The following is a 56717-nucleotide window of genomic DNA, read 5'->3' as shown; positions in this document are numbered from 1 at the left end:
CGCCGGCGTATTCGTCCAGCAGGCGGCGATGGGTGTCGAGGCCGAGCAGTGACTGGTGCTCGTGCTGGCTGTGGATATCGATCAGCAGTCCGCCGAGGGTCTTGAGATCGGCCAGCGGGCAGGGCGAGCCATTGATATAGCCGCGCGAGCGCCCTTCGCGGGTAATGACGCGGCGCAGCAGGCAGGGGCCGTCCTGCTCCAGGTCGCGCTCGGCGAGCCACTGGCGCGCTTCGGGGATATCGGTGGTGTCGAAGCTGGCCAGGACATCGGCCTTGTCGGCGCCGGGTCTGACCGCATCACTGTCGGCGCGATCGCCCAGGGTGAGGCCGAGGGCGTCCAGCATGATGGACTTGCCGGCGCCGGTTTCACCGGTGATCACGGTCATGCCGCGCTCGAGGTCGAGGTCGAGGTGTTCGACGATGGCGTAATTGCGGACGGACAGATGCACCAGCATGCGACGATCTCCGAAGGCGGTTTTCTGGTTGTTTATACAGTGCCTCTCGGGCACTGGCAATCCATACAGCTCTTGAAGCGCCGGCCGGCGGCCCCATATAGGCGCCATCGATCAAGGCGATGTCCGTTAGAGGGCGCGCCCACCGGCAATATCACAGGAGGACTCCATGGCCGACGAACAGAACTCCCAGACCCCCGAGCACGAAGCCGCCCAGGGCGACGTCCAGCACGAGGATCTCGCCGCCCGCGTCGCCACGCTCGAAGAGCAGCTCGCCGCGGCCCAGGACCAGTCGCTGCGCAGCGTCGCCGAACTGCAGAACGTGCGTCGTCGCGCCGAGCAGGATGTGGAGAAGGCGCATAAGTTCGCCCTGGAAAAATTCGCTGGCGACCTGCTGCCGGTGCTCGACAGCCTGGAGCGTGGCCTGGAGCTGTCCAACGCCACCGACGAGACCTTGAAGCCCATGCGTGAAGGCATGGAGCTGACCCTGAAGATGCTGCAGGACACCCTCAAGCGCTATCAGGTCGAGGCCGTCGATCCCCACGGCGCGCCCTTCAATCCGGAACACCACCAGGCCATGGCCATGGAGGAGAGCGCCACCGCCGAGCCGGGCAGCGTCCTCAAGGTGTTTCAAAAGGGCTATCTGCTCAATGGTCGCCTGCTGCGGCCGGCGATGGTGGTCGTCAGCAAGGCACCTGCAGCGCAGCAGCCGAGCATCGACGAAAAGGCTTGAAATTCTTTCGCTCGGCCCCATCTGGTAGGCAAGCGAACATCAAAGGCCCCCTGAGCGGGCCGCGCGGAATCTGAGATTTCTGGAGAAGACTACATGGGCAAGATCATCGGTATCGACCTGGGGACCACCAACTCCTGCGTCGCGATCCTCGAAAACGGCAACGTCAAGGTACTGGAAAACGCCGAAGGCACCCGTACCACGCCGTCCATCATCGCCTACACCAACGACGGCGAGACCCTGGTTGGCCAGCCGGCCAAGCGCCAGGCGGTGACCAATCCGCAGAACACCCTGTACGCGGTCAAGCGTCTGATCGGCCGGCGTTATGAAGAAAACGTCGTGCAGAAAGACATCCAGATGGTCCCCTACAAGATCGTCAAGGCGGACAACGGTGACGCCTGGGTCGAGGCCAAGGGCCAGAAGATGGCGCCGCCGCAGGTGTCTGCCGAAGTCCTGAAGAAGATGAAGAAGACCGCCGAGGACTACCTGGGCGAAGCCGTGACCGAAGCGGTCATCACCGTCCCGGCCTACTTCAACGACAGCCAGCGCCAGGCCACCAAGGATGCCGGTCGCATCGCGGGTCTGGACGTCAAGCGCATCATCAACGAGCCCACCGCGGCTGCCCTGGCCTATGGCCTGGACAAGGCCAAGGGCGACCACACCGTGATCGTCTATGACCTGGGCGGCGGTACCTTCGACGTCTCGGTCATCGAGATCGCCGAGGTCGACGGTGAGCATCAGTTCGAGGTGCTGGCCACCAATGGCGACACCTTCCTGGGCGGCGAAGACTTCGACATCCGCCTGATCGACTACCTCGTCGAGGAGTTCAAGAAAGAAAGCGGCATGAACCTCAAGGGTGACCCGCTGGCCATGCAGCGCCTGAAGGAAGCTGCGGAAAAAGCCAAGATCGAGCTGTCCTCGGCTACCCAGACCGACGTCAACCTGCCCTATATCACCGCCGATGCCAGCGGTCCCAAGCACCTGAACGTCAAGGTCTCCCGCGCCAAGCTGGAGTCCCTGGTGGAAGAGCTGGTCGAGCGCACTATCGAGCCCTGCCGCACGGCGTTGAAGGACTCCGGTCTGGACGTCTCCGACATCCACGAGGTCATCCTGGTGGGCGGTCAGACCCGCATGCCGCTGGTGCAGAAGCGCGTGGCCGACTTCTTCGGCAAGGAAGCGCGCAAGGACGTCAACCCGGACGAAGCCGTCGCCATCGGTGCCGCCATCCAGGGCGCCGTGCTGGCAGGTGACGTCAAGGACGTCCTGCTGCTGGACGTCACCCCGCTGACCCTGGGCATCGAGACCATGGGTGGTGTGATGACCGCGCTGATCGAGAAGAACACCACCATCCCGACCAAGAAGTCGCAGGTATTCTCCACCGCCGACGACAACCAGGGCGCCGTGACCATCCACGTGCTGCAGGGCGAGCGCAAGCAGGCCGCGCAGAACAAGTCGCTGGGCAAGTTCGACCTGGCCGAGATCCCGCCGGCGCCGCGTGGCGTACCGCAGATCGAGGTGACCTTCGACATCGACGCCAACGGCATCCTCAACGTGTCCGCCAAGGACAAGGCCACCGGCAAGCAGCAGTCCATCGTCATCAAGGCGTCCTCCGGTCTGTCCGAGGAAGAGATTCAGCAGATGGTGCGTGACGCCGAGGCCAATGCCGACGAGGATCGCAAGTTCGAAGAGCTGGCCGCGGCCCGCAACCAGGGTGATGCCCTGGTGCACGGTACCCGCAAGATGCTGACCGAGGCGGGCGACAAGGCCACCGCGGAAGAGAAGAGCACCATCGAGAAGGCCATTGGCGAACTGGAAACCGCCGTACGCGGTGACGACAAGGACGCCATCGAAGCCAAGATGAATGCCCTGTCCCAGGCCTCCGCGCCGCTGGCCCAGAAGCTCTATTCCGAGCAGGGCGCTGGCGCCGGTGCCGAAGGCGCCTCGGCCAAGGCGGACGGTGATGCCAAGAAGCCCGGCGACGACGTGGTCGATGCCGAGTTCGAGGAAGTGAAGGACAACAAGTAAGCCCCGTGCTTACCGCACCTGGCGGGCTTCGGCCCGTCGGATCCGCCACGCGGGAGCCTGCTCCCGCGTTGGCGTGTCTGGAGGGTGAGAAAATTTAAGGTGCAGAAAGTCTATGGCCAAACGTGATTACTATGAGGTGCTCGGGGTCGAGCGCGGCGCCAGCGAAGCCGAGCTCAAGAAGGCCTACCGACGCCTGGCGATGAAATACCACCCGGATCGCAATCCGGGGGACGCGGCTGCCGAAGAGCAGTTCAAGGAGGCCGCCGAGGCCTACGAAGTGCTGTCCGATGCGGGCAAGCGCTCGGCCTACGACCAGTACGGCCATGCTGGCGTCGATCCGAGCATGGGCGGCGGCGGTTTCGGTGGCGCGGCGGGAGGCGCGAGCTTCTCCGACATCTTCGGCGATGTCTTCAGCGACTTCTTTGGCGGACGCGGTGGCGCCGGTGGACGCGGCGGCCCGCAGCGCGGTGCCGACCTGCGCTACACCCTGGACCTGGATCTGGAAGAGGCGGTGCGTGGGACCACGGTCACCATTCGCGTGCCCACCCTGGTCGAGTGCAAGGTCTGCGATGGCAATGGCGCCAAGCCGGGTACCTCGGCGTCCACCTGCCCCACCTGCGGTGGCATCGGCCAGGTGCGCATGCAGCAGGGCTTCTTCTCGGTCCAGCAGACCTGCCCGCGCTGCCACGGCAGCGGCAAGATCATTCCCGAGCCCTGCAACGCCTGTCATGGTCAGGGGCGCGTGGAAGAGCAGAAGACCCTGTCGGTCAAGGTGCCCGCAGGCGTCGACACCGGCGACCGCATCCGCCTGACCGGCGAAGGCGAGGCGGGGACCCTGGGTGGCCCCAGTGGCGATCTCTATGTCGTGGTCAATGTGCGCGAGCACTCGATCTTCCAGCGCGACGGCAAGCACCTCTATTGCGAGGTGCCGATCAACTTCACCGACGCCGCCCTGGGTGGCGAGCTGGAAGTGCCGACCCTGGATGGCCGCGTCAAGCTGAAGATTCCCGAGGGCACCCAGACCGGCAAGATGTTCCGCCTGCGCGGCAAGGGCGTGACGCCTGTGCGCGGTGGCGGCGCCGGCGACCTGATGTGCAAGGTGGTGGTGGAGACTCCGGTCAACCTGAGCCGGCGTCAGCGCGAGCTGCTCGAGGAGTTCCGTAACACCCTGCAGAGCGACAGCTCCCATTCGCCCCGGGCCAGTGGCTGGTTCGACGGCATGAAGCGCTTCTTCGACGACCTCTAAACCGGCAGGGGCGCCGTCGCGAGGCGGCGCCCGGCCAGCAGCCTGGAGCTGATGATGCGACGTATAGCTGTAATGGGCGCCGCGGGGCGCATGGGCAAGACCCTGATCGAGGCGGTCCAGCAGACCCAGGGCGCTGCCGGTCTCACCGCCGCGGTGGATCGCCCGGAAAGCAGTCTGGTAGGTGCCGACGCCGGCGAACTCGCCGGTATCGGCCGCAACGGAGTGATGCTGTCGGGCGATCTGGCGCGGGTGCTGGATGATTTCGATGTGCTCATCGACTTCACCCATCCCAACGTGACCCTGCAGAATCTGGCGCTCTGCCGCAAGGCCAGGAAGGCCATGGTGATCGGCACCACCGGCTTCACCGCCGAGCAGAAGCTGACCCTGCTGGAAGCGAGCAAGGAAATTCCCATCGTCTTCGCCGCCAACTTCAGCGTCGGCGTCAATCTCTGCCTCAAGCTGCTCGACACCGCCGCCCGCGTGCTGGGTGACGAGGTCGACATCGAGATCATCGAGGCGCACCACAGGCACAAGGTCGATGCGCCTTCGGGGACCGCCTTGCGCATGGGCGAGGTCGTTGCCCAGGCGCTGGGTCGCGATCTGGAAGAGGTGGCCGTCTATGGCCGCGAGGGCCAGACCGGTGCCCGCGACCGCCAGACCATCGGCTTCGCCACCGTGCGCGCTGGCGACGTGGTGGGCGATCACACGGTGCTGTTCGCCAGCGAAGGCGAGCGGGTCGAGATCACCCACAAGGCCTCCAGCCGCATGACCTTCGCCAAAGGCGCGGTGCGCGCGGCCCTCTGGCTCAAGGACAAACAGCCGGCGCTATATGACATGCAGGACGTGCTGGAGTTGCGCTGATCCCCTTGCGGGGGTGCCAGCCGTGATCAATTCGTGTACAATGCAGCTTTAGTGTATCCACTAAAAGCTAGCGCAGAATGAAATCACAACATTAAAACGGGATGACTCTTCGAGATGTCATCCCGTTTTTTTGCACCCTGCGTTTGCCCGCCAAGGCTTGATTTTCGGAGGTCTTCTTGACTAAGCCAGCCATACTCGCACTTGCCGATGGCAGCATCTTTCGCGGTGAATCCATCGGTGCCGACGGCCACACGGTCGGCGAAGTGGTGTTCAACACCGCCATGACCGGCTACCAGGAAATCCTGACCGATCCTTCCTATGCGAAGCAGATCGTCACCCTGACCTATCCGCACATCGGCAACACCGGCACCACGCCGCAGGATGGCGAGGCCGCCCAGGTGTGGGCCGCCGGGCTGATCATCCGCGACCTGCCGCTGCTGGCCAGCAACTGGCGCAACAAGCAGTCGCTGCCGGACTATCTCAAGGAGAACGGCACCATCGCCATCGCCGGTATCGACACCCGTCGACTGACCCGCATCCTCCGCGAGAAGGGCGCTCAGGATGGCTGCATCCTTACCGGCGAAGACGCCACCGAGGAGCGCGCCCTGGAACTGGCCCGCGCCTTCCCCGGCCTCAAGGGCATGGACCTGGCCAAGGAAGTCAGCGTCAAGGAGCGCTACGAGTGGCGCTCCGGCGTCTGGTCGCTGGAAACCGACAGCCACGCCGAGATCCCGGCCGAGCAGCTGCCCTATCACGTGGTGGCCTTCGACTATGGCGTCAAGCTGAACATCCTGCGCATGCTGGTGGCCCGTGGCTGCCGCATCACCGTGCTGCCGGCCCAGACCCCGGCCAGCGAAGCCCTGGCGCTGCAACCCGACGGCATCTTCCTGGCCAACGGCCCGGGCGATCCCGAACCGTGCGACTACGCCATCAAGGCGATCCAGGACGTCCTGGAAACCGAGATTCCGGTGTTCGGCATCTGCCTGGGCCACCAGTTGCTGGCCCTGGCTTCCGGCGCCAAGACGGTGAAGATGCCCAACGGTCACCACGGCGCCAACCATCCGGTGCAGGATCTCGACAGCGGCGTGGTGATGATCACCAGCCAGAACCACGGTTTCGCCGTGGACGAGGCCAGCCTGCCGGCCAATGTGCGGGCCACCCACAAGTCGCTGTTCGATGGCACCCTGCAGGGCATCGAGCGTACCGACAAGGTCGCCTTCAGCTTCCAGGGTCACCCCGAGGCGAGCCCTGGCCCGCACGACGTGGCGCCGCTGTTCGACAAGTTCATCCAGGCCATGGCGGCACGCCGCTAAGACGGGAGGAGGGTAGCGCTCATGCTGGCGAATCTGGGTGTCATCGACTTCTGGACCTATGTGGTCGGGACCCTGTTCGTCATCCTGTTGCCCGGCCCCAATTCCTTCTTCGTGCTGGCCACCAGTGCCCAGCGCGGCATTCGCAGCGGCTACCAGGCGGCCTCGGCCGTGTTCCTCGGTGACGCCGTGCTGATGCTGCTCTCGGCGCTGGGCGTTGCCTCGCTGCTCAAGGCCGAGCCGCTGTTCTTCCAGATCCTCAAGTATCTGGGCGCGGCGTAGCTGTTCTACCTCGGCTGGGGCATGTTGCGCGGCGGACTCAAGTCCTGGCGCAGCCCGGCCCAGGGCCAGGCCGAGGCGACCCTGCGCGAAGACGTCCACCAGCCGTTCCGCAAGGCGCTGCTGCTGAGCCTGTCGAACCCGACGGCGATCCTGTTCTTCGTTTCCTTCTTCATCCAGTTCGTGGACCCCGGTTACGCCCATCCGGCGCTGTCCTTCCTGGTGCTGGGCGCGGTACTGGAAGCGATCAGCTTCTGCTACCTGTCGTTCCTGATTTTCTGCGGCGTTCGCCTGGCGGCCTGGTTCCGTCAGCGGCGTCGCCTCAGCGCGGGCGCCACCGGTGGCGTCGGCGCCCTGTTCGTGGGGTTCGGTGTGAAGCTGGCCACCGCAACCCTGACCTGATTACCTGCATTCGAGAAGCCCATGCCTAAGCGTACAGACATCAAGAGCATCCTGATCCTCGGGGCCGGCCCCATCGTCATCGGCCAGGCCTGCGAGTTCGACTATTCCGGCGCCCAGGCCTGCAAGGCCCTGCGCGAGGAAGGCTTCCGCGTCATCCTGGTGAACTCCAATCCGGCCACCATCATGACCGACCCGTCGATGGCCGACGCCACCTACATCGAGCCGATCAAGTGGGCCACCGTGGCCAAGATCATCGAGAAGGAGCGCCCCGACGCCCTGCTGCCGACCATGGGTGGCCAGACCGCGCTGAACTGCGCCCTGGACCTGGAGCGTCACGGCGTGCTGGAGAAATTCGGCGTCGAGATGATCGGTGCCAACGCCGACACCATCGACAAGGCCGAGGATCGCTCGCGCTTCGACAAGGCCATGAAGGATATCGGCCTGGCCTGCCCGGTCTCGGGCATCGCCCACAGCATGGAAGAAGCCTACGGCGTGCTGGAGAAGGTCGGCTTCCCCTGCATCATCCGGCCGAGCTTCACCATGGGTGGCACCGGTGGCGGCATCGCCTACAACCGCGAGGAATTCGAGGAGATCTGCACCCGCGGTCTGGACCTGTCGCCGACCAACGAGCTGCTGATCGACGAATCCCTGATCGGCTGGAAGGAATACGAGATGGAGGTGGTCCGCGACAAGAAGGACAACTGCATCATCGTCTGCTCCATCGAGAACTTCGATCCCATGGGCGTGCACACCGGTGACTCCATCACCGTGGCCCCGGCCCAGACGCTGACCGACAAGGAATATCAGATCATGCGCAACGCCTCCCTGGCGGTGCTGCGCGAGATCGGGGTCGAGACCGGCGGCTCCAATGTCCAGTTCGGCATCTGCCCCAACACCGGGCGCATGGTAGTGATCGAGATGAACCCGCGGGTGTCGCGTTCCTCGGCACTGGCCTCCAAGGCCACCGGCTTCCCCATCGCCAAGATCGCCGCCAAGCTGGCGGTCGGCTACACCCTGGACGAGCTGCAGAACGACATCACCGGCGGTCGTACCCCGGCGTCCTTCGAGCCGGCCATCGACTACGTGGTCACCAAGATCCCGCGCTTCGCCTTCGAGAAATTCCCCAAGGCCGATGCCCGTCTGACCACCCAGATGAAATCCGTGGGCGAGGTCATGTCCATCGGCCGTACCTTCCAGGAATCCCTGCAGAAAGCCCTGCGTGGCTTGGAAGTCGGCGTGGTCGGCTTCGATCCCAAGCTGGATCCGGCCGATCCCGAAGCCGACGGCACCCTCAAGCGCGAGCTGACCGTGCCGGGCGCCGATCGCATCTGGTACATCGGCGACGCCTTCCGCCAGGGCTACAGCCTGGACAAGGTCTTCGAGCTGACCCGCATCGATCCCTGGTTCCTGGTGCAGATCGAAGACCTGATCAAGGACGAGGAGCGCATCAAGACCCTGGGTCTGGCCGACCTCGACTACGACCTGATGCGCAAGCTCAAGCGCAAGGGCTTCTCCGATGCGCGCCTGGCCAAGCTGCTCGGCGTCACCGAGAAGAACCTGCGGGCCCATCGCCACAAGCTCAAGGTGCTGCCGGTGTACAAGCGGGTGGACACCTGCGCCGCCGAATTCGCCACCGATACCGCCTATCTCTACTCCACCTACGAGGAAGAGTGCGAGGCCAAGCCCAGCGGTCGCGACAAGATCATGATCCTCGGTGGCGGTCCCAACCGCATCGGCCAAGGCATCGAGTTCGACTACTGCTGCGTGCACGCGGCCCTGGCCATGCGTGAAGATGGCTACGAGACCATCATGGTCAACTGCAACCCGGAAACCGTCTCCACCGACTACGACACCTCCGATCGCCTGTTCTTCGAGCCGGTGACCCTGGAGGACGTACTGGAGATCGTCCGCGTCGAGCAGCCCAAGGGCGTCATCGTCCAGTACGGCGGCCAGACCCCGCTCAAGCTCTGCCGCGCCCTGGAAGAGGCCGGTGTGCCCATCATCGGCACCAGTCCCGACGCCATCGACCGCGCCGAAGACCGCGAACGCTTCCAGCAGATGGTGCAGCGCCTGAACCTGCGTCAGCCGGCCAACGCCACCGCGCGCAGCGAAGACGAGGCCCTGGCCCTGTCCAAGAACATCGGCTATCCGATGGTGGTCCGTCCCTCCTACGTGCTGGGCGGCCGCGCGATGGAGATCGTCTACCAGGAAGAAGAACTCAAGCGCTACATGCGCGAAGCGGTGAAGGTGTCCAACGACAGCCCCGTGCTGCTCGACCACTTCCTCAACTGCGCCATCGAGGTGGACGTGGATGCGGTGTGCGACGGCCAGACCGTGGTGATCGGCGCCATCATGCAGCACATCGAACAGGCCGGCGTGCACTCCGGTGACTCCGCCTGCTCGCTGCCGCCCTATTCGCTGCCCAAGCACATCCAGGACGAGATCCGCGAGCAGGTCAAGAAGATGGCCCTGGAGCTCGGCGTGATCGGTCTGATGAACGTGCAGATGGCCGTGCAGGGCGAAGACATCTACGTCATCGAGGTCAACCCGCGCGCCTCCCGTACCGTGCCCTTCGTCTCCAAGTGCATCGGCGAGTCCCTGGCCAAGGTGGCCGCCCGGGTCATGGCCGGCAAGACCCTGGCCGAAGTCGGCTTCACCCAGGAGATCATTCCGCCGTTCTTCAGCGTCAAGGAAGCGGTCTTCCCCTTCAACAAGTTCCCCGGCGTCGACCCCATTCTCGGCCCGGAGATGAAGTCCACCGGCGAGGTGATGGGCGTTGGCGACAGCTTCGGCGAAGCCTTCGCCAAGGCCCAGCTGGGTGCCAACGAGATCCTGCCGAACTCCGGCTGCGCCTTCATCAGCGTGCGTGACGACGACAAGCCCGAAGCCGTGCAGGTCGCTCGCGATCTGGTCGGCCTCGGCTTCGAGGTCGTCGCCACCGCCGGTACCGCGCGGGTGATCGAGGCGGCCGGTCTGCCGGTGCGTCGCGTGAACAAGGTGACCGAAGGCCGTCCCCATGTGGTCGACATGATCAAGAACGACGAGGTCACCCTGATCATCAACACCACCGAAGGCCGGCAGTCCATCGCCGATTCCTACTCGATCCGCCGCAACGCGCTGCAGCACAAGCTGTGCTGCACCACCACCATTGCCGGCGGCCAGGCCATTTGCGAAGCTTTGAAATTCGGCGCCGAGAAGACCGTGCGCCGGCTGCAAGATCTGCATGCAGGAGTTAAGGCATGACCAAGTACCCCATGACCGTCCAGGGCGCCCGTGCCCTGGAGGACGAGCTCAAGCACCTCAAGACCGAGCTGCGTCCGCAGATCACCCAGGCCATCGCCGAAGCGCGTGAGCTGGGTGACCTCAAGGAGAACGCCGAGTACCACGCCGCCCGCGAACAGCAGGGCATGGTCGAGGCGCGGATCCGCGATATCGAAGGGCGCCTGCAGAATGCTCAGGTGATCGATGTGACCGCCCTGCCGCACACCGGCAAGGTGATCTTCGGTACCACCGTGGAGATCGCCAACACCGAGACCGACGAGACCGTGACCTACCAGATCGTCGGTGACGACGAGGCGGACATCAAGCAGGGCAAGCTGTCGGTGGGTTCGCCCATCGCCCGCGCCCTGATCGGCAAGGAAGAGGGGGACGTGGTGCTGGTGAAGACCCCGGGTGGCGATGTCGAATACGAAATTGTCGCCGTCCGTCACGTCTGATCGTCGCGCCAGCGGCTGGCTCGCCAGGCTGCTCGCAGCAGCCTGGCAGCTGGCTCAGGTGTTCTGGGTCGGTCCGCTGGTCGCCCTGCACCTGTGCATCCCCGTGGCGCTCGCCCAGGCGGGCTGGGCACCGCTGCTGATCCAGTCCGGGCGTGAAGAGTTGCTGCGCATGATGCTCAGCGCCGCAGGCGGTGGGGTCTTTACCCAGATCGTGGTGCTGGTGTGGTGGGCCGGCGTGGGCGCCCTGTGGCGCGATCTGCGCGGCCAGCTGCTGCTGGCCAGTGCGCTGGCTGTCGTGCTGCAGAACGAACTGGCGCGCTTCTGGACTGGGCCGACCGCCCTGGCCGGCTACCTGGTCCTGCTGCTCTGCGGTCTGATCCTGGTGCTGCAGCCCGTTCCTGGGCGTGCGCCGGACAGTCAGACGGTATAGCGCACCACGTTGGAGAGATTGCGATTCTGCTCGCGCGCCTTGCGGTAGATCAGCGCCATCTTGCCGATGACCTGCACCAGCTCCGCCTTGCTCGACGCGCACAGTTCGTCGATCAGGGCCCGGCGGTCTTCCCGCTCCGTGACGGCCAGCTTGATCTTGATCAGCTCGTGATCGTTGAGCGCACGGTCGAGCTCGCCCAGCACGCCTTCGCTCAGGCCGTTCTCGCTGATGGTGACCACCGGCTTGAGTTGATGACCGATCGCCTTGAACCGCTTTTTAAGCTCGTTGTTGAGCGCCATAATTCACCCCGGATAAAAGCCGGACAGTTTATCCCAGCTGCCACGTGCCGCCCAGCGATACGCGAAAACTTACCCGCGCGCCCTGCAACGCCTGCCTGGTCGGCTCAAGGAACACCGCGACGGGCCTCCGGTCAAGTCGGTGCGCCACGAAGACCTCGTCGCGAGCATCGAAGGGCCTTGTTATTTTTCATGGGGCCCCCATATGAGCGAGCTGAGTGCGATGGATCGATCCAGGGGCCTGCGGGACGAAGATGGCGTGAGTCCTTCGAGCAGGGCTCTGGCGCCGCCGTCCGCGTCGCGGGACCAGATCGCCCCAGCAATATCTATTGGGTCGCGGTTTTAGGGGCAATTGAGAGAATTGATGGCCGCAACGTCTGCCTTGCCCTAGAGTCAAAGGCAGAAGACTCATATAGCGTTACAGACGATGTCTGCCGTGGGCCAGGCTTTGTGTAGTAACTTACCGGTCACTGCCGGTTTCGCTTCGAACGGTTTACCCACGAAACCGGCGCAGAGGGTAGTCAATTGAACGACATGGCAAAGAATCTGATCCTGTGGCTGATCATCGCCGCGGTGCTCGTCACCGTGATGAACAACTTCTCCAGCCCCAACGAACCCCAGACGCTCAACTACTCCGACTTCATCCAGCAGGTGAAGGACGGGCAGATCGAGAGCGTGACCGTGGATGGCTATGTCATCACCGGTAAGCATCGTGATGGCGATCCCTTCAAGACCATCCGTCCGGCGATCCAGGACAATGGCCTGATCGGCGATCTGGTCAACAACAGCGTCACCATCACCGGCAAGCAGCCCGAGCAGCAGAGCATCTGGACTCAGTTGCTGGTGGCCAGCTTCCCGATCCTGGTGATCATCGCCGTCTTCATGTTCTTCATGCGCCAGATGCAGGGAGGCGCTGGCGGTCGCGGCGGTCCCATGAGCTTTGGCAAGAGCAAGGCGCGACTGCTGTCGGAAGACCAGGTCAAGACCACCTTCGCCGATGTCGCCGGTTGCGACGAAGCCAAGGAAGAAGTCACCGAGCTGGTCGAATTCCTCCGTGATCCAGGCAAGTTCCAACGCCTGGGTGGTCGTATTCCCCGCGGTGTCCTGATGGTCGGCTCGCCGGGTACCGGCAAGACGCTGCTGGCCAAGGCCGTGGCCGGTGAGGCCAAGGTGCCGTTCTTCACCATTTCCGGTTCGGATTTCGTCGAAATGTTCGTCGGTGTCGGCGCCAGCCGCGTCCGTGACATGTTCGACCAAGCCAAGAAGCACGCGCCCTGCATCATCTTCATCGACGAGATCGATGCGGTCGGTCGCCACCGTGGCAACGGCATGGGCGGTGGTCACGACGAGCGCGAGCAGACCCTGAACCAGCTGCTGGTCGAGATGGATGGCTTCGAGATGAACGATGGCATCATCGTCATCGCTGCTACCAACCGTCCTGATGTGCTCGACCCGGCCCTGCTGCGTCCCGGCCGCTTCGATCGCCAGGTGGTGGTCGGTCTCCCGGACATCCGCGGTCGCGAACAGATCCTCAAGGTGCACATGCGCAAGGTGCCGGTCGGCGAGCGCGTGGACGCCGGCGTCATCGCCCGCGGTACCCCGGGTTTCTCCGGTGCCGATCTGGCCAACCTGGTCAACGAGGCTTCGCTGTTCGCCGCCCGCGCTAACAAGCGCATCGTCGACATGCGCGAGTTCGAGCTGGCCAAGGACAAGATCATGATGGGCGCAGAGCGCAAGACCATGGTCATGTCCGAGAAGGAGAAGCGCAACACCGCCTACCACGAAGCGGGTCACGCCATCGTCGGTCGCCTGGTGCCCGAACACGATCCGGTCTACAAGGTCTCCATCATTCCTCGTGGTCGCGCACTGGGCGTAACCATGTTCCTCCCCGAGGAGGACCGCTACAGCCTATCCAAGCGTGCGCTGGAAAGTCAGATCTGCTCGCTGTTCGGCGGCCGTATCGCCGAGGAAATGACCCTGGGCTTCGAGGGGGTGACCACCGGTGCCTCCAACGACATCATGCGCGCGACCTCCCTGGCGCGGAACATGGTCACCAAGTGGGGCCTGTCCGAGAAACTCGGCCCGCTGCTGTATGGCGAGGAAGAGAACGAAGGCTATCTGGGTCGTTCGGGTGGTGGCGGCGCCGGCAACATGTCGGGCGAGACCGCCAAGCAGATCGACCTGGAAATTCGCCGGATCATCGACGACTGCTATGGCACGGCTAAGCGCCTGTTGGACGAGAACCGCGACAAGCTCGAACTCATGGCCGATGCCCTGATGAAGTACGAGACCATCGACTCCGATCAGATCGACGACATCATGGCCGGCAAGGTCCCGCGTGAGCCGCGTGACTGGCATGACCGTGGCGGTCCTACCGGTGACGCTCCGGCGCCGCAGAGTGGTAGCGATCGTCCGGAAACCCCCATCGGTGGTCCGGCCGGAGAACACTGAAACACCCATGTTCAATCCGCTTCCTTCGACCCGATTGCCTTGCGGCAATCGGGTTCTTGTTTTTGACGCGCCCAAAGTCATGGGCATCCTCAACGTCACTCCCGACTCCTTTTCCGATGGTGGTCGCTATACGGCGGTCGAGAGCGCCCTGCGCCATGCCGAGGGAATGGTGTCGGCGGGTGCGGCCATCATCGATGTCGGGGGCGAGTCCACGCGCCCGGGGGCGCCCGCAGTATCCGAAGCGGAAGAGCTCGATCGGGTCGTGCCGGTGATCGAGGCGATCGCCCGCGAGCTCGATGTCGTGATTTCCATGGATACTTCCACGCCCGCGGTCATGCGCGAAGGCGCCAGGGCGGGTGCCGGTCTGATCAATGACGTGCGCTCGCTGCGTCGGCCCGGTGCCCTCGAGACGGCGGCCGCGACCGACCTGGCGATCTGCCTGATGCACATGCGCGGCGAGCCCGGCACCATGCAGCAGGCGCCCGTCTATGCCGATGTCGCAGGCGAGGTAGGCGCCTTTCTCGCCGAGCAGGTGGCCCGCTGCGAAGCGGTCGGCATCTCCCGTCAGCGGCTGGTGCTGGATCCAGGCTATGGCTTCGCCAAGACCCTCGAGCACAACCTCGAACTGTTCAGGCGACAGGCCGAGTTGCTCGCCTTTGGGCTACCCTTGCTGGTGGGTGTCTCGCGCAAGAGCATGATCGGCGCGGTCACCGGGCGGCCTGTGGAAGGTCGTCTGGCGGGCGGTCTGGCCCTGGCGGCGCTGGCACTGGTCAAGGGCGCGCAGATCCTCAGGGTCCATGATGTGGCGGAAACGGTGGACGTGGTGAAGATGATCACCGCAGTCGAAGGCTTCAGGCAGGAACAGAACTGATGGCAAGAAAGTATTTTGGAACCGATGGCATTCGCGGCAAGGTCGGGACGTATCCCATTACCCCGGATTTCATGCTCAAGCTGGGCTGGGCGGCCGGTATCGCCTTTCGCAGCCGCGGTGGTTGCCGGGTGCTGGTCGGCAAGGACACCCGCAACTCGGGCTACATGTTCGAATCGGCACTGGAAGCCGGGCTGTCCGCCGCCGGCGCCGACGTCATGCTGCTCGGTCCCATGCCCACGCCAGGGATCGCCTACCTGACGCGGACCTTCCAGGCCAGCGCCGGCATCGTTATCAGTGCGTCGCACAATCCCTACTACGACAATGGCATCAAGTTCTTTTCCGGCGCCGGCACCAAGCTGCCCGATGAACTCGAGACCATGATCGAGGAACTGCTCGATACGCCCATGACCGTGGTCGACTCGGCGCGTATCGGCAAGGTCTCGCGCATCAATGATGCCGCCGGGCGCTACATCGAGTTCTGCAAGAGCAGTGTGCCTACCGGGACCAGCTTCGCCGGCATGAAGATCGTGCTGGATTGCGCCAATGGCGCTACCTACAAGATCGCGCCCAGCGTCTTCCGCGAACTGGGGGCGGACGTCAGCGTGCTGGGCGTGCAGCCGGACGGACTCAACATCAACAAGGATTGCGGCTCCACTCACCTGGAAGGGCTGCAGCAGGCAGTGCTCGACCAGCATGCCGACATTGGCATCGCCTTCGATGGCGACGGCGACCGGGTGCTGATGGTGGATCACACCGGGGCGGCGGTAGATGGCGACGAGCTCCTCTATCTGATCGCTCGCGACCTCAAGCGCCGCGGCCGCCTCGAGGGTGGGGTGGTAGGTACCCTGATGAGCAATCTCGGACTCGAGCTGGGCCTGGCCGAGCTGGATATTCCCTTCGTGCGCGCCAAGGTCGGGGATCGCTATGTGATGGCCGAACTGCTGGAGCGCAACTGGGTGCTGGGGGGCGAGAATTCCGGGCACGTGGTCTGCTGCCAGTACACCACCACCGGAGACGCCACCATCGCCGCGCTGCAGGTGCTGATCGCCCTGCGCAATGCCGGCCAGACCCTGGCCCAGGCGCGCATGGCGCTGCGCAAGTGCCCGCAGGTGCTGATCAACGTGAGATTCGGTGGCGGCCAGGATCCCCTGGAGCATCCACGGGTCAAGCAGGCCAGTGCCGAGGTGACCGAGAAGATGGCCGGCAAGGGACGGGTGCTGCTGCGCAAATCCGGGACCGAGCCGCTGTTGCGGGTCATGGTCGAGGGCGAGAACGAACGAGAGGTGCGGGCCCATGCGGAAGCCCTCGCTCAGTTGATAACCGAGGTATGTGCTTGATTTGCTTGCATGCTTGTTTTCGATTGAGTAACATCTGCGCCCACTTCGCTCCCTGAGGTAAAACGCATGCGTCGTTCCCTGGTTGCCGGTAACTGGAAAATGCATGGCTCGCTGCAAGGCGTGTCGGCGCTGGTCGCAGGCTTGAAAGGGTTGGATGGCGCGGCGGGTGTCGATGTCGTGGTGATTCCGACATTGGTGCATCTGCCAGGGGTGGCTGAAGCGTTGGCGGGAACGTCGCTGATGGTGGGAGCTCAGACCTGTGCTCCCGTCGCGGGCGAGAAGGCTCTGACTGGTGAGGTGTCCTCGACCCAGTTGGCAGAATTCGGTTGCCGCTACGTACTGGTGGGGCACTCCGAGCGACGTGCGCTGCTAGGCGAGGATGATGTGGTGGTGGCGAAGAAATTCGCGGCCATTCAGGAGGGCGGGATGATTCCCGTGCTCTGCGTCGGCGAAACCCGTGAGGAGCGGGAGGCCGAGCGCACTCTGGACGTGGTGGGTGGCCAGCTGAAGGCGGTCATCGATGCGGTTGGAGTGGCAGCGTTCGCCAATGCCGTCGTGGCCTACGAGCCGGTCTGGGCGATAGGTACGGGGCTCACGGCGACGCCGGAGCAGGCGCAAGAGGTTCATGCGGCGATTCGCGCCCTGGTGCGCGAGGCCGATGCTGGGGTCGCTGAAGGCCTTCAGTTGTTGTATGGCGGCAGTGTCAAGGCCGCCAACGCTGCCGAATTGTTCGGCATGCCGGATATCGATGGGGGGCTGGTAGGTGGGGCCTCCCTGAATGCTGAAGAGTTCAGTGCGATTTGCCGCGCTGCAGGACGTGGATAATGTTGGAAACTGCAGTTGTCGTGATCCACTTGCTGATGGCGCTTGGCCTGATCGTGCTGGTATTGATGCAGCAGGGCAAGGGTGCCGAAGCCGGTGCATCCTTTGGTGCGGGCGCCTCGGGTACCGTATTCGGTAGCCAAGGTTCTGCTACCTTTCTGAGTCGCTTTACTGCTATACTAGCCGCGGTTTTTTTCGCGACTAGCCTGGGTCTGGCGTACTTCGCCAAGAACCATGCGCTGAGTCTGCGCGAAGTGGGTCTGCCCACTCAGCCGGTCCAGCAGGCTCCTCAGCCGAAGCAGGATGGTAACGATGTTCCCCTGAGCCAGCCTAGCGCTGCCCAGGGTGGTACTTCCGGGGACGTGCCCCAGGAGTCCAAGTAGGTTTCAAAAGTTTCATGCCGAAGTGGTGGAATTGGTAGACACGCTATCTTGAGGGGGTAGTGGCCACAGGCTGTATGGGTTCGAGTCCCATCTTCGGCACCAAATAGCAAAGACGTCCTGCAGGACGCGGCGAGAGAGTAGGTTGACTCCTAGAGTTCAGTTGAATATAATCTCGCTCCAGCTTTGACGCGGGGTGGAGCAGTCTGGTAGCTCGTCGGGCTCATAACCCGAAGGTCGTTGGTTCAAATCCAGCCCCCGCAACCAGTTTTTTAAAGCCCCTTTATAGGGGCTTTTTGTTGGCTGGACAGTTCGGGTCGCGCTTTCTTGCGCAGACCTCTTAGGGATGGGCGTAATGCCCATTTTTTATTCTCAAAAAACGCGAGGCAACCAGGTGTCGAGCAAGCTAGAACAGTTGCAGGCCTTGCTGGCCCCCGTCGTCGAGGCGCTTGGCTATGTCTGCTGGGGTGTCGAGTACATCTCCCAAGGGCGGCATTCGCTACTGCGTGTCTATATCGATCATCCCAACGGCATTCTCGTCGAAGATTGCGAGGCCGTCAGTCGCCAGGTAAGTGGCGTACTCGATGTGGAAGATCCCATCACCAATGAATACACCCTCGAGGTGTCTTCCCCCGGTATGGATAGACCGCTGTTCACGCTGGAGCAATTCGCTGCCCACGCCGGTGAACAGGTCAAGGTCAAACTTCGGTCGCCCTTCGAAGGGCGACGTAATTTCCAGGGTTTGCTGCGCGGTGTGGAAGACCAGGACGTCGTGGTGCAGGTGGACGAGCATGAGTATCTGCTGCCCATCGAGATGATCGACAAGGCCAACGTCGTTCCCCGTTTCGAGTGATTTGAGCGCGAGACCGCGGATCCCAAGGATTGCGAATACGAGGCGTAAGATGAGCAAAGAAGTTCTGCTGGTAGTGGAATCTGTTTCGAACGAGAAGGGTGTTCCACCCGGCGTCATCTTCGAGGCACTGGAGTTGGCTCTCGCCACGGCTACCAAGAAGCGCTATGAAGAAGATGTGGATCTGCGGGTGTCGATCAACCGACACAACGGCAGCTACGAAACCTTCCGTCGCTGGACCGTGGTGGAAGACGAAGACTATCAGCTGCCCGATTCGCATCTGACGGTGGAAGACGCCCAGGAAGAGCATCCCGGCGTCAAGGCCGGTGAAGTGATCGAAGAAAAGATCGAGTCCATCGAATTCGGTCGGATCGCCGCCCAGACCGCCAAGCAGGTGATCGTGCAGAAGGTGCGCGAGGCCGAGCGGGCTCAGGTGGTGGACGCCTATCGCGAGAAGGTCGGCGAGATCATCTCCGGTACCGTCAAGAAGGTCACCCGTGACAGCGTGATCGTCGACCTGGGCAACAATGCCGAGGCGCTGCTGCCGCGCGAGCACATCATTCCCCGCGAGACCTTCCGCATGGGCGTGCGTCTGCGTGCCCTGCTCAAGGAAATCCGCACGGAGAACCGCGGTCCGCAGCTGATGCTGTCGCGTACCGATCCGCAGATGCTGATCGAGCTGTTCCGCATCGAGGTGCCGGAAATTTCCGAGCAGCTGATCGATGTCATGGCCGCCGCCCGGGATCCGGGTTCGCGGGCCAAGATCGCCGTCCGTTCCAAGGACAAGCGCATCGATCCCCAGGGTGCCTGCATCGGCATGCGCGGTTCGCGCGTCCAGGCGGTATCCGGTGAGCTGGGTGGCGAGCGGGTCGACATCGTCCTCTGGGACGACAATCCGGCGCAGTTCGTCATCAACGCCATGGCCCCGGCCGAAGTCGCCTCGATCATCGTCGACGAAGACAGCCGTACCATGGACATCGCCGTCGCCGAGGACAACCTGGCCCAGGCCATTGGCCGTGGCGGTCAGAACGTGCGCCTGGCCAGTCAGCTGACCGGCTGGACGCTCAACGTGATGACCGAGGCGGACATCAACGCCAAGCAGCAGGCCGAGACCGGCGACATCATCCAGCGCTTCATCGACGAGCTGGATGTCGACGAGGAGCTGGCGCAGGTGCTGGTGGAAGAAGGCTTCACCTCCCTCGAGGAAGTGGCCTACGTGCCCATGGAAGAGATGCTCAACATCGATGGCTTCGACGAAGACATCGTCAACGAGCTGCGTACCCGGGCCAAGGATCGCCTGCTGACCCGGGCCATCGCGACCGAAGAACAGAAGAGCCCCAGCGAAGATCTGCTGACCCTCGACGGCATGGACCCCCAGCTCGCCAGCGCGCTGGCCCAGCGTGGCGTGGTGAATCGCGAAGAGCTCGCCGAGCAGTCGATCGACGACCTGCTCGACATCAACGGCATGACCGAAGAGCGTGCCGGCAAGCTGATCATGGCTGCCCGTGCCCATTGGTTCGAGTAAGCGGCGCAGTCTGAGGAGAGAAGTGCATGACGCAAGTCACGGTGAAAGAACTGGCCCAAACGGTCAATACGCCGGTGGAACGTCTGCTACAGCAGATGCGCGAGGCAGGTCTGACGCACAGCAGTGCTGAGCAGCTGGTGAGCGATGCGGAGAAGCAGGCCCTGCTGACGCATCTCAAGGGGACGGCGCAGCTCGACGAGCCGAGCAAGATCACCCTGCAGCGCAAGACCCAGACCACGCTGAAAGTGGCCGGCAGCAAGACAGTCAGCGTCGAAGTGCGCAAGAAGAAGACCTTCGTCAAGCGCAGTACCGCTGAACTCGAGGCCGAACAGCGCCGCGAGCAGGAAGCCCAGCGCGCGGCCGACGAGGCTGCGGCCCAGGCACGTGCCGAGGAAGAAGCTCAGCGCGCCGCCGAAGCGGCTGCCCAGCAGCAGGCCGAAGCCGCTGCCCAGGCCGCGCAGCAGCAGGCGGTCGCCGCCGAGGCTGCGACACCGGCCGCGTCGGAAGCCCCGGCCGTGGTGGCCGAGCAGCAACCCGCTGCCGAGGCTGCCGCCGAGGTCAAGAAGGCCGATCCGGCCGGCGAGCGCAAGCGCGAAGAGCCGCGTCGTCCCGTGCATCCTGCGCCGAGCAGCAAGCGCGACGAAGACGAGCGTCGCGAGCGCAAGAACGCCCAACATCGCCCGTCGATCAAGGACAAGGTCGCAGCTCCCCGTACCGTGCGCAGTGGCGACGACGAGGAAGAAGGCTTTGGCCGGCGCGGTGGTCGCGGTGGCAAGTCGCGACTCAAGAAGCGAAACCAACACGGGTTCCAGAGCCCGACAGGACCTGTAGTGCGCGAAGTCAATCTAGGCGAGACCATCACCGTCTCTGAGCTTGCTCAGCAGATGTCGGTGAAGGCCGCCGAAGTCATCAAGTTCATGTTCAAGATGGGGTCTCCCGCCACCATCAACCAGGTGCTCGACCGCGAGACGGCGCAGCTGGTGGCCGAAGAGCTGGGCCACAAGGTCAAGCTGGTCAACGAGAACGCGCTGGAAGATCAGCTGGCCGAGTCCCTCAAGTTCGAGGGCGGCAAGGCCCTGCACCGCGCGCCGGTGGTGACCGTCATGGGTCACGTCGACCACGGCAAGACCTCGCTGCTGGACTACATCCGTCGCGCCAAGGTCGCGTCGGGCGAAGCCGGTGGCATCACCCAGCACATCGGTGCCTACCACGTGGAAACCGAGCGTGGCATGGTGACCTTCCTGGATACCCCTGGCCACGCCGCGTTCACCGCGATGCGTGCCCGCGGTGCCAAGGCCACCGACATCGTCATCCTGGTCGTCGCGGCCGATGACGGCGTCATGCCGCAGACCGAGGAAGCCATCCAGCACGCCAAGGCGGCGGGTGTACCCATCGTCGTGGCGGTCAACAAGATCGACAAGCCCGATGCCGACCCGGATCGCGTCAAGCACGATCTGGCCGGTCGTCAGGTGATCCCGGAAGAGTGGGGCGGCGACACCCAGTTCGTACACGTCTCGGCCAAGGCCGGTACCGGCGTCGACGAACTGCTCGAAGCCATCCTGCTGCAGGCCGAGGTCCTGGAACTGACCGCTACCCCGGAAGCACCCGGTCGCGGCGTGGTCATCGAATCGCGCCTGGACAAGGGTCGTGGTCCGGTGGCTACCGTGCTGGTGCAGAACGGTACCCTGCGTCAGGGCGACATGGCCCTGGTCGGCGTCAACTTCGGCCGCATCCGCGCCATGCTCGACGAGAACGGCAAGCCGATCAAGGAAGCCGGTCCGTCCATCCCGGTCGAGATCCTTGGCCTGGACGGCACCCCGGATGCCGGTGACGAGCTCACCGTGCTGACCGACGAGAAGAAGGCCCGCGAAGTGGCGCTGTTCCGTCAGGGCAAGTTCCGCGAGATCAAGCTGGCCCGCGCTCACGCCGGCAAGCTCGAGAACATCTTCGAGAACATGGGCCAGGACGAGAAGAAGACCCTCAACATCGTGCTCAAGTCCGATGTGCGGGGCTCCCTCGAGGCGCTGCAGGGCTCGCTGTCCGGTCTGGGCAACGACGAAGTCCAGGTGCGGGTGGTCGGCGGTGGCGTCGGTGGCATCACCGAGAGCGATGCCAACCTGGCGCTGGCTTCCAATGCCGTGCTGTTCGGCTTCAACGTCCGGGCCGATGCCGGGGCGCGGAAGATCGTCGAGCAGGAAGGCCTCGACATGCGCTACTACAACGTCATCTACGACATCATCGAAGACGTGAAGAAGGCGCTGACCGGCATGCTGGGCAGTGACGTCCGGGAGAACATCCTGGGTATCGCCGAGGTGCGTGACGTCTTCCGTTCGCCCAAGTTCGGCGCCGTCGCCGGCTGCATGGTCACCGAGGGCATGGTGCACCGCAATCGTCCGATCCGCGTCCTGCGCGAAGACGTGGTCATCTTCGAAGGCGAGCTGGAATCCCTGCGTCGCTTCAAGGATGACGTGGCCGAAGTCCGTGCCGGCATGGAATGCGGTATCGGCGTGAAGAGCTACAACGACGTACGCGTCGGCGACAAGATCGAGGTGTTCGAGAAGGTTCAGGTCGCCCGTTCGCTGTAACGACGACCCTGCACCAGGACGGCAGGTCGCGGACCTGGCAGAACCCTGCCAGGTCCGGACTTGCCGTTCGCGTTTCCAAGGTTCATGGCTGGCAGGCCTGGTGTCTGCGGCCTTTCGTACGAGAGTTTCGACATGGCCAAAGAATTCAGCCGTACCCAGCGCATCGGTGATCAGATGCAGCGTGAACTGGCACTGCTGATCCAGCGCGAGATCAAGGATCCGCGACTGGGCATGGTGACCATCACCGGTGTGGACGTCGCGCGCGACCTGTCCCATGCCAAGGTGCACATCACCGTCCTGGGCAAGAACGACGATGCCGACGCCATCAAGCAGAACATCGGCATCCTCAAGGACGCCGCCGGCTTCCTGCGCCAGCAGCTGGGCCGGGCGATGAAGCTGCGCACCGTTCCGCAACTGAGCTTCCAGTACGACGAGAGCATCCGTCGCGGTGCCCAGCTGTCGGCCCTGATCGAGCGCGCGGTCGCCGAAGATCGTCGCCACGAAGGGGAGGAATAGGGGTGGCCCAGGTCAAGCGTATTCGCCGCCAGGTGCACGGCGTGCTGGTGCTGGACAAGCCGCGCGGCTTCTCCTCCAACGCCGCCCTGCAAAAGGTCCGCTGGCTGCTCAATGCCGAGAAGGCCGGACACACCGGTAGCCTGGATCCCCTGGCTACCGGCGTGCTGCCACTGTGCTTCGGCGAGGCCACCAAGTTTTCCCAGTACCTGCTGGATGCCGACAAGGGCTACAGCACCGTGGCGCAACTGGGCGTCACCACCACCACCGGCGATGCCGAGGGTGAAGTGCTGGAGCGACGGGCGGTCGCGGTCGATGAAGCGGCCATCCAGGCGGCGCTGCCGGCCTTCCGCGGCCAGATAGAGCAGATTCCGCCGATGTATTCGGCGCTCAAGCGCGACGGTCAGCCGCTGTACAAGCTGGCGCGTGCCGGGGAAGTAGTGGAGCGCGAGGCGCGTTCTGTTACTATTGCCCGTCTGGAACTGCTGGCGTTGCAGGAAGATCGCGCGACGCTGGAAGTGGCCTGCAGCAAGGGCACCTATGTGCGTACCCTGGTCGAAGACCTCGGCGCCCGTCTTGGCTGTGGTGCCCATGTGGCCGAGTTGCGCCGCACCCAGGCCGGCCCCTTTGGCCTGGCGCAGGCCATCAGCCTGGAAGAGCTGGAGGCGGCGCACGCCGAAGGCGGTTCCGAAGCGCTGGATCGCTTCCTGCTGCCGGTCGACAGTGGCCTGGAGCACTGGCCGCTGGTGCAGTTGACGCAGCACAGCGCCTACTACTGGTTGCACGGTCAGCCCGTTCGGGCGGCCAATGCACCGAAATTCGGCTTGATGCGGGTGCAGGACGACCAAGGTCGTTTCATCGGCATCGGCGAGATTGACGACGAGGGGCAGGTTGCTCCCCGTAGACTGATTCGGTCCTAGACCGATACCGAGGGTGGCTGTCAGCAGGCACGGTCACACCTCTTTCCTTAAGCACGGGATCCATCCCGGCCTGTTCCTCAGAGGAGCCCTATCATGGCACTGAGCGTTGAAGACAAAGCCCAGATCGTAAACGAGTTCAAGCAGAGCGAAGGCGACACCGGTTCCCCGGAAGTGCAGGTTGCCCTGCTGTCCGCCAACATCGACAAGCTGCAAGGTCACTTCAAGGCCAACGGCAAAGATCACCACAGCCGTCGTGGTCTGATCCGTATGGTCAACCAGCGTCGTAAGCTGCTGGACTACCTGAAGTCCAAGGACACCTCTCGTTACAGCGCACTGATCGCTCGCCTGGGCCTGCGTCGTTAATACGATGCAGACCTGCTGCAAGCAGTCTGAAGCTGGAGGTCGGCTCGCGCCGGCCTCCGGCTTTTTTGCTTGAGAGGCCGACAGAATCGGCCTGCGTCACCCGGAGATCAGCGAGGGTCCGAATCCCTCTGGTCGCCCCCGTTTCCCCCAAGGCAATAAAGAGAAGGAAAGACTGTGAATCCAGTAATCAAGCAATTCAAGTTCGGTGAGCAGACCTTCACCCTGGAAACCGGCCGCATCGCGCGCCAGGCGACCGGTGCCGTGCTGGTCTCCACCGAAGACGTCAGCGTGCTGGTCACCGTGGTCGGTGCCAAGCAGCCCGCCGTCGGCAAGGACTTCTTCCCGCTGTCCGTGCACTACCAGGAGAAGACCTACGCCGCTGGCCGCATCCCCGGTGGCTACTTCAAGCGTGAAGGCCGTCCTTCCGAGAAGGAAACCCTGACCTCGCGCCTGATCGATCGCCCGATCCGCCCGCTGTTCCCCGAAGGCTTCCTCAACGAAGTCCAGGTGGTCTGCACCGTGGTCAGCACCAACAAGAAGTCCGATCCGGACATCGCCGCCATGATCGGCACCTCCGCCGCCCTGGCCATCTCCGGCATTCCCTTCGCCGGTCCCATCGCCGCTGCGCGCGTGGGCTACCACAGTGAACTGGGCTACCTGCTGAACCCCAGCTACGAGCAGCTGCAGAGCTCCAGCCTGGACATGGTCGTGGCCGGTACCCGTGACGCCGTGCTGATGGTGGAATCCGAAGCCGACGAGCTGACCGAAGACCAGATGCTGGGTGGCGTGCTGTTCGCCCACGAAGAATTCCAGGTGGCCATCGAGGCCATCAGCCAGTTCGCCGCCGAAGCCGGCAAGCCGACCTGGAACTGGCAGGCACCCGCCGAGAACACCGCCCTGGTCGAGGCCGTCAAGGCCGAGGTCGGCGAGGCCGTGTCCCGTGCCTACACCATCACCATCAAGCAGGACCGCTATGCGGCCCTGGGCGCCCTGCGTGACCAGGCCATCGCCAAGCTGGCCGGCGAGAACGGCCAGTACAGCGAAGCCGAGGTCAAGGAGACCTTCGGTCTGCTGGAATACCGCACCGTGCGCCAGAACATCGTCGACGGCAAGCCGCGTATCGACGGCCGCGACACCCGCACCGTTCGCCCGCTGCAGATCGAAGTCGGCACCCTGAAGAAGACCCACGGTTCGGCGCTGTTCACCCGTGGCGAAACCCAGGCCCTGGTCACCGCGACCCTGGGTACCGCCCGCGATGCCCAACTGCTGGACACCCTGGAAGGCGAGCGTCGTGACAGCTTCATGCTGCACTACAACTTCCCGCCCTTCTCGGTCGGCGAGTGCGGCCGCATGGGCAGCCCGGGCCGTCGCGAGATCGGTCACGGCCGCCTGGCCCGTCGTGGCATCCAGGCCATGCTGCCGACCCAGGAAGCCTTCCCCTACAGCATCCGCGTGGTCTCCGAGATCACCGAGTCCAACGGCTCCAGCTCCATGGCCTCGGTCTGCGGTGCCTCTCTGGCGCTGATGGACGCCGGTGTGCCGGTCAAGGCCCCGGTTGCCGGTATCGCCATGGGTCTGGTCAAGGAAGGCGAGAAGTTCGCCGTCCTGACCGACATCCTGGGTGACGAAGATCACCTGGGCGACATGGACTTCAAGGTGGCCGGTACCGCCAAGGGCGTTACCGCCCTGCAGATGGACATCAAGATCAACGGCATCACCGAAGAGATCATGGAGATCGCCCTGGAGCAGGCGCTGGAAGCGCGTCTGAATATCCTGGGTCAGATGAACCAGGTGATCTCCGAGTCCCGCGCCGAGCTGTCGGAAAACGCCCCGACCATGCTGGCGATGAAGATCGACCAGGACAAGATCCGCGACGTGATCGGCAAGGGTGGCGCCACCATCCGCGGTATCTGCGAAGAGACCAAGGCTTCGATCGATATCGAAGACGACGGCACCATCAAGATCTACGGCGAGACCCGCGAAGCGGCTGAAGCGGCCAAGCAGCGCGTTCTGGGCATCACTGCCGAGGCCGAGATCGGCAAGATCTACGTCGGCAAGGTGGAGCGCATCGTCGACTTCGGCGCCTTCGTCAACATCCTGCCGGGCAAGGACGGTCTGGTGCACATCTCGCAGATCAGCGATCAGCGCATCGAGAAGGTCACCGACGTCCTCAAGGAAGGTCAGGAAGTGAAGGTGCTGGTGCTGGACGTGGACAACCGCGGTCGCATCAAGCTGTCGATCAAGGACGTGGCGGCGGCGGAAGCCTCCGGCGTCTGAGACGACCCTGCATGAAAAAAACCCGGCCTCGGCCGGGTTTTTTCGTTTCGGGTACGGGTGCCGGGGACCTTTGTATCGCGGCCATGCCGGTGCGCCGTAGCGACTGTTTCTACAGGGGGTGATGCAACTGTCCTATCGCTATAGGAATACACCCGTAGCGGGGAAAACGGCGCAGCCTTTTCCACTTCAGACCTCGTGGCAAGGGCGCGCCCTCACCCCCAACCCTCTCCCGAAGGAGAGGGGGTTATCCGAGCCGGCATTAGCCCCGGCTAGATAGCGATACACCGGCGTGCCTCCCGCTGTAGGAGCGACCCATGGCCGCGATTGGCCCAGGCATTACGCCTTCTCGCGAATCCATTCGATGAAGCTGCGCACCTTGGGCACCTCGGCCATCTGTTCCGGATAGGCCAGCCAGTAGGCGTGGGGGCTGGCCAGGCGGTGGGGCCAGGCGAGCACCAGGCGGCCGGAGGCCAGCTCTTCGGCCACCAGGAATTCCGGCAGCAGCGCCACACCGCAGCCTTCCTGGGCGGCGCGGGCACAGAGGGTAAAGGTGTCGAAGCGCGGCCCGTGATGGCTGTGCACCTCCTCGCGCCCGAGGCTGGCGTACCAGTCGTGCCAGGACTCCGGGCGGGTGGTGTTCTGCAACAGCACGAAGTCCACCAGTTGCTCCGGTCCGGCGATGCCCTCGGCGGGCAGCAGATCCGGTGCGCAGACCGCGACCATATGCTCGTGCAGCAGCAGTTCGCACTCGGCACCCGGCCAGCTGCCGTGTCCATAGAACAGCGCCACGTCATGGCGGGGATCGCGGAAGTCCACCGGTTCCAGGGCACTGGAGACGTCCAGGTGGATGTTGGGAAAGCGCAGGCGCCAGCCCTTCAACCGCGGCACCAGCCAGCGTTCGCCAAAGGTCGGCGGGGTGGCCACGCGCAGCACCTCGGTCTCGCCGCCATAGGATCTCAGGTAGCGCGCCGACATCTCCAGCTGGTTGAGGATCTTGTCCACCTCGGCCAGGTAGAGCGCGCCCGCGGGCGTGAGTTGCAGGCGACGGCGGACCCGGCGAAACAGGCTGTGCTGCAGCAGGTCCTCGAGCTGGGCGACCTGCTTGCTGACGGCGCTCTGGGTCAGGGCCAGTTCGTCGGCCGCGCGGGTAAAGCTCAGGTGACGCGCGACCGCCTCGAAGCACTGCATGGCGGTAATGGACGGCAGATGGCGACGTTGCATGAGCGGACTCGCGGCATGAAAAAAGGGAATGATATGCCGAGCAAAGGTCGGTTGTCCGGCGCCGCTGGGCTGACCATACTCAGGGACGATTCCCACTCTGCGGAGACCTCAGCATGAGCAAGGCCCTGTTGGAACGCCTCGGCGTTCCTGTCCAGCACTACACCCAAGGCGAGCACCGGGTGCATTCCCCCATCGATGGTAGCCAACTGGGCAGCGTCGCCTTGGAAAGCGCCGCCGAGGTGGAGCAGAAGATCTCCCGTGCCGAGCGGGCCTTCCAGGCCTGGCGGGCGGTGCCGGCGCCGCGGCGTGGCGAACTGGTGCGGCTGCTGGGTGAAGAGCTGCGCGCGCACAAGGCCGATCTCGGCGAGCTGGTGTCCTGGGAAGCCGGCAAGATCACCCAGGAAGGCCTGGGCGAAGTCCAGGAGATGATCGACATCTGCGACTTCGCCGTGGGCCTGTCGCGGCAGCTCTATGGTCTGACCATTGCCTCCGAGCGCCCTGGTCATCACATGCGCGAAAGCTGGCAGCCGCTGGGGGTGGTGGGCATCATCAGTGCCTTCAACTTCCCGGTGGCGGTCTGGTCGTGGAACGCCGCCCTGGCCCTGGTCTGTGGCAATCCGGTGATCTGGAAGCCCTCGGAAAAGACCCCGCTGACCGCCCTGGCCTGCCAGGCGCTGTTCGAGAAGGCCCTGGCGCGCTTTGGCGATGCCCCGGCCGATCTGAGCCAGGTCATCGTGGGCGATCGCGCCGCCGGTGAAGCCCTGGTGGACGATCCGCGGGTGGCACTGGTGAGCGCCACGGGTAGCACCCGCATGGGTCGCGAGGTAGGACCCCGGGTTGCGGCGCGCTTCGGCCGCAGCATCCTCGAGCTGGGCGGCAACAATGCCATGATCCTCGCGCCGAGCGCCGATCTGGACATGGCGGTGCGTGCCATCCTGTTCAGCGCCGTCGGCACCGCCGGCCAGCGCTGCACCACCCTGCGCCGGCTGATCGCCCATCGTTCGGTCAAGGACGAGATCGTCGCCCGACTCAAGACCGCCTATGCCAAAGTCCGCATCGGTCATCCGCTGGAGGGCAACCTGATCGGTCCGCTGATCGACGCGGCCAGTTTCCAGGCCATGCAGGGCGCGCTGGAGCAGGCGCGTGGCGAGGGTGGGGTGGTCTATGGCGGCGAGCGCCAGCTGGCCGACAGGTATCCCGAGGCCTACTACGTGGCGCCGGCCATCGTCGAGATGCCCGAGCAGAGCGAGGCGGTGCGCCACGAGACCTTCGCGCCCATCCTCTATGTGCTGACCTATGGCGATTTCGACGAGGCGGTGGCTCTGAACAACGCCGTGCCCCAGGGCCTGTCGTCCTGCATCTTCACCACCGACGTGCGCGAGGCCGAGGCCTTCATGTCGGCGACCGGCAGCGACTGCGGCATCGCCAACGTCAACATCGGACCGAGCGGTGCCGAGATCGGTGGCGCCTTCGGTGGCGAGAAGGAAACCGGCGGTGGCCGCGAATCCGGCTCCGATGCCTGGAAGGCCTACATGCGCCGCCAGACCAACACCGTCAACTATTCCCGCCAGCTGCCGCTGGCCCAGGGCATCGTCTTCGACTGAGTGGATCCGCCAGGAGCGCAGAGAATGCAGTTGCGTGAAGAGTGCCTGTGGGAGCGGCTGTATCCGGCGGTGCCGGGTGCACCGCTGCAGGGCGAGCGTGACACCGAGGTCTGCGTCATCGGCGGTGGTTACACCGGCCTGTCCACCGGCCTGCACCTGGCGCAGGCCGGGCGGCGGGTGGTGGTGCTGGAGGCCCATGGCGTCGGCCATGGCGGCTCCGGGCGCAATGTGGGGCTGGTCAATGCCGGCATGTGGATCCCGCCGGACGAGGCGGTGGCCACCCTGGGACCGGAGGTCGGCGAGCGTCTGCTGGGGGTGATGGGCGATGCGCCGAGTCAGGTGTTCGCCCTCATCGAGCGCTATGGCATCGACTGCCAGCCGCGCCGCGCCGGCACCCTGCACATGGCGCACAGTGCCAAGGGCCTGGCCGATCTCGGTCAGCGTGCCGAGCAATGGCAGCGCCGCGGCGCCCGGGTCGAGCTGCTGGAAGGCGAAGCCTGCTACAGCGCCTGTGGTACCCGCGACATCAGTGGTGCGCTGCTCGATCATCGCGCCGGTACCCTGGTGCCCATGGGGTATGCCCTGGGCCTGGCCAGGGCGCTGCGCCAGGAAGGCGGCGAGTTGTTCGAGCAGAGTTCGGTGCAGCGCCTGCAGCGGATCGGCGAACGCTGGCAGGTGGAAACCCCCCAGGGGCGGGTCACCGCCGACCAGGTGGTGATCGCCTCCAACGCCTACACCGAAGGCGAATGGACCACCCTGCGCAAGCAATTCTTCCCGGGCTACTACTACCAGGTGGCCTCGCGGCCCCTCGGCCCGAAGGCGGATTTCATCCTGCCCCAGGGCCGTGGCTCCTGGGACACCCGGACGGTGCTCAGCAGCATCCGCCGCGATGCCGATGGCCGTCTGCTGCTGGGCAGTCTCGGCAACATGGCGGGGCGGCCGGCCGGCTTCATCCGCGCCTGGGCCGATCGCATCCAGCGGCACTATTTCCCCGCGCTCGGACGGGTCGAGTGGGAATGCAGCTGGACGGGCCGCATCGGCTTCACGCCCGATCATCTGATGCGACTGTTCGAACCGGCGCCGGGCCTGCTGGCGGTGACCGGCTACAACGGACGGGGGGTCACCACGGGCACGGTGGTGGGGCAGGCCTTTGCCCGCTATCTGTGCAGTGGCGATCGCCACGACCTGCCGCTGCCCCTGGCAGGGCTGGATGCCAATCCGGTCGGCCAGTGGCGCAGCCTGATGTACGAAGCCGGCTTCACCCTCTATCACGCCGGGCAATGCCTGCGCGTGGTGCTCTAGCGACCCCGCCATACCTGCTGTCACCGGCCCTCGGGCCGGGCGATAACGCGCCGAAGCGGCCGATTTGCGCATCCCGACCCGTGCAAGTCGGCCGCTTTTTTCTGGCTGTCCACCACTGCAAGCAGGTCGAGAGAACGGCAGATCCGCCCGGGGCCTGCGACCGCAAGATCATGGTTACTTTAGTGGCACAGTGTGGGGCCGGTGTTACGTTTTGGTGCGAAACAGGTGCAACCGGGTTGCTATCTGGTAACAAACCGCTGGGTTTCAACCCTCCCGCTGCTACCGCTTCGCCGAATTATCCAGACTAATGAGCCGCTTACGACAAAAGTCTAAAGGGCGGTCCGCTCCACTGGCTGCGGCCCTCGCCGCAGGCTGTCGGCGGTTTTGGCTCATCGCAGTAGCGGCAAATGGCCTTTGCGCCCGGTACACAACTGGCTGATGGCACAGGCTTTGCTCCGGCGAAAAGGCCAACCACCCTCTGGAGCAAACCTCCCATGTCGAAGATTTACAGAAAAGGCATTCTGGCTCTCGCTATCGGTTCTGCGTTCACTCTCTCCTCCCTGGCGCATGCCGACGTCGTGATCGGTGTCGCCGGTCCCTTCACCGGGGCCAGCGCCGCCTATGGCGAGCAGTTCTGGAAGGGGGCTACCCAGGCCGCGGCGGACATCAACGCCGCCGGTGGCATCAATGGCGAGAAGATCAAGCTGGTGCAGGGCGACGACGCCTGCGAGCCCAAGCAGGCCGTGGCCGTGGCCAACCGCCTGGTGGACTCCGAGAAGGTCAAGGCCGTGATCGGCCACTTCTGCTCCTCCAACACCATGCCCGCCTCGGAGATCTACGACGAAGCCGGCATCATCTCCATCACCCCGGCGTCCACCAATCCCAAGATCACCGAGCGTGGCCTGACCGGCGTGTTCCGCATGTGCGGACGTGACGACCAGCAGGGCATCGTGGCCGGCGACTACATCGTCGATACCCTCAAGGCCAAGAAGGTCGCCATCATCCACGACAAGGACACCTACGGTCAGGGCCTGGCCGACGCCACCAAGGCGCAGCTCAACAAGCGCGGCGTGAAAGAGGTGCTCTACGAGGGCCTGACCCGCGGCGAGAAGGACTTCAACTCCCTGGTCACCAAGATCCGCGCCTCCGGCGCCGACGTGGTCTACTTCGGTGGCCTGCACCCCGAGGCCGGTCCGCTGGTGCGGCAGATGCGCGAGCAGGGCGTGACCGCCAAGTTCGTCTCCGGCGACGGCATCGTCTCCGCCGACCTGGTCACCACCGCCGGTGGCGCCCAGTACACCAAGGGCGTGCTGATGACCTTCGGCGCCGATCCGCTGCAGAACCCCGCCGGCAAGACCGTGGTGGAAACCCTGCGCAAGTCCGGCTACGAGCCCGAGGGCTACACCCTCTACTCCTACGCCTCGCTGCAGGCCGTGGCCGCCGCCTTCAACGGCATCAAGGGCACCGACGGCGCCAAGGCCGCCGAGTGGCTGAAGTCCCACAGCGTCAACACCGTCCTGGGCGAGAAGAGCTGGGACAGCAAGGGCGACCTCAAGGTCTCCGACTACGTGATGTACGAATGGGACGACAAGGGCAAGTACCACCAGCTGCCCTGATCCTCGCGTGAATCCGCCCGCCGCCGCCTCGTCTCCGCCCCAGGACGAGGTGGCGGCCGGCGGCCCTCGTCATCCATCCAGCGCGAGACTGCAAACGTGGACGGTATCTTCCTGCAACAACTGGTCAACGGCCTGACCCTGGGCTCGGTCTACGGACTCATCGCCATCGGCTACACCATGGTCTATGGCATCATCGGCATGATCAACTTCGCCCACGGCGACGTGTACATGGTGTCGGCCTATCTCGCCGCCATCGGCATCGCCCTGCTGAGCGTGTTCGGCCTGCATTCCTTCCCGGTGCTGATCCTCGGCACCCTGATCTTCACCGTGGTGGTCACCTCCGTGTACGGCTGGGCCATCGAGCGGATCGCCTACAAGCCGCTGCGCAACTCCACGCGCCTGGCGCCGCTGATCTCGGCCATCGGCATGTCGCTGATCCTGCAGAACTACGTGCAGCTCGCCCAGGGCGCGCGCCAGCAGGGGGTACCGACGCTGCTCGACGGAGCCCTGCGCCTGCACATCGGCGACGGCTTCGTGATCATCACCTACACCAAGATCTTCATTATCCTGGCCTCCATCATCGGCATGGGCCTGCTCACCTACGTGATCCAGAAGACCACCCTCGGCCGCATGTGCCGGGCCACCCAGCAGGATCGCAAGATGGCGCAGATCCTCGGCATCAACACCGACCGGGTGATCTCCTACGTCTTCATCATCGGTGCGGCCATGGCAGCGCTGGCCGGGGTGCTGATCACCCTCAACTACGGCACCTTCGACTTCTATGCCGGCTTCATCATCGGCATCAAGGCCTTTACCGCGGCGGTGCTCGGCGGCATCGGCTCGCTGCCCGGCGCCATGCTCGGCGGCATCATCCTCGGCATCTCCGAAGCCCAGTTCGCCAGCCTGGTGAACTCGGACTACAAGGACGTCTTCAGCTTCTCGCTGCTGGTGGCGATCCTGATCTTTAGGCCCCAGGGGCTGCTCGGCAAACCCCAGGTCACGAAGGTGTAATCCATGAGTCAGACGTCTTCCTCCTTCGACCTCAAGGTCGTGCTGCGCGACACCCTCATGGTGGGTCTGGTCTCGCTGATCCTGTTCGGCCCCATCGTCGGCATCGTGCTCGACGGCTACGGCTACAACCTCGAGCCCGGTCGCGTCGGCATCATGGTCGCGGTGGTCATGGCCGGCCGCTTCCTGCTCAGCCTGTTCGGCCAGACCGACAAGGGCCGTGACTGGATCGAGTCCTTCAAGCGCAACGACGGCGGTGTCCATGTGCTGCCGCCGGGGCACAAGTCCAACCTGAGATTCATCCTGCCCATCGTCATTCTGGTGGCCATCGCCTTTCCCTTCCTGGCCACCAAGTACTGGCTGACGGTCATCATCCTCTGCCTGATCTACGTGCTGCTGGGCCTGGGCCTGAACATCGTGGTGGGCCTGGCCGGTCTGCTCGACCTTGGCTACGTCGGCTTCTATGCCATCGGTGCCTACGGTCTGGCGCTGGGTTACCAGTACCTCGGGCTGGGCTTCTGGACCATGCTGCCGCTCGCGGCGGTCATGGCGGCGGTGGCGGGAGCGATCCTCGGCTTCCCGGTGCTACGCATGCACGGGGACTACCTGGCCATCGTCACCCTCGGCTTCGGCGAGATCATCCGCCTGGTGCTCAACAACTGGCTGGAAGTAACCAAGGGCCCCAACGGCATCGCCGCACCTTCGCCGACCTTCTTCGGCATCGAATTCGGCCGCCGGGCGAAGGAGGGCGGGGTGCCCATCCACGAACTGCTGGGCATCAGCTACAACCCCAACGCGACGATGATCTTCATCTATACCGTGCTGTTCCTGGTGGTGCTGCTGGTGCTCTACATCAAGCACCGCCTGACCCGCATGCCGGTCGGCCGCGCCTGGGAAGCCCTGCGCGAAGACGAGATCGCCTGCCGCGCCATGGGTCTGAACCATGTGCTGGTCAAGCTTTCCGCCTTCATGATCGGTGCCTCCACCGCAGGCCTGGCCGGGGTGTTCTTCGCCACCTACCAGGGCTTCATCAACCCGGCCTCGTTCAACTTCTTCGAGTCGGTGCTGGTGCTGGCCATCGTGGTACTGGGCGGCCTGGGCTCCACCGTCGGGGTGGTGGTCTCGGCCTTCGTCATGACCCTGCTGTTCGAGCTGCTGCGCGAATTCGGCGACATCCGCATGCTGGTGTTCGGCGTGCTGATGGTGGTGATGATGATGTGGCGGCCGCGTGGCCTGATCCGTATCGCCCGCAGTGGCTTCGCGATTCGCAAGGGAGTGGCGCCGTGAGCGACAACATTCTGACCGTCAGCGGTCTGGGCATGAGATTCGGGGGTATCAAGGCCCTCTCGGACGTGTCCTTCGATATCAAGCGGCACTCCATCACCGCGCTGATCGGCCCCAACGGCGCCGGCAAGACCACGGTGTTCAACTGCCTGACCGGCTTCTACAAGGCCACCGATGGCGAAATCCGCCTGGATACCGCCGATGGCCGTTCGACCCGCGTCGGCAAGATCATGGGCGAGCGCTTCCGGGCCACCGACTTCGTCAATCCGGTGCAGTTCGGCAGCCGGCTCTGGTACAAGATGTTCGGCGGTACTCACCTGGTGAACCGCGCAGGGCTCGCCCGCACCTTCCAGAACATCCGCCTGTTCAAGGAGATGTCGGTAGTGGAGAACCTGCTGGTGGCGCAGCACATGCAGTGCAACCGCAACCTGATCACCGGCATCCTCAATACCCCCGGCTATCGCCGTGCCGAGGAAAAGGCGCTGGATACGGCCTTCTACTGGCTGGAAGTGGTGGACCTGGTGGACCACGCCAATCGTCTGGCCGGCGAACTCTCCTACGGCCAGCAGCGCCGCCTGGAAATCGCCCGCGCCATGTGCACCCGTCCGGAGATCGTCTGCCTGGACGAACCCGCCGCCGGTCTCAACCCGGCCGAGACCGAGGCGCTGGCCGGGATGATCCGCCTGCTGCGCGACCAGCACCGCATCACCGTGGTGCTGATCGAGCACGACATGGGCATGGTGATGAACATCTCCGACCACATCGTGGTGCTGGACCATGGCCAGGTCATCGCCCGCGGCCTGCCGGCCGATATCCGCAACGATCCCAAGGTCATCGCCGCCTACCTCGGCGCCGAAGAAGAGGAGGTGGCATGACCACGCCGATCCTGGAATTCCGTAACGTCGACGTCTTCTACGGGCCGATCCAGGCGCTGAAGAGCGTCTCCCTGTCCATCAACGAGGGCGAGACGGTGAGCCTGATCGGCTCCAACGGCGCCGGCAAGTCCACCCTGCTGATGTCCATCTTCAGCCAGCCCCAGGCGCGCAACGGGCAGATCCTCTACCGGGGCGAGGACATCACCCGCAAGAACGCCCACTACGTGGCCTCCAACGGCATCGCCCAGTCACCGGAGGGGCGCCATGTGTTCCCCGACATGACGGTCGAGGAGAATCTGCTGATGGGTACCATTCCCATCGGCACCCGCTGGGTGGACGAGGACATGCAGCGCATGTTCGAGCTCTTCCCGCGGCTCAAGGAGCGTCGCAACCAGCGCGCCATGACCATGTCCGGCGGCGAACAGCAGATGCTGGCCATCGCCCGGGCGCTGATGGCGCGACCCAAGCTGCTGCTGCTCGACGAACCCAGCCTGGGCCTGGCGCCCATTGTGGTGAAGCAGATCTTCCAGATCCTGCGCGAGCTGGCCCAGAGCGGCATGACCATCTTCCTGGTGGAGCAGAACGCCAACCATGCCCTGCGCCTGTCCGACCGCGCCTATGTGATGGTCACCGGCGAGATCCGCATGAGCGGCAGTGGCCAGGAATTGCTGGCCAATCCCCAGGTGCGCGAAGCCTACCTGGGCGGCCACTAGCGGTGGCAGCGGTCCGCGGTCGCTGTCTGGTCGCGGGCCATGCCCGGGGACGCCTGGCCTGGGCGCCCCTGGGCCTGAGTTTCTGGGGTGGCGTCGATCCGGCCAGCGGTCGGGTGATTGATCGCCACCATCCCCTGCACGGCCTGGAACTGGCCGGGCGCATCCTGGCCATTCCCAGTGGACGCGGTTCCTGCACCGGCAGCGCCGTGCTCTTGGAGCTGTTGCTGGCGGGACGCGGACCGGCAGCGCTGGTACTGGCCGAGCCGGACGAGATCCTCAGCCTGGGTGCCATCGTCGCGGAAGAACTCTTCGGTCGCTCCCTGCCGGTGGTCAGCCTGGGTGCCGAGGCCTTCGCCGCGCTCGCCGCGCAGGATGAGATCGCGGTGAACGATGGCTGGGTCGGCGCGCCGGGAGAGTTCTTTCCCGACCCCACTAGCGAGGCCCCTGCCGACCTGCAGCTGAGCGCGACCGACCAGGCCAAGCTGGCGGGCGCCGAGGGCCAGGCCGTCCAGGCGGCGATGAAGATCCTGGTGCGCATGGCGCACCTGCAGGGTGCCCGCGAGCTGCTCGACATCACCCAGGCCCATATCGACGGCTGCATCTACACCGGTCCGGCCAGCCTGGCCTTCGCCCAGCGCCTGGTGGAGTGGGGCGGTCGGGTACAGGTACCTACGACTCTCAATGCGGTATCGGTGGATCAACGCCGCTGGCGCGCGCAGGGCGTGGCGCCGGCGTTGGGTGAGCCGGCCTCCGCCCTGGCCGAGGCCTATGTGGCCCTAGGCTGCCGTCCCACCTTTACCTGTGCCCCCTATCTGCTGGACAGCGCCCCGAGCCTGGGCGAGCAGGTGGTCTGGGCCGAATCCAATGCCGTGGTCTTCGCCAACAGCGTACTGGGCGCGCGCACCCAGAAGTATGCCGACTTCCTCGATATCTGCACCGCCCTGACCGGTCGGGCCCCTCTGGCCGGCTGCCACCTGGACAGCGGTCGCCGCGCGGCCAAGGTCTTCCGGGTCACCGTACCCGAGGGCCATGACGACGCCTTCTATCCACTGCTCGGCTACTGGATCGGCCTGCGTTCACCCACGCGGATTCCGGCGGTGCTGGGGCTGGAAAACAGCCAGCCCAGTCGCGACGATCTCAAGGCCTTTGGCGCCGCCTTCGCCACCACCTCGGCGGCGCCGCTGTTCCATCTGGTCGGGGTGACGCCCGAGGCGCCGACCCTGGCCGCGGTGGCCGCACCTGAGCTGGAGATCGAAGACATCAGCCTGGCCGATCTGCGCCAGGCCTGGGCCGAACTGGACAGCGCCGTCGCGCGCGAGGTGCAGCTGGTGGCCCTGGGCAATCCGCATTTCTCCGCCGAGGAGTGCCAGCGCCTGGCCGAACTCTGTCGCGGGCGGCAGCGGCATCCCGAGGTGGCGCTGGTGATCACCCTGGGCCGCGAGGTGCGCGCGGCGGCCGAACGCTCTGGCAGTCTGGCCGAGTTGGAAGCCTTCGGTGCCCAGCTGGTCGGGGACACCTGCTGGTGCATGCTCGGCGAACCCCTGGTACCGCCCCAGGCACGCACCCTGTTGACCAATTCCGGCAAGTTCGCCCACTACGGCCCGGGCCTCACCGGGCGCGAGCTGCGCTTCGCCGGCCTCACCGCCTGTGTCGAGGCAGCCTGCACCGGACTGGCGCCGGCCGAACCGCCTGCCTGGCTCGTGGCAGCGGACTTATCCACCTGAAGCCCGGTCCGAGTTCTGTACAGGAATTCCGTGGATCGTCCTGTGGATAAGCTTGGCATAGCCGGGCGTGAGGCCCGGGGCGCCTGGCCTGGCGAGAACTGTTCAAAAATTCGCCAGTGCGCGGAAAACCCTGCAATACCAAGGCGTTATAACTGATCCGCTGGATTTGTGGCGATCTGGGTATTCGCCTGACCAATGCCCCTGAGCTATCGTGGGCCTCGGCCAACCTCCCTCGCAGAAGGAATCTTTCATGTCTTCGATCTTCATCACCGGCGCCACCTCCGGCTTCGGCGCCGCCACCGCTCGCCGCTTCGCCAAGGACGGCTGGTCGATCGTCATCACCGGTCGCCGCGAGGATCGCCTGCACGCCCTGGCCGAGGAGTTGTCCGGTCAGGCCAAGGTGCTGCCGCTGGTGCTGGACGTCCAGGATCGCGCCGCCGTGGAAGCCGCGGTCGCCGGCCTGCCGGAAGAATTCAACCAGTTACGCGCCCTGGTCAATAACGCCGGTCTGGCGCTGGGCAACACGCCCGCCCAGAGCTGCGACCTGGACGACTGGGACACCATGGTCGATACCAACATCAAGGGCATGCTCTATTGCACCCGCCTGCTGTTGCCGCGGCTGATCGCCCATGGCGCCGGGGCCGGTATCGTCAACCTGGGCTCGGTGGCGGGCGACTATCCCTATCCGGGCAGCCATGTCTATGGCGCCACCAAGGCCTTCCTCAAGCAATTCAGCCTGAGCCTGAGATCCGACCTGCTGGGCACCGGGGTACGGGTGACCAACATCGAGCCGGGGCTGTCCGAAAGCGAATTCTCGGTGGTGCGCTTTGGGGGCGACAAGGCCAAGGCCGATGCCGTCTATGCCGGCACCGAACCCCTGACCCCGGACGACATCGCCGAATCCATCCATTGGACGCTGAATCAGCCCAAGCACGTCAACATCAACCGCATCCAGCTGATGGCGACCTGTCAGGCGTTCAGCAATTTCAACATCCACCGCAAGAGCTGAGACGTCGGCCTAGAGCACCTTGACCGCCCGGCCGATGAACTGGATCGGCCCGGTGGGTCGGCCGGTAGGCGAGCCGCCCTGGTCTTCCAGGGTGAGCTCGAACAGCTGATTGGCTTCCAGCGGCGGCAGCTGGTCCAGAGGCACCTGCAGGGTGCGCCCGGGCTGGACCAGACCCAGGGATACCGGACCCTGCCAGGCGTCGGCCTTGGTCCAGAATTGCAGCGTCTTGCCGCTCGGCACGGCGTCGCGCCCCAGGGGAATCAGCTGCAGGTCGTGGGCGCTGGCGGTCTGGATCACCCAGCCGGGCGTCCGATCGCTGGGCGCGGCCAGCACCACCAGGTAGCTTGGCGTGGGGACCGGACGCATCAGCAACAGCACGCCAAGCACCAGGCTGGCAGCCAGCCCTGCCGCACTTAGGCCCTGCCAGAGTGCCAGGCGGTGCCACAGCGACTCACGCCGGGTGGTGGCCTTGGCGTCGGCCTCACCCAGACTGCGCTCGATGCGCGGCCAGAGATTCGTGCCGGGTTCGACGGGCTGCACCCGCTCGGCCAGCGGCTGCAGCCGCGCCTCCCAGCGCGCCACCGCGGCGGCCAGCCGGGCATCCGTCGCCAGCGCACCTTGCACGCGACGGCGCTCCCTGGCATCCAGGGTACCGAGCACGTATTCGCCGGCCAGGCGTTCGCGCTCTTCGTCCGGGGGCAGGGGGGTATCGCCGTTCATGTCATGCACTCCCTGAGCGCCTTGAGGCCGCGCGTGATCCAGCTCTTCACCGTGCCCAGCGGTGCCTGCAGGCGCTGGGCGATCTCGCCATGGGAGCAGCCGTCCAGGTAGGCGGCCAGGATGGCCTCCCGCCGCGGCGCTTCCAGGTTCTGCAGGCAGCCCTCCAGCCGACGGCCGTCGGCCTCTCGCGCCGGATCGGCCGACTCGGCCAGGGGTTCCCACCCGTCCGCCAGGGGCACCAGGCGCTGGCGATCGCGCAGGGCGTTGAGCGCCAGGTTGCGCGCGATGCTGCACATCCAGCCGCGGGCCGTACCGCGCTCCGGGGCGAATCCGGCGGCGCCGCGCCAGATGCGCAGAAAGGCGTCGTGGAGGATGTCCTCGGCCAGTCCACGATCGCGCACCAGGCGCAGGACGATGCCCAGCAAGAGCGGCGCCTCGTTCTGGTAGAGCCGCTGCAGGGCGGCGCGCTCGCCCCGGGCACAGGCGGCGAGCAGTGCAGCGGGATCGTAAAGGGGATCGGTCACGAAATCGCGCCAGGCTGGGGACGCCAGGGTGGCGACCGGATCAGCCGAGCCTAGCCGATCCGCGCCTAGCTGTCCCCTGGACCTCAGCCCTTCTTCCAGAACAGATAATCGGCCTGGTAATTCACGGTCTGCCGTTCGCCCTTGTTGGCCGAGGTGCAGGCCTTGGCCGGCGCCACGCCACCCTTGAGCGCGGTGCGCTGGATGTAGGTGGTGCCCTGGAAGGCGCCCTTGCCCTCGGCGGGCGCGGCCTCCACCAGCTGATAGGGCAGGTTGCCGCTGCCGGCGGGAGCGATCGCCAGTTGCTTGCCGACCACCTTGGAGCCGTCGCTGGCTTCCCAGGTAGCGGGCGGACCGTAGTAGCGACCCACCTGCTTGCCCTGGCGGTCATGCAGGTCGGCCTTGGGACCGACAAAGAACCACTCGGTCTGGCCGGGCATGTCCTTCTTGTCGCGGCACTCGTAGACGATGGTGCCCTTGCCCACGGTTTCCAGCATCAGGCTGTTGCCGGCGGGGACGCGAACGGCTTCGGGCAACTCGCCTTGCGCCAGCAGCGGGGTACTCAGCAGGGCGGTCAGGGCCAGGATGCTGCAACGGCTATAGGTGTTGTTCATGCGCTTGCTCCGGATTGAGAAGGGGCACAGTCGACTGGACTGTAGGGGCTATACCCGGCAGCCAGCGCCCTGGATGCAGCTGTCATGAAAAATTTTCAATGCAGCGGCATAGTCGCCACGGCCTCGCGGCCGAACCGCTCTGTCCTGCGGCTTCTGTCAGCCTGCCGTCAGCCTGGTTTCAGCGATCCCTAAGGTTGTTCGGCGATAGTGGCGCCGGGTCGCGAGCCCGTCCTTCCCAGCCTGCCGGAGTCCTGCCGCGTGTCGTCCATCCCGAGTCCGGCGCGCCTGCGCCTCGAAAGCCTGGCGCTGTGTCTGCTGGCGGTGCCGCTGTTCACCCTGGGTCTGTGGGAGCAGCCCTTCATCGGCTTCGACGGCCGCTTCGCACTCTTCGCCCAGGAGATGTTTCGCCATGGGGCCAGTGCCTTCCCGACCAGCTACGGACAGCCTTACCCCGACTATCCCGCCACCTCCACCCTGCTGATCGACGTCTTCGCCCAGCTGTTCGGCGAGGTCAATCGCCTGGCCACGGTGATTCCCACCGCCCTGGCCTCGGCGGCCATCGTCGGGCTGCTCTATCGCCTGCTGGCCGAGCGGTCCCGCGCCTGGGGCCTGCTGGCGGTGCTGGTGCTGCTGCTCACCAATGGCTTCCTGGCCAAGGCGCGCTCCATCTGCCTCGATCAATTCGTCACCCTGGCGGCACTGGGCTGCTTCTATCTGCTGTGGAGCGCCGACCAGCGCGGCCTGTCCCGGCGGCGCAGCCTGGTGTTCCTGTGCATGGCCGCCGGCTTCGCCGTGCGCGGGCCGCTGGGCCTGATCGAGCCCTGTGGCGTGGTCTGCGTCTACTGGCTGGTGCAGGGCGACTGGCGGCGCAGCTTCGGCTACGGCCTGGTCGGCGCCCTGGTGCTGATGCTGTGCTGCGCCCTGCTGTTCGGCCTGGCCTGGCGTACCGGTGGTATGCCCTTCGTCGAGGACGTGATCCGCATGCAGGTCTCCGGGCGGCTGGACGACACCGACGGTGCCGGCTATCCCTGGTGGTACTTCCTGCAGCTGGGCCTCTACCGCTACGCCCCGGCCTTTCCCCTGGCGCTGCTGGCCCTGCCGACGCTGAGACACCACTGGCGGCAGCGCCAGGCGCAGGCGGACAGTCGCCTGCTGCTCCAGCTGGCCGGCTTCGCCGCGCTGATCGTGGTGGCCCTGTCGATTCCCACCTTCAAGAAACCCTATTACATCCTGCCGGCCATTCCGGCCTGCGCGGCTCTCGGCGCCTGGGTGCTGCTGCAGGGGCAGGGCGCCCTGGCCTGGGTACGGCGGCTGTTCCTGCCGTTGCTGGTGATCTTTCCGCTGGTGCTCGGGGTGCTGGTCAAGCTGCAGCAACCCCGGCTGCAGGCCGCCGGCTGGTGGCCCGAGCTGGACCTGCGCTTCCTGCTGGGTGCCTTCGCCATCCTGGCGCTGTTCGCCCTGGTGGCCGCCTGGCGCGAGCGCGGGGCCTTCCGCCTGGGCATGCCCCTGGCCGCGGCGGCCCTGGCGCAATGGCTGCTGGTGGTGCTGGCGCTGGATCCGATGCAGGCGCTGCGCTACGACACCCGCGCCTTCGTCACCCGCCTGGAAAGCCTGCGCCAGGGTGAACCGGGGCAACTGGTGTTCTTTGGCCTGGGCCAGGACACCAAGGCCTTCCGCTACCTGATGAATCTCGACTACGACGTGCCCCTGCCGACCTTTATCGATATCGGCCAGGCAGGGCAGCTCGCCCAGGTCACCCGACCCGCCTATGTGCTGCTCGATGCCGACAGCCAGGCGGCCCTGGCCGGCACGCCGCTGGCCAGCCGCCAGCCGGTGCTGGAAGGGCGCTTCAACGACAATCGCTGGCAGGCCTACTACCTGCCCTGAGGCCGCTGTGATGACCGATTCGCCCGATTTCAAACGTCGCCGGCTGTGCCTGGCGCTGGCCGGTCTGCCGCTGCTGGCCGCCTGCAAGCCGACCCAGCGCTACGGCCTGCCGGAACACCGCGCCCACTGGTTCGAGCGGCATGCCTTCGCTCCTCTGGCGCCGCTGCCGTCGCGCAGCAGCTTCGTGCTCGGCGTCCTCCCCGATACCCAGTACTACAGTGAGAACAACCACGAGATGCAACCCAACGGCCGGCGGGTGGAGCGCTATGGCCACCTGGGCTATCCGCCAGCGCTGGCCTTTCATGCCCAGACCCATTGGCTGGCGCACAACGCCGCGGCGCTGAACCTGCCCTTCGTGGTGCACCTGGGCGATCTGGTGGAAAACGCCGAGCAGCGCGGCGAGTGGGCCCTGGCCAGTCACGCCATGGCACGCCTTGAACAGGCCGGGGTGCCCTACAGCGTCATGACCGGCGACCATGATGTCGTCGAGCTCTACACCGAGGACCGCCTGCGTGACGGTCGCGAACTCTTCACCCAGTATTTCGGCCGTGAGCGGGCGGCGCGCCAGGCCACCTTCATCGAACGCGACGTCACCGGTCTCAACGAGGCCCATCGTTTCTCGGCGCTGGGGCAGGGCTTTCTGCTGCTGACCCTGGACTGGTGCCCCTCGGACCAGAGTCTGGACTGGGCCCAGGGCATGCTGGATCGCTATCCGCACCTGCCGACCATCCTGGCCTCGCACAACATCGTCGACCTGGTGAACGGCCAGCCGGTGCTTTCCACCCGGCGCAACGACACCGGGGTACGGTTGTGGAATCGGCTGATCCGCCGCAACGACCAGATCTTCCTCACCCTCAACGGCCACAACCACGGCAGCGGTCACCTGCGGATGACCAATGACCTGGGCCATCCGGTGGATCTCCTGCTGATCAACTACCAGACCGAATACGCCGGCGGCAACGGCCTGCTGCGCCTATTGGAACTGGACCTGGCGCGGGGCCGACTGGAGGCCTTCACCTATTCGCCCTGGGTCGCCTATCGCCAGCAGAGTGGCGACCTGCCGGTGCGGCTGGGCAGCGATCCGCGCGACACCTATACGGCCGAGGTGCTGGCACCCCTGGCGTCACAGCAGTTCGACAACAGATTCGTGCTCGAGGTGGATTTCGCCACACGCTTCGCCGGCTTTGGCGGCTATACCGCGCAACTGCCGGCGGTGGCGGAAGAGGGTGTGCTGGCGCGACTGCGCCAGCAGCTGGGGATCGCCTGACGGATCAGGCGGCGAGCAGCCAGCCCCCGGCCACGGCCGTGGCGACGCCGGCGACTCGCACCAGCGGCGTGGCCGCCTGGGGCAGGTAGCGCACCACGGCATAGCCCAGAGCATGCAGGGTGGCGGTGGCGGCGACGAAACCGGCGGCATAGGCCCAGGGATTGCCCATTTCCGGCAATTCCAGACCATGGGCCACGCCGTGGAACAGGGCGAAGGCGGCGGTCAGGCCGACGGCGGCGGCCACCGGCGGACGGGCGGCCAGGGCCACCAGCAGACCCAGGGCCAGCACCGAGGCAGCGATGCCGGTCTCCAGCAAGGGCAGCTCCAGCCCGGCGAAGCCCAGCAGGCCGCCGATCAGCATGGTGCCGACAAAGGTGCAGGGCAGCGCCAGGCGCGCCTTGCCCTGCTGCTGGGCGGCCCAGAGCCCCACGGCGAGCATGGCCAGCAGGTGGTCGAGACCGGTCAGGGGGTGCAGCACCCCGGCGGCCAGGCCGTTCTCGGCATGACCCGGATGGGCGAAGGCCAGGGCCGGGGCGAGCAGCAGGGCGGCGGTGGCGAAGATCTTGGCGTGTTTCATGGGGGCTCCTTAAGTGATGAAATCCTGGACTCAGAACCTGCTCACGACCTGCTGCGCGTCGGCCAAACGGCGTTGAAAAGTCCTTCGGAATGCTCATTTACCACTTGTAAACTCCGCTTCCTCAGGCCTTTTCGCCTTGTTTGTCTCTAGCTCGCGAGGTCGTGAGCAGGTTCCTAGGCGGCGGTCAGCAGACCCTGCTTCTCGATGAAGGCGATGATCTCTTCCAGTCCCAGACCGGTCTTCTGGTTGCTGAAGACGAAGGGCTTGTCGCCGCGCATCTTGCGAGTGTCGCGATCCATCACCTCCAGGGAGGCACCGACCTGCTCGGCCAGGTCGATCTTGTTGATCACCAGCAGATCCGACTTGCAGATACCGGGGCCACCCTTGCGCGGCAGCTTGTCACCGGCCGAGACGTCGATGACGTAAAGGGTCAGATCGGACAGCTCCGGGCTGAAGGTGGCGGACAGGTTGTCGCCGCCGGATTCCACCAGGATCAGGTCCAGGCTGGGAAAGCGGCGGTTGAGCTGGTCCACCGCTTCCAGGTTGATGGAGGCGTCTTCGCGGATGGCGGTGTGCGGACAGCCCCCGGTCTCCACACCAAGGATACGCTCGGGCGCCAGGGCCTCGTTGCGCACCAGGAAATCGGCGTCTTCGCGGGTGTAGATGTCGTTGGTCACCACCGCCAGGTTGTAGCGCTCGCGCAGGGCGCGGCAGAGGGCCAGGGTGAGGGCGGTCTTGCCGGAACCGACCGGTCCGCCGATACCGACGCGCAGGGGTTGAGTAGTCATCAGGGGATCTCCTAGGAACGGAACAGGCGGCTGTACTGCCGCTCATGGGCCATGCTGCTGAGGGCCAGGCCGAAGGGGGCGCCGCCCCAGTGCGCTTCGGGCAGGGCAGCGGCCTGCTCGGCCACGGCGGTCAGGGTCGGCAGCAGAAGGGAGGTGAGGCGCTGGGCCGCTTGCTGGCCCAGCGGCAGGGTTTTCATCAGCACCGCCAGCTGATTTTCCAGCCAGGTCCACAGCCAGGCGTCCAGCGCCGCTCGCGGTGCGATCGCCCAGGCGCGAGCGGCCAGCGCCCAACCGAGGGCGAAGGTCGGAGCCAGTTCGCCGAGCAGGCGGCGGCTACTGTCGTCCAACTCCGGCAGACCGAGCAGCAGTTGCGCCAGGGAATAGCCGGTCTGGCGACTTTCCAGCTGGAATTCCGCGGTTTCGCGACTGGCGCGATGGTGCTCGGCCAGTTCGCTCAGGCGCGTCCAGTCGCCCGCCGCGGCGGCTTGGCAATGGGCCAGCAGCAGCGGCGCTTCGAAGCGCGCCAGATTGAGTTCGAGATTGTCGCGCAGCCAGACCTCGGCCTCTGCCGCGCTGCGGATCAGGCCGCTGTCGATGGCCAGTTCCAGTCCCTGGGAATAGCTGTAGCCGCCAATCGGCAACTGGGGACTGGCCAGGCGCAGCAGCGCGAAGGGCGAATTCACGTGCGCACGCCGAAGTGGTGCAGCTTGGGTGCGTAGTTGAAGCCTTCCTCGCCATGGTGCGAGTGATGGTGACCGCCGCCGTAGGCGCCGTGCTCGGGCTGGAAGCCGGCCTCGATCTCGCTGACCCGGGCGCCGAGCTGCTCCAGCATGGCCTTGAGCACGTAGTCGTCCAGCAGCCGTAGCCAACCGTCGCCGATCTGCAGGGCGACGTGGCGATTGCCCAGGTGATAGGCGGCGCGGGTCAGTTCGAAGGCGCTGGCGCAGGTCACGTGCAACAGCTTTTCCGGGCGGGCGACGACCCGCACGATGCGGCCATCGCGGGCTTCCAGGCAGTCGCCATCGGCCAGCGGCGGTTGGCCGCGTTCGAGAAACAGGCCGACGTCTTCGCCAGCGCTGGTGGTGGCTCTCAGGCGACTCTTGCTGCGGGCGTCGTAGGTGAGGTGGAGTTCGGCGTCCCAGGTATCCTGGGGCGCGCAGCGGCTTTGGACGACCAGCATGGCAGGACTCTTGGCAGTTTTGCCCAGCTCTACAGCAAGGTGCCTGCCAAGGCGCGCAAGTCGCCTGGTTCTGGGGCGCCATGAGTTAACCCGGCGTTCAGTTTGCTCTTATTTGGTGCGCCATTGCATCGGCTAGCAGAGCAACGCCCTCTTTTGGTGCGTTTGCGCGCTCGCCGCGCCGCCAATGCTTGCTGCCGATCAGAATCAGCTTGAGTTGCTGCACCATCTTCGCCGCCGGCCACAGCGGCGGCGGTGTGGTCAGGGGTGGGGGATCGATCAGCTCCGGCAGGGTGGCGAACACCGTCTTCACCACCAGGTCGGCCAGCACATCGATCTGCGACGGATTCAGGTGCGGCAGCCGACCCAGGGCGAGCAGGTCACGGGCCAGGTCCTGGGTGATGCGCTGGCGCAACTCGGCGATGGCCTGGCGCACGGCCAGGGAGCCGCCGTATTGCTCGCGGGCGAGAAAGAGGAATTGATCACGGTTGTCGCTCACGGCGCCGAGAAAGATCTCCACCGAGGCCTCGATCATGCCGCGCTGCTGCAATTCGTGATGACGCACCTGGCGCAGGGCGTCGCGAAAGGTGTCGCCCACCTCGGCCACCAGCGCCAGGCCAAAGCTCTCCATGTCGGCGAAGTGGCGATAGAAACCCGCCGGCACGATCCCGGCCTGGCGACTCACCTCGCGCAGGCTCAGGCTGCCGAAGCCGCGGCCGCTGTTCATCAGCAGGCGTGCCGATTCCAGCAGCGCCTGGCGCGTTTGCAGCTTCTGCTGGGCACGGATCGACATGGAGAGATCTCGGAAGACAAGGCGGCACTGTAGCAAAGGATGCCCCTGCTGACTCCAAGGGTTTTCCATGACCGCCGGGTGGTAGTCTCTGGCCCGTGCCTTGCCTTGAGAGCGTCATGAATCTCGACAACCGTATCAAGTTTCGCCACCTGCTGTGCTTTCTGGAGATCGCCCAGCAGCGCAGCTTCGCCAAGGCCGCCGATGCCATCGCCGTGTCCCAGCCGGCCATCTCCAAGACCGTCCGCGAACTCGAGGAGATCCTTGAGGTGCGTCTGTTCGAGCGCGGCAAGGGCGAGGTGACCCTGACCGAGGCGGGCCTGCTGTTCCTGCGCCACGCCGGTCCCTGCGTACAGGCCCTGCGCGAGGGCATGCAACTGGTGCGCGGTGGCGAGGCCGGCGGCCTGGTGCGGGTCGGGGTGCTGTCGACCGTGGAAAGCCAGGTGCTGCCCGAGGTCCTGATGCGCCTGCATGACCGTCATCGCCAGCTGATCGTCAACGTCGCCACCGGTCCCAGCGCCTATCTGCTCGGACAATTGCGCGTCGGCGACCTGGATCTGGTGGTCGGCCGCATGACCGACAGCCCGGACATCCATGGCCTCGACTTCGAACACCTCTATACCGAGGCCCTGACCCTGGTGGTGCGCCCGGGACATCCGCTGAGCCAGGCGCTGCCGGCGGACCTGGCGACCCTGGCGCGCTATCCCCTGGTGCTGCCCTTGCCCGGGACCACCATTCGCCGCCACGCCGAGAGTCTCTTCGTCCAGTGCGGCATTCCCCTTAGTCCCCAGCGGCTGGAAACCCTGTCGCCGACCCTCAGCCGCCAGTACGTCCGCCAGAGCGAGGCCCTGTGGATCGCCCCGCTCGATGCGGTACGCCGCGACCTGGCCAACGGCGAACTGGTGGAGGTGGAGCTTGGCGTGCGCGAAGCCGGGGGTTCGGTCGGCATCTGCCGCAATGGCAGCGTGCCCCTGTCGTTGGCAACCCAGAGATTCTGCGACGTCCTGCGCGAGGTGGCCGGCGAGTTGACACTTAACCATTAGGTTATGGGGAAGGGCGCAGCTTTCAATTCAGCCAGGCGGCGCCCTGGGCCACACTGGGATCAGCCAACCTTTGGCCCCGATCCTTCCGTGGAGCATTCCAATGCATAACAAGCCCCACGACGTTCGCTACGTCGCCCGTGATCGCACCTGGCATCCCCAGGCCTATACGCCCGCCTACAAATCCTCGATTCCCCGCTCGCCGCGCCAGGCGCTGGTCAGCCTGCAGCACCAGACGGCTTCCGAGCGCAGTGGCCCGGACTTCTCGCGGCTGCCGCTGGGACCGCACGACAACGACCTGCTGCTCAACTTCGGCACCGGCCAGTTGCCCCAGGGCGAACGCATCATCCTGTTCGGTACCCTGCGTGATCAATTCGGCAAGCCGGTGCCCAATTCCCTGGTGGAGATCTGGCAGGCCAACGCCGGCGGTCGCTATCGGCACAAGAATGACGTCTACCTGGCACCGCTCGATCCCAACTTCGGCGGCGTCGGCCGCACCCGTACCGACAGCCAGGGCAACTATGTCTTCCGTACCGTCCGCCCGGGTCCCTATCCCTGGCGCAACGGCAGCAACGACTGGCGCCCGGCGCACATCCACGTCTCGGTCATGGGGCCGGCCATCGCCACCCGGCTGATCACCCAGCTCTATTTCGAGGGCGATCCGCTGATCCCGCTGTGCCCCATCGTCAAGTCCATCGCCGATCCCGATGCCGTCCAGACCTTGATCGCCCGCCTGGACATGAGCATGGCCAATCCCATGGACTGCCTGGCCTATCGCTTCGACATCGTCACCCGCGGCGCGCGGCAGACGTTCTTCGAACACCACTGAGGACGCCGACATGACCCCCAACCGCCACGCCCTGCTGCCGGAAACCCCCTCCCAGACCGCCGGTCCCTATGTGCACATCGGCCTGGCCCTGGCCGCCGCCGGCAACCCCACCCGCGAGGTCGAGATCTGGAACCAGCTGGCCAAGCCCGGCGCGCCGGGCGAGCACATCCTGCTCACCGGCCAGGTGTTCGACGGCAACGGCAACCTGGTGCGCGATTCCTTCCTGGAGTTCTGGCAGGCCGATCACCAGGGCCACTACGATCCGGTCTATGACGTGGAAAAGGCCTTCAACGGCTTCGGCCGCACCGCCACCACCTTCGATGCCGGCGACTGGACGCTGCACACCGTAAAGCCCGGCCAGGTCCAGGACCAGCGCGGCCAGCCCATGGCGCCGCACATCAACGTCACCCTGTTCGCCCGCGGCATCAATATTCACCTGCAGACCCGCCTCTACTTCGACGATGAAGCCGAGGCCAACGCCCGCTGCCCGGTCTACAACCTGCCGGAGCCGGAGCGCCGGCCCACCCTGCTGGCGCGTCGCTGCGAGATCGATGGCCGCCTGGCCTATCGCTTCGACATCCATCTGCAGGGCCCGCAGGAAACGGTCTTCTTCGACATCTAGTCGTCCGAGCAGCAAAAAGCCCTGCCAAGGCAGGGCTTTTTCGTGGGCGCCAGCCGCAGGTCAGATACGGTAGGTGGTCTTGGTCATCACCTTGGACACCAGACTCATGCCGTATTTGACCGGCGCGGGGAAGCGCCAGCCACCGGCCGCCAGGGCGTGCTCGGCGTGCTGCTCTTCGTCGCTGCGCATCTGTTCCAGCACCGCGCGGGACTTGGCGTCGGCCGCCGGCAGCTTGTCCAGGTGCTCGTCCAGATGGCGGCAGACCTGATCCTCGGTAGCGGCGACGAAGCCCAGGCTCAGGCGATCGCTGATCAGGCCGGCACCGGCGCCGATCCCGAAGGACAGGCCATAGAACAGCGGATTGAGCAGACTCGGACGCTCACCCAGGGCGCGGATGCGCTGCTCGCACCAGGCCAGGTGATCGATCTCTTCGTCGGCCGCCTTTTCCATTTCTTCGCGCACTTCCGGCAGTTTGGCGGTCAGCGCCTGACCCTGGTACAGCGCCTGGGCGCAGACCTCGCCGGTGTGGTTGATGCGCATGAGGCCGGCCGCGTGACGGCGTTCTTCATCGCTCAGTTCAGCGTCCTTGAGTGGAATGGCCGGCGAACTGCGGGTGGGAGCGCCACTGAAGGGCGTCAGGGTACGCAAGGCGGTATCCGCCTGGATCAGCAGTCGATCGAGGGGGGAGTAGAGGCGCTTGGATCTCAAGGTGATCTCCTTGGCGGGCGAAGGGAGGACAGGGTGTGGCTCAGCCCGGAGGCCAGGTCATCTGCCGCTTGCCCAGCACATGCATATGGATGTGATAGACCGTCTGGCCACCCAGGGCGTTGCAATTCATCGCCACGCGGAAGCCTTCCTCGCAACCCTGCTCCTGCGCCAGGCGCTGGGCGGTGAAGAGGATATGGCCGGCGAGCTGCTTGTCATCGGCCTCGCTGAGGTCGTGCAGGGTCGCGATGTGCTTCTTGGGAATGACCAGGAAGTGCACGGGCGCCTGCGGGGCGATGTCATGGAAGGCTATGACCTGATCATCCTCGTAGAGCACCTTGGCCGGAATGTCCCCGGCGACGATCTTGCAGAACAGACAATCCACGTCGATCTCCTGCTGGCTGAATAGACCCCGAGTGTACCAGCGGCTGCCGCCCGGGGTCAGGTGCCGCCGGCGGGATCACCCTTACGCGGGCTGAAAGAGTTTGCCGATCCGCACCGCGGCCGAACGCACCAGAGCGCGGGGGAAGAAGCGGGGCAGCAGACTGCCCAGGCGATTGCGCCAGCCAGGGACGATCACCGCCTGGCGTCTTTCCAGTCCGTGCACCGCGGCCAGGGCCACCTCTTCGGCGGACATCAGCAACTTGCCCTGCTCCATGCGCCCGGTGTGCAGCCCGGCGTTCTTGAAGAAGGCGGTACGGGTCGGGCCGGGGCAGAGCACCGACACCGACACCCCCCGCTTCTTGAGTTCCTCGCGCAGGCCCTCGGAGAAGTGCAGCACATAGGCCTTGGTCGCCGCATAGCTGCTCATGTAGGGAATGGGCTGGAAGGCCGCGGTTGAGGCGACGTTGAGGATCTGGCCGCCCCCCTGGATCGCCATGTGCTGGCCCAGGGCATGGCACAGGCGGGTGAGCGCCAGGATGTTCAGCTCCAGTTGCTCCTGCACCCGCGGCCAGTCGGCGGCGAGAAAATCCCCGCCGCTGCCGATCCCGGCGCAGTTGACCAGCAGGCCGATGGCTCTCTCGCTCTGCTCCAGTTCGTGCAGCAGACCGGTCAGGTGCAGCGGCTCCGCCAGATCGCAGACCCGGTACAGCACCTCCACGTCGAAGCGCTGGGCCAGCTCGGCGGCGATGCTCTCCAGCTTGTCCTTGCGCCGCGCCAGCAGGATCAGCGGCTGACCCCGCCGCGCCAGGGCCTCGGCCAGGGCCAGACCGATCCCGCACGAGGCACCGGTTACCAGGGCATAACGCTGCATACTGCTTTCTCCAGGAAAACGCCGGTCGCCGGCGGATCTACCGCGCACCTAGTAGGGTTTGACCACCACCAGGATGACGATGGCGATGAGCACCAGAACCGGTACCTCGTTGAACCAGCGATAGAACACATGGCTGCGCTTGTTCTCGCCGCGTTCGAATCTCTTGCGCATGGCGCCGCAGACATGGTGATAGCCGATCAGCACCACCACCAGCGCCAGCTTGGTGTGCATCCAGCCCTGGGTCAGCCAGCTCGGGTTGATCACCAGCAGGCCGATGCCGAACACCAGCGTCAGGATCATCGCCGGCAGCATGATGCCGCGGTACAGCTTGCGCTCCATCAGGCAGAAGCGCTCATGGCTCACGGCGTCGCTGCTCTGGGCGTGATAGACGAACAGGCGCGGCAGATAGAACAGGCCGGCGAACCAGCAGACCAGGGCAATCAGGTGGAAGGCTTTCAACCAAAGATAGAGCATCGGGGCGTTCTCCTTATCAATCGGCGTCATCGGGCGGGGCGATATTAGAGTGGCGCTGCCGGCAAGTCATTCACTCCGGTCATCTCGGCCAGGCTCCCGTGGTCGTGCAATAGTTGACCCTTTTGCTCGGGCAAGCGGATAATTTCCTGACTGAATTGTGTTCGGCGCAAGCCGGGAGACTACGGCAATGACCATTGAAACCTTCACCCCGACCCCCCTGCAGTTCACCCTGGGCGCGGCCAGCAAGGTGAAGAACCTGATCGAGGAAGAGGGCAATCCCCGCCTGAAGCTGCGCGTCTTCGTCACGGGTGGCGGCTGCTCGGGCTTCCAGTACGGCTTCACCTTCGATGAAGATTCCGCCGACGACGACACCGTCATCGAGCGCGATGGCGTGCACCTGGTGGTGGATCCCATGAGCTTCCAGTACCTGGCCGGCGCCGAGGTGGATTACCAGGAAGGCCTGGAAGGTTCGCGCTTCGTCATCAAGAACCCCAACGCCGCCACCACCTGCGGCTGCGGTCAGTCCTTCTCCATCTGACCTTGCACAGCCTCTGGCCTAGTGCGGATAGAGCGCACCCAGGACGCGGAGGCCGCGGGCGCCGGTGACTTCCGGGCAGTTGCCGGGCAGGCGCTCGCAGAAACGCTGGGCCAGCCAGGCAAAGGCCATGGCTTCCATCCAGTCCGGCGACACGTCATAGGCTGCGGTGCTCTGCACCTTGGCCGGCGCCAGTAGCCGCGCCAGACGCGCCATCAGATCCCGGTTGTGCGCCCCCCCGCCACAGACCAGCACCTCGTCCACCGCCTGGGCCGCCAGGATGCTGTCGGCGATGCTGCGGGCGCTCAATTCGGCCAGGGTGGCCTGAATATCGGCCGAAGCCAGCGTCTCATGCCGGGCGAGATGCGCTTGCAGCCAGGGCAGGTTGAAATGCTCGCGCCCGGTGCTCTTCGGTCCGCTTTTCACGAAGAAGGGATCGCTCAGCAGCCCCTGCAGCAGCGCCGGCACGACCTGTCCCTGCGCGGCCCAGGCGCCATCGGCGTCGAAGAGCCGCCCCTGGCTGTGGTGGATCCAGGCATCCAGCAGCACATTGCCCGGTCCGCAATCGAAGCCTCGTACCGGCAGACCCGGTGCCAGCAGGGTCACGTTGCTGAAGCCACCGATGTTGAGCACCGCGCGCGGGCGGTCCAGGCCGAAGAGATCGGCATGGAAGGCCGGGACCAGGGGCGCGCCTTGGCCACCGGCGGCCAGGTCGCGCCTGCGGAAATCGGCGATGACATCGATGCCGGTCAGTTCGGCCAGCAGGGCGGCATCGCCGATCTGCAGGGTGTAGCCCTGCGCCGGCAGATGGCGGATGGTCTGGCCATGGCTACCCACGGCGCGGATATCCGCGGGCGTCAGCCCCTGCTGCGCCAGCAGTTCGGCGATACCCTGGGCAGCCAGCCCGACCCAGGCCTGTTCGGCCCGGGCGATGCGCTCGATCTCGTTGTCGCCGGGCGCGCACAGCGCCAGCAGCTCGCGGCGGAGCGCGTCCGGCATTGGCACGCCCAGGGCAGCGACGAAACGGGTCCGCTCATCCTGCTCGATCAGGGCGATATCCAGTCCATCCAGACTGGTGCCGGACATCACCCCCAGGTAGCGCTCCATCTCAGCGCTTGTTCATCGCGAGCAGCGACGCCCGCTCCTGGTCCATGCGGGCCATGAGCGGCTGGCTCTGGGCCAGGAAGCGCGAGATCTCGTTCTTGGCGATGGGATCGGCCATCGGCAGTTTCACCCCGAGTGGATCGACGTGGTTGCCATTGATGCGGAATTCGTAGTGCAGGTGCGGACCGGTAGCCAGCCCCGTCATGCCCACGTAGCCTATCACCTGGCCCTGCTTCACCGAGGCGCCGGCCTGCATGCCCTTGGCGATCCGGCTCATGTGGCCATAGACGGTGGTGTAGGTCTTGCCGTGCTGGATCATGACCACGTTGCCGTAGCCATTCTCGCGCCCGGCCTTGGCGATCTTGCCGTCGCCGGTGGCATGGATCGGCGTACCGGTAGGCGCGGCATAGTCGACGCCCTTGTGCGCGCGCATCTTGTTCAGCACCGGGTGGAAACGGCCCATGGTGAAGCGCGAGCTGATCCGCGAGAACTCCACCGGGGTACGGATGAAGGCCTTGCGCATGCTGCCGCCTTCCGCCGTGTAGTAGTTGGTGGTGCCGTTCTTGGCGGTGTAGCGCACGGCCGTGTAGGCCTTGCCCTTGTTGACGAAGCGGGCGGCCAGGATGTTGCCGTAGCCGACGTGCTTGCCGTTGACCACCTTGTCCTCGTAGACGACCTCGAATTCGTCGCCTTCCTGGATGTCCAGCGCGAAGTCGATGTCGTAGCCGAAGATGGTGGCCAGCGCCATGGTCATGTCATGGGACAGTCCGGCTTTCTGCGCCGAGGCGAACAGCGAACTGCTGATCCGACCCTGGGCATAGGCCTTGCGGATGTCCGGGGTAACGGTCTTGTGCTCGACCTCATAGCCCTGGTCGGACTTGACCAGCGACAGGGTCTGCAGCGCGGTGAGCTTGGTGCGCACCGCCAGCAGGTCACCTGAGTGATCACGCTGGAACTCGATCTTCTGGCCCACCCGCAGGCGGGTCAGCTTCTTGGCTTCCTTGCTGCTGGCCAGCACCTCGTGCACCACGGCAGCGGCCAGGCCAGCCCGCTCGAACAGGGTCGAGAGGGTGTCGCCCTTGCGCACGGTTTCGGTCTTCCACTGCGGCTCGACGCTCTCGGTGGCGGCAACTTCCTCTTCGGCAGGCGCTTCCTCGGCGGTCTGAGCTTCCGTCTGCTCAGGGGCGACCTGGGCAAAGGGGGAGGGGGACTGGGTGTCCGCGGCTTGAGTATCTGCGAGCACTTGCTCCTTCAGGTCATCCTGACCCTGCACGACGCGCCGGGCGTCCTGTTCAACATCCAGATTGATGGAAGTGCGTTTCGCCTCGACCTGCTGAGAGGGAAACACGAGCAAGGCCAGACTCAAGAGTGCGGCCACCCCGCTGGCGGCCACGAGGTGGCTTTTGGGGTAGAACGGACTTTTGGGGATTGGCTTCGTCATTTAGCTAAAGTGATGATCTGACGTTAAAAGAAGTGAATAACTGCCTAAAATATAATCAAAATCTGGCTGTCACAACCCTTTGGGGTGGTGATCCGACGTGCCGGCTGGCGGCTACTAGGGGCATCTTGATAAGGTTCACGCTTTCGAAATTCAGAGGCGAAGCCCCCATGAAAACGGTCCAGGAGCAGCTGGCGGTCATCAAGCGTGGAGCAGATGAGCTGCTTGTCGAGTCAGAGCTTGTAACAAAACTGGAGCGTGGCACCCCGCTGCGCATCAAGGCAGGCTTCGATCCGACCGCTCCGGATCTGCACCTTGGCCACACCGTGCTGATCAACAAGCTGCGCCAGTTCCAGGAGCTGGGCCACCAGGTCATCTTCCTAATCGGCGACTTCACCGGCATGATCGGCGACCCCAGTGGCAAGAGCGCCACCCGCCCGCCGCTGACCCGCGAGCAGGTGCTGGAGAATGCCGAGACCTACAAGGCCCAGGTGTTCAAGATCCTCGATCCGGCCCGTACCGAAGTGGCCTTCAATGCCACCTGGATGGATCAGCTGTCGCCGGCCGACTTCATTCGCCTCTCTTCCCAGTACACCGTAGCGCGCATGCTCGAGCGCGACGACTTCAGCAAGCGCTACGCCGGCAACCAGCCCATCGCCATCCACGAGTTCCTCTATCCCCTGGTCCAGGGCTATGACTCCGTCGCCCTGCGCGCCGATGTCGAGCTGGGCGGTACCGACCAGAAATTCAACCTGCTCATGGGCCGCGAACTGCAGCGCGCCTATGGCCAGGAAGCCCAGTGCATCCTCACCATGCCGCTGCTCGAAGGTCTGGACGGCGTGAAGAAGATGTCCAAATCCCTGGGCAACTACGTCGGCATCCAGGAAGCGCCCGGCGTCATGTACAACAAGCTGGTGTCCATTCCCGACACCCTCATGTGGCGTTACTTCGAGCTGCTCAGCTTCCGCAGCCTGGAAGAGATCGCCCAGTTCCGCAGCGATGTTGCGCAGGGCGCCAATCCCCGCGACATCAAGATCAAGCTGGCCGAAGAGATCGTGGCCCGCTTCCACGGAGAAGAAGCCGCCCAGACCGCCCACCGTTCCGCGGGCAACCGCATGAAGGATGGCGAGCTGCCGGAAGACCTGCCGGAAGTCGAGCTGGAAACCGATGCGGCGCTGCCGGTCGCTGCCGTCCTCAACAAGGCTGGACTGGTGAAGAACGCGGCAGCCGCTCGCGACCTGCTTGCGGCGGGTAGCGTCAAGGTGGATGGCGAGGTGGTCGATCGCGGCTTCCTGTTCGAGATCGGGCGTACCTATATATGTCAGGCCGGCAAGAAGGCTTTCGCCCGCATCAGCGTCCGTCAGCAATAAATTTGAAA

General features: G+C 65.2%; 53 protein-coding genes, 2 tRNA genes and 1 pseudogene (1 of these 56 running past the window's edge). 39 read left to right on the top strand and 17 right to left on the bottom strand.

Annotated elements, in window-relative coordinates:
* Positions 1 to 454, bottom strand: partial view of a DNA repair protein RecN gene (recN, locus tag POR01S_RS22210; protein ID WP_007162666.1) — the 5' portion only. It extends 1214 nt beyond the left edge of the window; only the first 454 of its 1668 coding nucleotides appear in the window; its start codon is at positions 452 to 454; the stop codon falls past the left edge of the window.
* Positions 455 to 620: 166 nt separating this feature from the next.
* Here recN and grpE point away from each other — a divergent pair, with 166 nt between their 5' ends.
* The 9 genes and pseudogenes from grpE to POR01S_RS22165 all read left to right on the top strand — a co-directional run bounded on the left by grpE (position 621) and on the right by POR01S_RS22165 (position 11450).
* Entirely contained in the window at positions 621 to 1184 is a 564-nt protein-coding gene (gene grpE / locus POR01S_RS22205; RefSeq protein ID WP_007162665.1) for a nucleotide exchange factor GrpE, read from the top strand.
* Between the two features lie 93 nt (positions 1185 to 1277).
* Positions 1278 to 3206 carry a molecular chaperone DnaK gene (dnaK, locus tag POR01S_RS22200; RefSeq protein WP_007162664.1) on the top strand — a complete coding sequence of 643 codons (1929 nt, stop codon included), beginning with the start codon at positions 1278 to 1280 and terminating at the stop codon, positions 3204 to 3206.
* 112 nt (positions 3207 to 3318) lie between these two features.
* Positions 3319 to 4452, top strand: a complete 1134-nt coding sequence (dnaJ, locus tag POR01S_RS22195) for a molecular chaperone DnaJ (RefSeq protein ID WP_007162663.1) — start codon at positions 3319 to 3321, stop codon at positions 4450 to 4452.
* Positions 4453 to 4506: 54 nt separating this feature from the next.
* On the top strand, positions 4507 to 5313 hold the full coding sequence (dapB, locus tag POR01S_RS22190; RefSeq protein WP_007162662.1) for a 4-hydroxy-tetrahydrodipicolinate reductase: 807 nt from the start codon (positions 4507 to 4509) through the stop codon (positions 5311 to 5313).
* A 176-nt stretch (positions 5314 to 5489) separates the two neighbouring features.
* Entirely contained in the window at positions 5490 to 6626 is a 1137-nt protein-coding gene (gene carA / locus POR01S_RS22185) for a glutamine-hydrolyzing carbamoyl-phosphate synthase small subunit (protein WP_027599122.1), read from the top strand.
* Positions 6627 to 6647: 21 nt separating this feature from the next.
* Positions 6648 to 7304 (top strand): annotated as a pseudogene (gene leuE, locus POR01S_RS22180) (leucine efflux protein LeuE).
* 21 nt (positions 7305 to 7325) lie between these two features.
* Positions 7326 to 10547 carry a carbamoyl-phosphate synthase large subunit gene (gene carB, locus POR01S_RS22175; protein WP_042138399.1) on the top strand — a complete coding sequence of 1074 codons (3222 nt, stop codon included), beginning with the start codon at positions 7326 to 7328 and terminating at the stop codon, positions 10545 to 10547.
* Positions 10544 to 11020 carry a transcription elongation factor GreA gene (gene greA, locus POR01S_RS22170; protein ID WP_007162658.1) on the top strand — a complete coding sequence of 159 codons (477 nt, stop codon included), beginning with the start codon at positions 10544 to 10546 and terminating at the stop codon, positions 11018 to 11020. Before carB ends, greA begins: the two co-directional genes overlap by 4 nt.
* Positions 10998 to 11450, top strand: a complete 453-nt coding sequence (locus POR01S_RS22165; protein ID WP_052382691.1) for a hypothetical protein — start codon at positions 10998 to 11000, stop codon at positions 11448 to 11450. The genes greA and POR01S_RS22165 overlap by 23 nt, the downstream gene beginning before the upstream one ends.
* Here the strand turns inward: POR01S_RS22165 and yhbY are convergent.
* Positions 11438 to 11749 carry a ribosome assembly RNA-binding protein YhbY gene (gene yhbY / locus POR01S_RS22160; protein WP_017640628.1) on the bottom strand — a complete coding sequence of 104 codons (312 nt, stop codon included), beginning with the start codon at positions 11747 to 11749 and terminating at the stop codon, positions 11438 to 11440. The two genes, POR01S_RS22165 and yhbY, sit on opposite strands and share 13 nt — an antisense overlap.
* Before the next feature lie 531 nt (positions 11750 to 12280).
* Here yhbY and ftsH point away from each other — a divergent pair.
* The 14 genes from ftsH to pnp all read left to right on the top strand — a co-directional run bounded on the left by ftsH (position 12281) and on the right by pnp (position 26640).
* The gene (gene ftsH / locus POR01S_RS22155) at positions 12281 to 14197 is read left to right on the top strand and encodes an ATP-dependent zinc metalloprotease FtsH (RefSeq protein WP_027599119.1); all 1917 of its coding nucleotides are present in this window, start codon (positions 12281 to 12283) and stop codon (positions 14195 to 14197) included.
* Between the two features lie 7 nt (positions 14198 to 14204).
* Positions 14205 to 15068, top strand: a complete 864-nt coding sequence (gene folP / locus POR01S_RS22150) for a dihydropteroate synthase (protein ID WP_027601366.1) — start codon at positions 14205 to 14207, stop codon at positions 15066 to 15068.
* A complete protein-coding gene (gene glmM, locus POR01S_RS22145) occupies positions 15068 to 16405 on the top strand; it encodes a phosphoglucosamine mutase (RefSeq protein WP_007162653.1) in 1338 nt (445 codons plus the stop codon). Before folP ends, glmM begins: the two co-directional genes overlap by 1 nt.
* A gap of 66 nt (positions 16406 to 16471) precedes the next feature.
* Positions 16472 to 17230: a triose-phosphate isomerase gene (tpiA, locus tag POR01S_RS22140; RefSeq protein WP_074585175.1), complete on the top strand. Its 759-nt coding sequence runs from the start codon at positions 16472 to 16474 to the stop codon at positions 17228 to 17230.
* Positions 17230 to 17610, top strand: coding sequence for a preprotein translocase subunit SecG (gene secG, locus POR01S_RS22135; RefSeq protein WP_027601368.1), 381 nt, complete (start codon positions 17230 to 17232; stop codon positions 17608 to 17610). The genes tpiA and secG overlap by 1 nt, the downstream gene beginning before the upstream one ends.
* A gap of 16 nt (positions 17611 to 17626) precedes the next feature.
* A tRNA-Leu gene (locus tag POR01S_RS22130) sits at positions 17627 to 17712 on the top strand.
* Between the two features lie 85 nt (positions 17713 to 17797).
* A tRNA-Met gene (locus POR01S_RS22125) sits at positions 17798 to 17874 on the top strand.
* Between the two features lie 127 nt (positions 17875 to 18001).
* Positions 18002 to 18460, top strand: a complete 459-nt coding sequence (rimP, locus tag POR01S_RS22120) for a ribosome maturation factor RimP (RefSeq protein ID WP_007162650.1) — start codon at positions 18002 to 18004, stop codon at positions 18458 to 18460.
* Positions 18461 to 18509: 49 nt separating this feature from the next.
* Positions 18510 to 19982 (top strand): transcription termination factor NusA, encoded by a 1473-nt coding sequence (gene nusA / locus POR01S_RS22115; RefSeq protein ID WP_007162649.1) that lies wholly within the window; start codon positions 18510 to 18512, stop codon positions 19980 to 19982.
* Positions 19983 to 20008: 26 nt separating this feature from the next.
* Positions 20009 to 22567 (top strand): translation initiation factor IF-2, encoded by a 2559-nt coding sequence (infB, locus tag POR01S_RS22110; protein WP_027601369.1) that lies wholly within the window; start codon positions 20009 to 20011, stop codon positions 22565 to 22567.
* A 132-nt stretch (positions 22568 to 22699) separates the two neighbouring features.
* Positions 22700 to 23083, top strand: coding sequence for a 30S ribosome-binding factor RbfA (gene rbfA / locus POR01S_RS22105; protein WP_042138393.1), 384 nt, complete (start codon positions 22700 to 22702; stop codon positions 23081 to 23083).
* Between the two features lie 2 nt (positions 23084 to 23085).
* Positions 23086 to 24000: a tRNA pseudouridine(55) synthase TruB gene (gene truB, locus POR01S_RS22100; protein WP_027601370.1), complete on the top strand. Its 915-nt coding sequence runs from the start codon at positions 23086 to 23088 to the stop codon at positions 23998 to 24000.
* Between the two features lie 93 nt (positions 24001 to 24093).
* Complete coding sequence (gene rpsO / locus POR01S_RS22095) at positions 24094 to 24363, top strand: 30S ribosomal protein S15 (protein WP_007162645.1); 270 nt, start codon at positions 24094 to 24096, stop codon at positions 24361 to 24363.
* 174 nt (positions 24364 to 24537) lie between these two features.
* Positions 24538 to 26640 (top strand): polyribonucleotide nucleotidyltransferase, encoded by a 2103-nt coding sequence (pnp, locus tag POR01S_RS22090; RefSeq protein ID WP_007162644.1) that lies wholly within the window; start codon positions 24538 to 24540, stop codon positions 26638 to 26640.
* Positions 26641 to 26976: 336 nt separating this feature from the next.
* On the opposite strand, the gene POR01S_RS22085 is transcribed toward pnp, so the two are convergent.
* Complete coding sequence (locus POR01S_RS22085; RefSeq protein WP_007162643.1) at positions 26977 to 27861, bottom strand: LysR substrate-binding domain-containing protein; 885 nt, start codon at positions 27859 to 27861, stop codon at positions 26977 to 26979.
* A 113-nt stretch (positions 27862 to 27974) separates the two neighbouring features.
* Between POR01S_RS22085 and amaB the strand changes: the two genes are divergently transcribed.
* From amaB to POR01S_RS22040, 9 genes are all read left to right on the top strand, one after another.
* A complete protein-coding gene (gene amaB / locus POR01S_RS22080) occupies positions 27975 to 29465 on the top strand; it encodes an L-piperidine-6-carboxylate dehydrogenase (protein ID WP_042138391.1) in 1491 nt (496 codons plus the stop codon).
* Between the two features lie 24 nt (positions 29466 to 29489).
* The gene (amaA, locus tag POR01S_RS22075) at positions 29490 to 30767 is read left to right on the top strand and encodes an L-pipecolate oxidase (protein WP_042138389.1); all 1278 of its coding nucleotides are present in this window, start codon (positions 29490 to 29492) and stop codon (positions 30765 to 30767) included.
* A 494-nt stretch (positions 30768 to 31261) separates the two neighbouring features.
* Positions 31262 to 32383, top strand: a complete 1122-nt coding sequence (locus POR01S_RS22070; RefSeq protein WP_027599110.1) for a branched-chain amino acid ABC transporter substrate-binding protein — start codon at positions 31262 to 31264, stop codon at positions 32381 to 32383.
* A gap of 96 nt (positions 32384 to 32479) precedes the next feature.
* On the top strand, positions 32480 to 33394 hold the full coding sequence (locus POR01S_RS22065; protein ID WP_027599109.1) for an ABC transporter permease subunit: 915 nt from the start codon (positions 32480 to 32482) through the stop codon (positions 33392 to 33394).
* Between the two features lie 3 nt (positions 33395 to 33397).
* Positions 33398 to 34678, top strand: coding sequence for a high-affinity branched-chain amino acid ABC transporter permease LivM (livM, locus tag POR01S_RS22060; protein ID WP_042138387.1), 1281 nt, complete (start codon positions 33398 to 33400; stop codon positions 34676 to 34678).
* Positions 34675 to 35550, top strand: a complete 876-nt coding sequence (locus POR01S_RS22055; RefSeq protein ID WP_042138385.1) for an ABC transporter ATP-binding protein — start codon at positions 34675 to 34677, stop codon at positions 35548 to 35550. The genes livM and POR01S_RS22055 overlap by 4 nt, the downstream gene beginning before the upstream one ends.
* Entirely contained in the window at positions 35547 to 36263 is a 717-nt protein-coding gene (locus tag POR01S_RS22050) for an ABC transporter ATP-binding protein (protein ID WP_007162636.1), read from the top strand. The genes POR01S_RS22055 and POR01S_RS22050 overlap by 4 nt, the downstream gene beginning before the upstream one ends.
* 2 nt (positions 36264 to 36265) lie before the next feature.
* Positions 36266 to 37987 carry a cis-3-hydroxy-L-proline dehydratase gene (lhpI, locus tag POR01S_RS22045; protein WP_042138383.1) on the top strand — a complete coding sequence of 574 codons (1722 nt, stop codon included), beginning with the start codon at positions 36266 to 36268 and terminating at the stop codon, positions 37985 to 37987.
* 250 nt (positions 37988 to 38237) lie between these two features.
* A complete protein-coding gene (locus tag POR01S_RS22040; RefSeq protein ID WP_027599105.1) occupies positions 38238 to 38996 on the top strand; it encodes an SDR family oxidoreductase in 759 nt (252 codons plus the stop codon).
* A 9-nt stretch (positions 38997 to 39005) separates the two neighbouring features.
* On the opposite strand, the gene POR01S_RS22035 is transcribed toward POR01S_RS22040, so the two are convergent.
* The 3 genes from POR01S_RS22035 to POR01S_RS22025 form a co-directional block, all read right to left on the bottom strand.
* Entirely contained in the window at positions 39006 to 39716 is a 711-nt protein-coding gene (locus tag POR01S_RS22035; protein WP_042138380.1) for an anti-sigma factor, read from the bottom strand.
* Positions 39713 to 40240: a sigma-70 family RNA polymerase sigma factor gene (locus POR01S_RS22030; RefSeq protein ID WP_027601375.1), complete on the bottom strand. Its 528-nt coding sequence runs from the start codon at positions 40238 to 40240 to the stop codon at positions 39713 to 39715. Before POR01S_RS22030 ends, POR01S_RS22035 begins: the two co-directional genes overlap by 4 nt.
* Positions 40241 to 40323: 83 nt before the next feature.
* Entirely contained in the window at positions 40324 to 40851 is a 528-nt protein-coding gene (locus POR01S_RS22025; protein WP_027601376.1) for a DUF3455 domain-containing protein, read from the bottom strand.
* A gap of 258 nt (positions 40852 to 41109) precedes the next feature.
* On the opposite strand from POR01S_RS22025, the gene POR01S_RS22020 reads away from it, so the two are divergent.
* Positions 41110 to 42738 (top strand): ArnT family glycosyltransferase, encoded by a 1629-nt coding sequence (locus POR01S_RS22020; protein ID WP_169742434.1) that lies wholly within the window; start codon positions 41110 to 41112, stop codon positions 42736 to 42738.
* Between the two features lie 10 nt (positions 42739 to 42748).
* Positions 42749 to 44005: a metallophosphoesterase family protein gene (locus tag POR01S_RS22015; RefSeq protein WP_042138376.1), complete on the top strand. Its 1257-nt coding sequence runs from the start codon at positions 42749 to 42751 to the stop codon at positions 44003 to 44005.
* A 4-nt stretch (positions 44006 to 44009) separates the two neighbouring features.
* Here POR01S_RS22015 and POR01S_RS22010 read toward each other — a convergent pair whose 3' ends face one another.
* The 5 genes from POR01S_RS22010 to POR01S_RS21990 all read right to left on the bottom strand — a co-directional run bounded on the left by POR01S_RS22010 (position 44010) and on the right by POR01S_RS21990 (position 47340).
* Positions 44010 to 44582: a HupE/UreJ family protein gene (locus POR01S_RS22010; RefSeq protein WP_042138374.1), complete on the bottom strand. Its 573-nt coding sequence runs from the start codon at positions 44580 to 44582 to the stop codon at positions 44010 to 44012.
* Between the two features lie 173 nt (positions 44583 to 44755).
* Positions 44756 to 45370, bottom strand: coding sequence for an urease accessory protein UreG (ureG, locus tag POR01S_RS22005; RefSeq protein WP_042138372.1), 615 nt, complete (start codon positions 45368 to 45370; stop codon positions 44756 to 44758).
* Between the two features lie 11 nt (positions 45371 to 45381).
* On the bottom strand, positions 45382 to 46053 hold the full coding sequence (locus POR01S_RS22000; protein WP_042138371.1) for an urease accessory protein UreF: 672 nt from the start codon (positions 46051 to 46053) through the stop codon (positions 45382 to 45384).
* Positions 46050 to 46550, bottom strand: a complete 501-nt coding sequence (gene ureE / locus POR01S_RS21995) for an urease accessory protein UreE (protein ID WP_042138369.1) — start codon at positions 46548 to 46550, stop codon at positions 46050 to 46052. The genes POR01S_RS22000 and ureE overlap by 4 nt, the downstream gene beginning before the upstream one ends.
* Positions 46551 to 46647: 97 nt before the next feature.
* Positions 46648 to 47340, bottom strand: coding sequence for a TetR family transcriptional regulator (locus POR01S_RS21990; protein WP_042138367.1), 693 nt, complete (start codon positions 47338 to 47340; stop codon positions 46648 to 46650).
* Between the two features lie 116 nt (positions 47341 to 47456).
* Between POR01S_RS21990 and pcaQ the strand changes: the two genes are divergently transcribed.
* From pcaQ to pcaG, 3 genes are all read left to right on the top strand, one after another.
* The gene (gene pcaQ / locus POR01S_RS21985; protein WP_042138364.1) at positions 47457 to 48380 is read left to right on the top strand and encodes a pca operon transcription factor PcaQ; all 924 of its coding nucleotides are present in this window, start codon (positions 47457 to 47459) and stop codon (positions 48378 to 48380) included.
* Positions 48381 to 48480: 100 nt separating this feature from the next.
* Positions 48481 to 49206, top strand: coding sequence for a protocatechuate 3,4-dioxygenase subunit beta (pcaH, locus tag POR01S_RS21980; protein ID WP_007162622.1), 726 nt, complete (start codon positions 48481 to 48483; stop codon positions 49204 to 49206).
* A gap of 10 nt (positions 49207 to 49216) precedes the next feature.
* Positions 49217 to 49828, top strand: a complete 612-nt coding sequence (gene pcaG / locus POR01S_RS21975) for a protocatechuate 3,4-dioxygenase subunit alpha (RefSeq protein ID WP_042138362.1) — start codon at positions 49217 to 49219, stop codon at positions 49826 to 49828.
* A gap of 60 nt (positions 49829 to 49888) precedes the next feature.
* Here the strand turns inward: pcaG and coq7 are convergent, their stop codons facing one another.
* From coq7 to hemJ, 4 genes are all read right to left on the bottom strand, one after another.
* A complete protein-coding gene (coq7, locus tag POR01S_RS21970) occupies positions 49889 to 50536 on the bottom strand; it encodes a 2-polyprenyl-3-methyl-6-methoxy-1,4-benzoquinone monooxygenase (protein WP_007162620.1) in 648 nt (215 codons plus the stop codon).
* A gap of 40 nt (positions 50537 to 50576) precedes the next feature.
* Positions 50577 to 50918, bottom strand: a complete 342-nt coding sequence (locus POR01S_RS21965; RefSeq protein ID WP_042138361.1) for a histidine triad nucleotide-binding protein — start codon at positions 50916 to 50918, stop codon at positions 50577 to 50579.
* A gap of 81 nt (positions 50919 to 50999) precedes the next feature.
* Positions 51000 to 51788: an SDR family NAD(P)-dependent oxidoreductase gene (locus POR01S_RS21960; protein ID WP_007162618.1), complete on the bottom strand. Its 789-nt coding sequence runs from the start codon at positions 51786 to 51788 to the stop codon at positions 51000 to 51002.
* A gap of 48 nt (positions 51789 to 51836) precedes the next feature.
* Entirely contained in the window at positions 51837 to 52262 is a 426-nt protein-coding gene (hemJ, locus tag POR01S_RS21955; RefSeq protein WP_007162617.1) for a protoporphyrinogen oxidase HemJ, read from the bottom strand.
* Positions 52263 to 52449: 187 nt separating this feature from the next.
* Between hemJ and erpA the strand changes: the two genes are divergently transcribed.
* Positions 52450 to 52800, top strand: a complete 351-nt coding sequence (erpA, locus tag POR01S_RS21950) for an iron-sulfur cluster insertion protein ErpA (protein ID WP_007162616.1) — start codon at positions 52450 to 52452, stop codon at positions 52798 to 52800.
* Between the two features lie 18 nt (positions 52801 to 52818).
* Here the strand turns inward: erpA and POR01S_RS21945 are convergent, their stop codons facing one another.
* Complete coding sequence (locus tag POR01S_RS21945; RefSeq protein WP_042138360.1) at positions 52819 to 53904, bottom strand: anhydro-N-acetylmuramic acid kinase; 1086 nt, start codon at positions 53902 to 53904, stop codon at positions 52819 to 52821.
* Between the two features lies 1 nt (position 53905).
* Positions 53906 to 55342 (bottom strand): peptidoglycan DD-metalloendopeptidase family protein, encoded by a 1437-nt coding sequence (locus POR01S_RS21940; protein ID WP_042138358.1) that lies wholly within the window; start codon positions 55340 to 55342, stop codon positions 53906 to 53908.
* 167 nt (positions 55343 to 55509) lie between these two features.
* Here POR01S_RS21940 and tyrS point away from each other — a divergent pair, with 167 nt between their 5' ends.
* The gene (gene tyrS, locus POR01S_RS21935; RefSeq protein ID WP_027601386.1) at positions 55510 to 56709 is read left to right on the top strand and encodes a tyrosine--tRNA ligase; all 1200 of its coding nucleotides are present in this window, start codon (positions 55510 to 55512) and stop codon (positions 56707 to 56709) included.
* Positions 56710 to 56717 lie beyond the last annotated feature (8 nt).

The sequence above is a fragment of the Pseudomonas oryzihabitans NBRC 102199 genome (genome assembly GCF_000730625.1).
Taxonomy (GTDB): domain Bacteria; phylum Pseudomonadota; class Gammaproteobacteria; order Pseudomonadales; family Pseudomonadaceae; genus Chryseomonas; species Chryseomonas oryzihabitans.
This window is presented reverse-complemented; position numbering and strand designations above follow the sequence as displayed.

Coding starts and splice junctions, on each gene's coding strand:
- ftsH (WP_027599119.1), top strand. CDS start 12,281: ATGGCAAAGAATCTGATCCTGTGGCTGATCATCGCCGCGGTGCTCGTC.
- POR01S_RS22010 (WP_042138374.1), bottom strand. CDS start 44,582: ATGAAACACGCCAAGATCTTCGCCACCGCCGCCCTGCTGCTCGCCCCG.
- POR01S_RS21940 (WP_042138358.1), bottom strand. CDS start 55,342: ATGACGAAGCCAATCCCCAAAAGTCCGTTCTACCCCAAAAGCCACCTC.
- POR01S_RS22070 (WP_027599110.1), top strand. CDS start 31,262: ATGTCGAAGATTTACAGAAAAGGCATTCTGGCTCTCGCTATCGGTTCT.
- POR01S_RS22085 (WP_007162643.1), bottom strand. CDS start 27,861: ATGCAACGTCGCCATCTGCCGTCCATTACCGCCATGCAGTGCTTCGAG.
- POR01S_RS21990 (WP_042138367.1), bottom strand. CDS start 47,340: ATGTCGATCCGTGCCCAGCAGAAGCTGCAAACGCGCCAGGCGCTGCTG.
- POR01S_RS22035 (WP_042138380.1), bottom strand. CDS start 39,716: ATGAACGGCGATACCCCCCTGCCCCCGGACGAAGAGCGCGAACGCCTG.
- pcaQ (WP_042138364.1), top strand. CDS start 47,457: ATGAATCTCGACAACCGTATCAAGTTTCGCCACCTGCTGTGCTTTCTG.
- POR01S_RS21960 (WP_007162618.1), bottom strand. CDS start 51,788: ATGCAGCGTTATGCCCTGGTAACCGGTGCCTCGTGCGGGATCGGTCTG.
- tyrS (WP_027601386.1), top strand. CDS start 55,510: ATGAAAACGGTCCAGGAGCAGCTGGCGGTCATCAAGCGTGGAGCAGAT.
- glmM (WP_007162653.1), top strand. CDS start 15,068: ATGGCAAGAAAGTATTTTGGAACCGATGGCATTCGCGGCAAGGTCGGG.
- erpA (WP_007162616.1), top strand. CDS start 52,450: ATGACCATTGAAACCTTCACCCCGACCCCCCTGCAGTTCACCCTGGGC.
- rpsO (WP_007162645.1), top strand. CDS start 24,094: ATGGCACTGAGCGTTGAAGACAAAGCCCAGATCGTAAACGAGTTCAAG.
- pcaH (WP_007162622.1), top strand. CDS start 48,481: ATGCATAACAAGCCCCACGACGTTCGCTACGTCGCCCGTGATCGCACC.
- dnaK (WP_007162664.1), top strand. CDS start 1,278: ATGGGCAAGATCATCGGTATCGACCTGGGGACCACCAACTCCTGCGTC.
- folP (WP_027601366.1), top strand. CDS start 14,205: ATGTTCAATCCGCTTCCTTCGACCCGATTGCCTTGCGGCAATCGGGTT.
- yhbY (WP_017640628.1), bottom strand. CDS start 11,749: ATGGCGCTCAACAACGAGCTTAAAAAGCGGTTCAAGGCGATCGGTCAT.
- livM (WP_042138387.1), top strand. CDS start 33,398: ATGAGTCAGACGTCTTCCTCCTTCGACCTCAAGGTCGTGCTGCGCGAC.
- dapB (WP_007162662.1), top strand. CDS start 4,507: ATGCGACGTATAGCTGTAATGGGCGCCGCGGGGCGCATGGGCAAGACC.
- POR01S_RS22040 (WP_027599105.1), top strand. CDS start 38,238: ATGTCTTCGATCTTCATCACCGGCGCCACCTCCGGCTTCGGCGCCGCC.
- ureG (WP_042138372.1), bottom strand. CDS start 45,370: ATGACTACTCAACCCCTGCGCGTCGGTATCGGCGGACCGGTCGGTTCC.
- POR01S_RS22025 (WP_027601376.1), bottom strand. CDS start 40,851: ATGAACAACACCTATAGCCGTTGCAGCATCCTGGCCCTGACCGCCCTG.
- pcaG (WP_042138362.1), top strand. CDS start 49,217: ATGACCCCCAACCGCCACGCCCTGCTGCCGGAAACCCCCTCCCAGACC.
- POR01S_RS22050 (WP_007162636.1), top strand. CDS start 35,547: ATGACCACGCCGATCCTGGAATTCCGTAACGTCGACGTCTTCTACGGG.
- greA (WP_007162658.1), top strand. CDS start 10,544: ATGACCAAGTACCCCATGACCGTCCAGGGCGCCCGTGCCCTGGAGGAC.
- hemJ (WP_007162617.1), bottom strand. CDS start 52,262: ATGCTCTATCTTTGGTTGAAAGCCTTCCACCTGATTGCCCTGGTCTGC.
- amaA (WP_042138389.1), top strand. CDS start 29,490: ATGCAGTTGCGTGAAGAGTGCCTGTGGGAGCGGCTGTATCCGGCGGTG.
- rbfA (WP_042138393.1), top strand. CDS start 22,700: ATGGCCAAAGAATTCAGCCGTACCCAGCGCATCGGTGATCAGATGCAG.
- secG (WP_027601368.1), top strand. CDS start 17,230: ATGTTGGAAACTGCAGTTGTCGTGATCCACTTGCTGATGGCGCTTGGC.
- tpiA (WP_074585175.1), top strand. CDS start 16,472: ATGCGTCGTTCCCTGGTTGCCGGTAACTGGAAAATGCATGGCTCGCTG.
- amaB (WP_042138391.1), top strand. CDS start 27,975: ATGAGCAAGGCCCTGTTGGAACGCCTCGGCGTTCCTGTCCAGCACTAC.
- POR01S_RS22015 (WP_042138376.1), top strand. CDS start 42,749: ATGACCGATTCGCCCGATTTCAAACGTCGCCGGCTGTGCCTGGCGCTG.
- nusA (WP_007162649.1), top strand. CDS start 18,510: ATGAGCAAAGAAGTTCTGCTGGTAGTGGAATCTGTTTCGAACGAGAAG.
- infB (WP_027601369.1), top strand. CDS start 20,009: ATGACGCAAGTCACGGTGAAAGAACTGGCCCAAACGGTCAATACGCCG.
- POR01S_RS21945 (WP_042138360.1), bottom strand. CDS start 53,904: ATGGAGCGCTACCTGGGGGTGATGTCCGGCACCAGTCTGGATGGACTG.
- ureE (WP_042138369.1), bottom strand. CDS start 46,550: ATGCTGGTCGTCCAAAGCCGCTGCGCGCCCCAGGATACCTGGGACGCC.
- grpE (WP_007162665.1), top strand. CDS start 621: ATGGCCGACGAACAGAACTCCCAGACCCCCGAGCACGAAGCCGCCCAG.
- dnaJ (WP_007162663.1), top strand. CDS start 3,319: ATGGCCAAACGTGATTACTATGAGGTGCTCGGGGTCGAGCGCGGCGCC.
- carB (WP_042138399.1), top strand. CDS start 7,326: ATGCCTAAGCGTACAGACATCAAGAGCATCCTGATCCTCGGGGCCGGC.